This is a genomic window from Rhodosalinus sp. K401 (genome assembly GCF_041365735.1).
In the GTDB taxonomy this organism is placed as follows: domain Bacteria; phylum Pseudomonadota; class Alphaproteobacteria; order Rhodobacterales; family Rhodobacteraceae; genus Rhodosalinus.
In genome coordinates, this window is the sequence record NZ_JBGFSI010000007.1 from 108,662 (window position 1) to 165,265 (window position 56,604).

Annotated in this window: 48 protein-coding genes and 2 riboswitches (2 of these 50 only partly in view); of the genes, 30 read left to right on the plus strand and 18 right to left on the minus strand. The window is 66.8% G+C overall.

Going from position 1 to position 56,604, the window contains the following annotated elements:
- The 3 genes in view from AB6A66_RS09990 to AB6A66_RS10000 are tightly spaced (at most 48 nt apart) and all read right to left on the minus strand, a layout consistent with a single transcriptional unit that may run on beyond the window.
- Nucleotides 1–463: the 5' portion of a protein-glutamate O-methyltransferase CheR gene (locus tag AB6A66_RS09990; protein ID WP_371055827.1), read on the minus strand. The gene continues 425 nt to the left of window position 1, outside the view; 463 of the gene's 888 nt are visible here — the first part of the coding sequence; its start codon is at nucleotides 461–463; its stop codon lies beyond the left edge, outside the window.
- 30 nt (nucleotides 464–493) lie between these two features.
- Nucleotides 494–2,719, minus strand: coding sequence for a methyl-accepting chemotaxis protein (locus AB6A66_RS09995; protein ID WP_371055753.1), 2,226 nt, complete (start codon nucleotides 2,717–2,719; stop codon nucleotides 494–496).
- Nucleotides 2,720–2,767: 48 nt separating this feature from the next.
- Complete coding sequence (locus AB6A66_RS10000) at nucleotides 2,768–3,040, minus strand: hypothetical protein (protein WP_371036830.1); 273 nt, start codon at nucleotides 3,038–3,040, stop codon at nucleotides 2,768–2,770.
- Between the two features lie 152 nt (nucleotides 3,041–3,192).
- Between AB6A66_RS10000 and AB6A66_RS10005 the strand changes: the two genes are divergently transcribed.
- The 6 genes from AB6A66_RS10005 to AB6A66_RS10030 all read left to right on the plus strand — a co-directional run bounded on the left by AB6A66_RS10005 (nucleotide 3,193) and on the right by AB6A66_RS10030 (nucleotide 10,625).
- Nucleotides 3,193–4,821 (plus strand): hypothetical protein, encoded by a 1,629-nt coding sequence (locus AB6A66_RS10005; RefSeq protein WP_371055754.1) that lies wholly within the window; start codon nucleotides 3,193–3,195, stop codon nucleotides 4,819–4,821.
- Nucleotides 4,822–5,037: 216 nt separating this feature from the next.
- Nucleotides 5,038–5,403, plus strand: coding sequence for a response regulator (locus tag AB6A66_RS10010; protein ID WP_371036832.1), 366 nt, complete (start codon nucleotides 5,038–5,040; stop codon nucleotides 5,401–5,403).
- 5 nt (nucleotides 5,404–5,408) lie between these two features.
- Nucleotides 5,409–7,439, plus strand: a complete 2,031-nt coding sequence (locus AB6A66_RS10015; protein ID WP_371055755.1) for a chemotaxis protein CheA — start codon at nucleotides 5,409–5,411, stop codon at nucleotides 7,437–7,439.
- Nucleotides 7,440–7,451: 12 nt separating this feature from the next.
- Complete coding sequence (locus tag AB6A66_RS10020) at nucleotides 7,452–7,943, plus strand: chemotaxis protein CheW (RefSeq protein WP_371036834.1); 492 nt, start codon at nucleotides 7,452–7,454, stop codon at nucleotides 7,941–7,943.
- A gap of 93 nt (nucleotides 7,944–8,036) precedes the next feature.
- On the plus strand, nucleotides 8,037–10,073 hold the full coding sequence (locus AB6A66_RS10025) for a methyl-accepting chemotaxis protein (RefSeq protein WP_371055756.1): 2,037 nt from the start codon (nucleotides 8,037–8,039) through the stop codon (nucleotides 10,071–10,073).
- Nucleotides 10,074–10,139: 66 nt separating this feature from the next.
- Nucleotides 10,140–10,625 (plus strand): chemotaxis protein CheW, encoded by a 486-nt coding sequence (locus AB6A66_RS10030; RefSeq protein WP_371055757.1) that lies wholly within the window; start codon nucleotides 10,140–10,142, stop codon nucleotides 10,623–10,625.
- A 947-nt stretch (nucleotides 10,626–11,572) separates the two neighbouring features.
- Here the strand turns inward: AB6A66_RS10030 and AB6A66_RS10035 are convergent.
- A complete protein-coding gene (locus AB6A66_RS10035) occupies nucleotides 11,573–14,023 on the minus strand; it encodes an FAD-dependent oxidoreductase (RefSeq protein WP_371055758.1) in 2,451 nt (816 codons plus the stop codon).
- 226 nt (nucleotides 14,024–14,249) lie between these two features.
- The gene (locus AB6A66_RS10040) at nucleotides 14,250–16,706 is read right to left on the minus strand and encodes an FAD-dependent oxidoreductase (RefSeq protein WP_371055759.1); all 2,457 of its coding nucleotides are present in this window, start codon (nucleotides 16,704–16,706) and stop codon (nucleotides 14,250–14,252) included.
- A 259-nt stretch (nucleotides 16,707–16,965) separates the two neighbouring features.
- Nucleotides 16,966–17,076, plus strand: a riboswitch (TPP riboswitch).
- Between the two features lie 23 nt (nucleotides 17,077–17,099).
- Between AB6A66_RS10040 and AB6A66_RS10045 the strand changes: the two genes are divergently transcribed.
- From AB6A66_RS10045 to AB6A66_RS10060, 4 genes are read left to right on the plus strand one after another with little or no spacing between them, the layout of a single operon-like run.
- On the plus strand, nucleotides 17,100–17,675 hold the full coding sequence (locus AB6A66_RS10045) for a YkoF family thiamine/hydroxymethylpyrimidine-binding protein (RefSeq protein ID WP_371055760.1): 576 nt from the start codon (nucleotides 17,100–17,102) through the stop codon (nucleotides 17,673–17,675).
- Between the two features lie 60 nt (nucleotides 17,676–17,735).
- Nucleotides 17,736–18,320 (plus strand): ECF transporter S component, encoded by a 585-nt coding sequence (locus AB6A66_RS10050; RefSeq protein WP_371055761.1) that lies wholly within the window; start codon nucleotides 17,736–17,738, stop codon nucleotides 18,318–18,320.
- Entirely contained in the window at nucleotides 18,313–19,887 is a 1,575-nt protein-coding gene (locus tag AB6A66_RS10055) for an ABC transporter ATP-binding protein (protein ID WP_371055762.1), read from the plus strand. The genes AB6A66_RS10050 and AB6A66_RS10055 overlap by 8 nt, the downstream gene beginning before the upstream one ends.
- Nucleotides 19,881–20,621, plus strand: coding sequence for an energy-coupling factor transporter transmembrane protein EcfT (locus AB6A66_RS10060; RefSeq protein WP_371055763.1), 741 nt, complete (start codon nucleotides 19,881–19,883; stop codon nucleotides 20,619–20,621). The genes AB6A66_RS10055 and AB6A66_RS10060 overlap by 7 nt, the downstream gene beginning before the upstream one ends.
- A gap of 339 nt (nucleotides 20,622–20,960) precedes the next feature.
- Here AB6A66_RS10060 and AB6A66_RS10065 read toward each other — a convergent pair whose 3' ends face one another.
- Entirely contained in the window at nucleotides 20,961–22,634 is a 1,674-nt protein-coding gene (locus AB6A66_RS10065; RefSeq protein WP_371055764.1) for a S8 family serine peptidase, read from the minus strand.
- Nucleotides 22,635–22,728: 94 nt separating this feature from the next.
- Between AB6A66_RS10065 and AB6A66_RS10070 the strand changes: the two genes are divergently transcribed.
- Together AB6A66_RS10070 and AB6A66_RS10075 are read left to right on the plus strand one after the other, a co-directional pair.
- A complete protein-coding gene (locus tag AB6A66_RS10070; protein WP_371055765.1) occupies nucleotides 22,729–23,235 on the plus strand; it encodes an RNA polymerase sigma factor in 507 nt (168 codons plus the stop codon).
- Nucleotides 23,236–23,262: 27 nt separating this feature from the next.
- Entirely contained in the window at nucleotides 23,263–24,021 is a 759-nt protein-coding gene (locus AB6A66_RS10075) for an anti-sigma factor (protein WP_371055766.1), read from the plus strand.
- A 259-nt stretch (nucleotides 24,022–24,280) separates the two neighbouring features.
- Here AB6A66_RS10075 and AB6A66_RS10080 read toward each other — a convergent pair whose 3' ends face one another.
- Together AB6A66_RS10080 and AB6A66_RS10085 are read right to left on the minus strand one after the other, a co-directional pair.
- A complete protein-coding gene (locus AB6A66_RS10080) occupies nucleotides 24,281–24,754 on the minus strand; it encodes a hypothetical protein (RefSeq protein WP_371055767.1) in 474 nt (157 codons plus the stop codon).
- 249 nt (nucleotides 24,755–25,003) lie between these two features.
- Complete coding sequence (locus tag AB6A66_RS10085) at nucleotides 25,004–25,411, minus strand: thiol-disulfide oxidoreductase DCC family protein (RefSeq protein ID WP_371055768.1); 408 nt, start codon at nucleotides 25,409–25,411, stop codon at nucleotides 25,004–25,006.
- Between the two features lie 87 nt (nucleotides 25,412–25,498).
- Here AB6A66_RS10085 and AB6A66_RS10090 point away from each other — a divergent pair, with 87 nt between their 5' ends.
- Together AB6A66_RS10090 and AB6A66_RS10095 are read left to right on the plus strand one after the other, a co-directional pair.
- Nucleotides 25,499–26,980 carry an HTTM domain-containing protein gene (locus AB6A66_RS10090; RefSeq protein ID WP_371055769.1) on the plus strand — a complete coding sequence of 494 codons (1,482 nt, stop codon included), beginning with the start codon at nucleotides 25,499–25,501 and terminating at the stop codon, nucleotides 26,978–26,980.
- 302 nt (nucleotides 26,981–27,282) lie between these two features.
- Nucleotides 27,283–28,176 carry a homocysteine S-methyltransferase family protein gene (locus AB6A66_RS10095; RefSeq protein ID WP_371055770.1) on the plus strand — a complete coding sequence of 298 codons (894 nt, stop codon included), beginning with the start codon at nucleotides 27,283–27,285 and terminating at the stop codon, nucleotides 28,174–28,176.
- A 56-nt stretch (nucleotides 28,177–28,232) separates the two neighbouring features.
- Here the strand turns inward: AB6A66_RS10095 and AB6A66_RS10100 are convergent, their stop codons facing one another.
- Nucleotides 28,233–29,315, minus strand: coding sequence for a flavin monoamine oxidase family protein (locus AB6A66_RS10100; protein WP_371055771.1), 1,083 nt, complete (start codon nucleotides 29,313–29,315; stop codon nucleotides 28,233–28,235).
- 969 nt (nucleotides 29,316–30,284) lie between these two features.
- Here AB6A66_RS10100 and AB6A66_RS10105 point away from each other — a divergent pair.
- The 8 genes from AB6A66_RS10105 to AB6A66_RS10140 all read left to right on the plus strand — a co-directional run bounded on the left by AB6A66_RS10105 (nucleotide 30,285) and on the right by AB6A66_RS10140 (nucleotide 38,959).
- Nucleotides 30,285–31,256 carry an ABC transporter substrate-binding protein gene (locus AB6A66_RS10105; RefSeq protein ID WP_371036851.1) on the plus strand — a complete coding sequence of 324 codons (972 nt, stop codon included), beginning with the start codon at nucleotides 30,285–30,287 and terminating at the stop codon, nucleotides 31,254–31,256.
- A gap of 92 nt (nucleotides 31,257–31,348) precedes the next feature.
- Nucleotides 31,349–32,395: an ABC transporter permease gene (locus AB6A66_RS10110; protein WP_371055772.1), complete on the plus strand. Its 1,047-nt coding sequence runs from the start codon at nucleotides 31,349–31,351 to the stop codon at nucleotides 32,393–32,395.
- A gap of 14 nt (nucleotides 32,396–32,409) precedes the next feature.
- On the plus strand, nucleotides 32,410–33,471 hold the full coding sequence (locus AB6A66_RS10115) for a glycine betaine/L-proline ABC transporter ATP-binding protein (RefSeq protein WP_371055828.1): 1,062 nt from the start codon (nucleotides 32,410–32,412) through the stop codon (nucleotides 33,469–33,471).
- 203 nt (nucleotides 33,472–33,674) lie between these two features.
- Nucleotides 33,675–34,706, plus strand: coding sequence for an AI-2E family transporter (locus AB6A66_RS10120; protein ID WP_371055773.1), 1,032 nt, complete (start codon nucleotides 33,675–33,677; stop codon nucleotides 34,704–34,706).
- 291 nt (nucleotides 34,707–34,997) lie between these two features.
- Nucleotides 34,998–36,152, plus strand: coding sequence for a tyrosine-type recombinase/integrase (locus AB6A66_RS10125; protein WP_371055774.1), 1,155 nt, complete (start codon nucleotides 34,998–35,000; stop codon nucleotides 36,150–36,152).
- Between the two features lie 295 nt (nucleotides 36,153–36,447).
- Nucleotides 36,448–36,549, plus strand: a riboswitch (SAM-I-IV-variant riboswitch).
- A 214-nt stretch (nucleotides 36,550–36,763) separates the two neighbouring features.
- A complete protein-coding gene (gene metK, locus AB6A66_RS10130) occupies nucleotides 36,764–37,882 on the plus strand; it encodes a methionine adenosyltransferase (RefSeq protein WP_371055775.1) in 1,119 nt (372 codons plus the stop codon).
- 79 nt (nucleotides 37,883–37,961) lie between these two features.
- Nucleotides 37,962–38,645 carry a hypothetical protein gene (locus tag AB6A66_RS10135; RefSeq protein ID WP_371055776.1) on the plus strand — a complete coding sequence of 228 codons (684 nt, stop codon included), beginning with the start codon at nucleotides 37,962–37,964 and terminating at the stop codon, nucleotides 38,643–38,645.
- A complete protein-coding gene (locus AB6A66_RS10140; RefSeq protein ID WP_371055777.1) occupies nucleotides 38,642–38,959 on the plus strand; it encodes a hypothetical protein in 318 nt (105 codons plus the stop codon). The genes AB6A66_RS10135 and AB6A66_RS10140 overlap by 4 nt, the downstream gene beginning before the upstream one ends.
- Here AB6A66_RS10140 and AB6A66_RS10145 read toward each other — a convergent pair.
- Nucleotides 38,946–39,251 (minus strand): hypothetical protein, encoded by a 306-nt coding sequence (locus AB6A66_RS10145; protein ID WP_371055778.1) that lies wholly within the window; start codon nucleotides 39,249–39,251, stop codon nucleotides 38,946–38,948. The genes AB6A66_RS10140 and AB6A66_RS10145 overlap by 14 nt on opposite strands.
- Before the next feature lie 225 nt (nucleotides 39,252–39,476).
- Nucleotides 39,477–40,325 carry a TauD/TfdA dioxygenase family protein gene (locus AB6A66_RS10150; RefSeq protein ID WP_371055779.1) on the minus strand — a complete coding sequence of 283 codons (849 nt, stop codon included), beginning with the start codon at nucleotides 40,323–40,325 and terminating at the stop codon, nucleotides 39,477–39,479.
- Nucleotides 40,326–40,519: 194 nt separating this feature from the next.
- Between AB6A66_RS10150 and AB6A66_RS10155 the strand changes: the two genes are divergently transcribed.
- The 5 genes from AB6A66_RS10155 (at nucleotide 40,520) to AB6A66_RS10175 (ending at nucleotide 48,118) form a co-directional block, all read left to right on the plus strand.
- Nucleotides 40,520–40,735, plus strand: a complete 216-nt coding sequence (locus tag AB6A66_RS10155) for a hypothetical protein (RefSeq protein ID WP_371055780.1) — start codon at nucleotides 40,520–40,522, stop codon at nucleotides 40,733–40,735.
- Between the two features lie 104 nt (nucleotides 40,736–40,839).
- Nucleotides 40,840–42,345, plus strand: a complete 1,506-nt coding sequence (locus tag AB6A66_RS10160; RefSeq protein WP_371055781.1) for an ATP-binding protein — start codon at nucleotides 40,840–40,842, stop codon at nucleotides 42,343–42,345.
- Nucleotides 42,342–45,092 (plus strand): Z1 domain-containing protein, encoded by a 2,751-nt coding sequence (locus tag AB6A66_RS10165; RefSeq protein WP_371055782.1) that lies wholly within the window; start codon nucleotides 42,342–42,344, stop codon nucleotides 45,090–45,092. The genes AB6A66_RS10160 and AB6A66_RS10165 overlap by 4 nt, the downstream gene beginning before the upstream one ends.
- Nucleotides 45,043–46,041, plus strand: a complete 999-nt coding sequence (locus AB6A66_RS10170) for a PD-(D/E)XK motif protein (RefSeq protein ID WP_371055783.1) — start codon at nucleotides 45,043–45,045, stop codon at nucleotides 46,039–46,041. Before AB6A66_RS10165 ends, AB6A66_RS10170 begins: the two co-directional genes overlap by 50 nt.
- A complete protein-coding gene (locus AB6A66_RS10175) occupies nucleotides 46,034–48,118 on the plus strand; it encodes an AIPR family protein (RefSeq protein WP_371055784.1) in 2,085 nt (694 codons plus the stop codon). The genes AB6A66_RS10170 and AB6A66_RS10175 overlap by 8 nt, the downstream gene beginning before the upstream one ends.
- Before the next feature lie 3 nt (nucleotides 48,119–48,121).
- Here AB6A66_RS10175 and AB6A66_RS10180 read toward each other — a convergent pair whose 3' ends face one another.
- A complete protein-coding gene (locus tag AB6A66_RS10180) occupies nucleotides 48,122–49,636 on the minus strand; it encodes a DNA cytosine methyltransferase (RefSeq protein ID WP_371055785.1) in 1,515 nt (504 codons plus the stop codon).
- Nucleotides 49,637–49,693: 57 nt separating this feature from the next.
- Here AB6A66_RS10180 and AB6A66_RS10185 point away from each other — a divergent pair, with 57 nt between their 5' ends.
- The gene (locus AB6A66_RS10185; protein WP_371055786.1) at nucleotides 49,694–50,191 is read left to right on the plus strand and encodes a very short patch repair endonuclease; all 498 of its coding nucleotides are present in this window, start codon (nucleotides 49,694–49,696) and stop codon (nucleotides 50,189–50,191) included.
- Between the two features lie 409 nt (nucleotides 50,192–50,600).
- Here the strand turns inward: AB6A66_RS10185 and AB6A66_RS10190 are convergent, their stop codons facing one another.
- The 5 genes from AB6A66_RS10190 to AB6A66_RS10210 form a co-directional block, all read right to left on the minus strand.
- The gene (locus AB6A66_RS10190; protein WP_371055787.1) at nucleotides 50,601–50,960 is read right to left on the minus strand and encodes a cupin domain-containing protein; all 360 of its coding nucleotides are present in this window, start codon (nucleotides 50,958–50,960) and stop codon (nucleotides 50,601–50,603) included.
- A 308-nt stretch (nucleotides 50,961–51,268) separates the two neighbouring features.
- Entirely contained in the window at nucleotides 51,269–51,910 is a 642-nt protein-coding gene (locus AB6A66_RS10195; RefSeq protein ID WP_371055788.1) for a LysE family translocator, read from the minus strand.
- Nucleotides 51,907–52,392, minus strand: coding sequence for a VOC family protein (locus AB6A66_RS10200; protein WP_371055789.1), 486 nt, complete (start codon nucleotides 52,390–52,392; stop codon nucleotides 51,907–51,909). Before AB6A66_RS10200 ends, AB6A66_RS10195 begins: the two co-directional genes overlap by 4 nt.
- 20 nt (nucleotides 52,393–52,412) lie before the next feature.
- A complete protein-coding gene (locus AB6A66_RS10205; protein ID WP_371055790.1) occupies nucleotides 52,413–53,195 on the minus strand; it encodes a PhzF family phenazine biosynthesis protein in 783 nt (260 codons plus the stop codon).
- A 67-nt stretch (nucleotides 53,196–53,262) separates the two neighbouring features.
- Complete coding sequence (locus tag AB6A66_RS10210; protein ID WP_371055791.1) at nucleotides 53,263–53,988, minus strand: pyridoxamine 5'-phosphate oxidase family protein; 726 nt, start codon at nucleotides 53,986–53,988, stop codon at nucleotides 53,263–53,265.
- A 33-nt stretch (nucleotides 53,989–54,021) separates the two neighbouring features.
- Between AB6A66_RS10210 and AB6A66_RS10215 the strand changes: the two genes are divergently transcribed.
- The gene (locus AB6A66_RS10215) at nucleotides 54,022–55,455 is read left to right on the plus strand and encodes a PLP-dependent aminotransferase family protein (RefSeq protein ID WP_371055792.1); all 1,434 of its coding nucleotides are present in this window, start codon (nucleotides 54,022–54,024) and stop codon (nucleotides 55,453–55,455) included.
- 6 nt (nucleotides 55,456–55,461) lie between these two features.
- Here the strand turns inward: AB6A66_RS10215 and AB6A66_RS10220 are convergent, their stop codons facing one another.
- The gene (locus AB6A66_RS10220; protein WP_371055793.1) at nucleotides 55,462–56,313 is read right to left on the minus strand and encodes a LysR family transcriptional regulator; all 852 of its coding nucleotides are present in this window, start codon (nucleotides 56,311–56,313) and stop codon (nucleotides 55,462–55,464) included.
- A gap of 136 nt (nucleotides 56,314–56,449) precedes the next feature.
- Between AB6A66_RS10220 and AB6A66_RS10225 the strand changes: the two genes are divergently transcribed.
- Nucleotides 56,450–56,604 carry the 5' portion of a LysE family translocator gene (locus AB6A66_RS10225; RefSeq protein WP_371055794.1) on the plus strand. 475 nt of this gene lie beyond the right edge of the window, so 155 of the gene's 630 nt are visible here — the first part of the coding sequence; the start codon lies at nucleotides 56,450–56,452; its stop codon lies off the right edge, out of view.

Sequence of the window (56,604 nt, forward strand, 5' to 3'; positions counted from 1 at the left end):
GCCCGCCGGCACGCGACCGGGCGGCCTGATCCAGCACCATCGCAGCCGACCACATCTCCGCCCCGGTCGAACAGGCGGCGCTCCAGACCGTGAGGGGCCAGGACCGCCCTGCGCCGGAGGCCACCACCTGGTCTATGCCCTCCTGTGCAAGCCAGTCGAAATGCGCCCGCTCCCGGAAGAACGACGTGGTGTGGGTGACCAGCGCCTCCGCGAGGTTCTGGCGCTCGGCCGCGCCCGAGGGGCCCCGCAGATGGGCGAGATAGGCGTCGAAATCTGCCGCTCCCGTCGCCTGAAGCCGTCGCCCGACGCGCAGCTCCAGAAAGCTGCGCTTGGCGGCATCGATCCGCACGCCGGAAACGCGAAGCATGATGTCGCACAAGCCGCTTGCCTGGACCTCGGTCAACGCCGGCGGAGGAGAGGTCTCGACGGCACCCGCCGCGCCGCCGAGCCCGCGATGCGTCATCGCGCTCACGTCGATGTTCCCCCTGTCATCTCAGGCCCGGCCCGCCGCGCGCGTGTTTTCCCTCGCGTAGCGCTCGAAATCGCTGTCCGAGATGTCCTCGGAGCCGAGATCCAGCGTTACTCCCTGACCACCCGCCACGACGGGCGGCATGGAAGCCCGGGCCGTTACGGTCGAGCCGGATGCCTCCGTCGCGGGACGCAGGCCACGCGGCGCGGGCGACACCCCTGTCGTCGCACCGGGCGACGAAACTTCTCCGGATGCGTCCGACAGGCGGAAATATCCGATCACCTGGCGCATCTGCTCGGACTGAGACGCGAGACTCTCGGCGGACGAGGCGGCCTCCGTCGCGGCAGAGGCGTTTTGCTGGATCACGATGTCGAGTTGACGGATCGCTTCGTTGACCTGTTCAGCGCCCGTGGTCTGCTCCCGGGCCGCGGCCGAGATCTCCTGCACCAGATCCGCGGTGCGCTGGATCGAAGGCACCAGCGCGCGGAGCATCTCGCCCGCCCGGGCGCTGGCATCGAGCGTACGTCCCGAAAGCGACGAAATCTCCGTCGCGGCCTGCTGGCTTCGCTCGGCCAGCTTGCGCACCTCGGAGGCGACGACGGCGAAGCCCTTGCCGTGCTGGCCTGCGCGCGCGGCTTCCACGGCGGCGTTGAGGGCCAGCAGATCGGTCTGGCGCGCGATTTCCTGGATGATCGTGATCTTCTCCGCGATGGTCTTCATGGCGGCGACCGCCTCGTCCACGGCGCGGCCGCTATCCTCGGCCTCCTGCGCCGACTTGGTGGCGATCTGCTCGGTCTGGGCGGCGTTGTCGGAGGATTGGCGTATGGTGGCCGACATCTCCTCCATGGAGGCGCTGGCCTGGCCTGCCGCAGCCGCCTGCTCGGTGTTGCCCTGGCTGAGTTGTTCGGCAGTGGCGCTCATTTCCTGCGCGCTGGCGGCGACACTGTCGGCACTGGCACCGGCACTGGAAATGACCTGGCGCAAACGGGCCAGCATGTCCTCGAGCGCGATGCCGAGCGCGTCCACTTCGGAGCGGCGCGTGACGCTCGCGGTCAGATCACCCTTCGCGATGGTTTCCGCTGCACGGGTCATGCCGCGCAGGTCCCCGGCCATCGTGTCCATCGCGCGCAAGAGATCGCCGATCTCGTCGCGCGGTCGGTTGGCCGCGGCAATGTCCAGATCGCCCCGCGCGACCCGGTTCGCCACATCCGTTGCCAGACCGAGGCCACGAGTGATCGATATCATGATCCATGCGCCGGCGGCGAGGCTGACGATGAACGCCAGGGCCGCGGCGGAAAAAAGCATCGACCGGGCCTCTGCGTAAGTGGCATCGGCCTCGGCCTGGGCATCGACCATCTCGGCACGGCTGCCGGCGAAAACCTCGGAAATGGTGTCGAGTGCCCGCTCGAACGCCGCATCGGCCGGCCCCGTCGCCAATGCCTCCGCCTGCCGGTTGCTGTTCTCCAGCGCCAGCATGCGCACCTCGTCCAGAACGGAGGCCGACCTGTCCCAGGCATCGCGCAGATCACTCCTCTCGGCGCGGGCGGTCACCCCGAGAATGGCGTCGATCCGCGCAAGCGCTGCCGACCCTCTGGCCAATGCCGCGTCGAGCTTGGCCGAAGCCTCTTCCTGCTCCGCGGGATCGGCCTCGAGCAAAGTCATCTGCGCCGCCGCCTGGGCGGCCAGAAACGCGTCCGCCATCTCGTCGAGCGCGCCGTCGACGGCGTTCGCGTCCAGCCCGGCGCCTCGCGCAACGGCACCGCGCAAGGCCGAAACGGCCTCCCTCCCTTCGGCGATGGCAGCCTCGCCGGCATCGCGCGCAAGCCGGCGGCCGCGGGTGTTGGTCTGGGCCTGCGACATCGTCGCAACTTCGCCGAGTATGTCGTCGAGATCGTCAAGCGCCCCGCGGATGTCGGCCATCTGCGCGAGCAAGTTTGGACCGGCTCCCTCGGCCATGTGCGCGAGCGCGGCGTCAAGCTTGGAAGCATGAGCCGCGATTGCCGCCTCGGCCGCCTCGAGTTCGGCCGGCTCGTCGGCGACGATCAGCCGGTTCATCGCAATTTCCATTTCGAGCGCGTGCCGGCGCATGTCGGCAGCCGTGAGGATATTGTCGGCGCTCTCGTTGACGATTTGGTCGAGCACGGAGTCGAGGCTTTTCAGATTGCGCTCCGACACGAAGACGAGGGCGCCGAAGAGGACGAGAACGAGCGTGAAGGTCGCGGCCAGCTTGGCCTTTAGGGTCGGGCGCATGGGAACCTCCTGAAACGTGCCGAACCGGGAAACGGAACCAAGGAAGAATCAGGTCTCTCGCGGGGGCGGGCCCAGCGCAGCCCGTGCCCGAGGGCCAAGGGCCGGATCAATGTCGCGCGCCTGAAGGGCAAGCCGCGTCGCCTGAAGCAGCTGCAACGCCGGCGCCGTGGCCCGCCCCTCGCCGAGTTCCAGCCGCACGGGCCGGGCCGGATCGAGATCGGCGAGCCGCGCGCAGAGCGATGCATGCACCGACTGCGCGCCCGACAGGTCCAGTGCCGCGTCGATGTCGAGAATCTGCAGGTCGGGCGAATCAGCGGGCACGGCAACCTCCTTTACGGACGAGGCCGTTGGTAGCGCCCTTCGCTTAACGATCGCTTGCCAGCGCCGGACCGACGGCGCGCTTGGCCGGTAACCGGATGTCAACGGGTGTCAGGAAGAAACGTCCCATCGAGCGGCTGCCACGCGAGCAAGAGATGCCCAAGGACACGGTTGAAATCGTCGCGGAAGGATTGGCGCAGGCCGAGGAGGCGCGCAGCCGCGTGGTCGCCGCCTTCGAACGTCTTTCGCAAAGCCTCGGCGGCGCCAACGAAAGCCTCGGCGATGTGGGCGGCGCGGTGAAGGCGCTGGGCGCGCTGCTGTCGCGTCTCGACGACCCGGGCACGCAGGATGCGCTTGCCGGCATCTGCGAGGAGATCGCGCAGCTTCTCGCCACCCAGGCCAAGGAGCTCGCTCAAGGCGCGCTTGCCGAAGGGCTTGACGGCGCGTTCTCGGCCAGCGGCGCCATCCTGCGCGAAACACGCCAGCTGGCCATGGTCGCCACCATGAGCCGGATCACGGGCAATGCGAGCGGCATGGAGCAGATCAACGGGTTCGTCGCATCGCTTCGCCACATGACAGAGGAACTGCGCGGATCGGCCGGCAGCCTGGAAAGCACGATCCAGGAGATTCGCGAGCGCAGGGATGCGGCGCTCCGCCAGATCGGCGCGACGGCCCTCAGCGCGGCAGAGGCGCAATCATTCGGCGGCGCGGCGCGCGCCCGTCACGCCGACATCCACGATCGCAACCGCGAACTGAGCAACGGCCTCGACAGGCTTGCAGAGCGGCTGGAGGCCACGAGCCGCACCGAAACCGGCGCGTTGATCGCCGGCATCCAGCACGCCGACGAGCTTTCGCAGCGGCTGGACCATGTCGGCACCATTCTTTCAAGCACCACAGCCGACCCGGTCGCCGCCCGCGCGCTCGCCTCGGCGCAGATCGCAGCGGCTTGCGCCGACACCGATGAGGTGCTGCGCCGTTTGCGGACCGCGCTTTCGCGGATGCGCGAAAACGGGCGCAACGCCGCCCAGATGCTGGCCGGCGACATCGGTGGCGAAGCCGAGGCCCTGATCGAGGGCCTGTCGACCGAATTGGCGCAGGCCGAACGGCTGGAGCGGTTGCTGGGCCCCGCGCTGGCCGCGGCCCTGGAAGCTGCGGGCGCCGTGCGCACCCGCGTGTCCGAAGCGCGCTCCGATTTCGCGCGGCTCCTGGACACCGCCGAGGGAATCACCCTCGCATCGATCAACGCGGGATTGCTGGCCGATCGCAGCGGCATGTCGAAGGCGGCCATGGACGTCCTGTCGCGCACGGTCCAGGAAACGGCGGCCCGGTGCAGCGCGCAAGCCGACGCCTGCAAGACGGCCTTCTCCCATGTCGATGCACTGATCGAAAGCGCGACCCTGTCGCGACTGGAGGACCGCACCGCAGAGCTGAACCAAAGCCTCGCCGCGGCGCGCGCGCGTCACGATGACGTCGCCAAGGGCGTATCCGACCTTGCCGCCTTGCGTGACAGCGCGCGCGCGGACGCCGCGACGCTGTCCAACGCCGTCGAGGAAGGGCTCGCCGCCCTGGCCATCCTGCCCGAAGCGGTCGAGGCGCTGCGCCGCTGCGGCCGCGCGATGGAGCCAGCGACCCCCTTGTCAGGCGCCGCCCTCGAAAGCCTCGCACCGTTGAATGCGATCTACACGATGCAAAGCGAGAGGGATGTGCACGCGGGGCTGGACGGTACGGCCGCGCCGAAGGCGACAGCGCCCGCTTCGCAATCCCTCGATGACATTCTGTTCTGAGCCTCCGGCGTCGCTGCATGCGCGCCCAAGGGAAGCGAATGACAAGTATATGAAAATTAAAAATAAAACCGGAACTCAGGGGTTTTGACACGACGAGGTGCCGCATCATATGCGGCTGCGGTCAGAGGTCGGACGCACGCCGCAAATGCCCGGTTTCGAAGATGGCCACACTGCGCTTCGCCGTAATTGGCGTCGCGTCCTTCGGAGGACAGCAAGATGACACGTACGGTTCTCACGGTCGATGACAGCAAATCGGTCCGCGACATGGTGGCCTTCACCCTCGGCCAGAAAGGTTTCCGGGTCGTCGGGGCGGCTGACGGCGCGGAGGGGCTGTCGGCTTTCACCTCCCAGAAGATCGATCTGGTCATCACCGACCTCAACATGCCCAACATGAACGGGTTCGAATTCATCGAGCAGGCGCGCGGCTCGGCGGCCAATGCCGGGGTTCCGATCGTGATGCTGTCGACCGAGTCGGACCCCGCCGCCAAGAGCCGCGGCAAGGCGCTGGGCGCGACCGGCTGGATCAACAAGCCCTTCGACGCCGACATGCTGACGGCCGTCGTCAACAAGTTGCTGGGGTGATCGCCATGTCTGCCGAGATCAACCCCGCCATCGCCAGCTTCGTTCAGGAGGCCGGCGATCTGCTCGAGGGCCTCGAAGGTCAGCTTCTGGACCTCGAGGCGAACGCGGATCCCGAGCGTCTGGATGCCGTATTCCGCACCCTGCACACGATAAAGGGATCCGGAGCGATGTTCGGGTTTACCGATCTTAGCCGGTTCACCCACCATTTCGAGGAGGCCTTCGATCAGCTGCGCGCGGGTCATCTCACCGTCGATCCGTCGCTTGTCGACCTGTGCCTGCGTGCGCGCGACCACATGATCGGGCTGCTCGAGGCCGGCGCAGACGGCGACGCTGCGGATGAGCCCGACACGTCGCCCGAGGCGGCGCGCCTGCTCGAGGCTCTGGCACGGGTCACCGGCGAGACGTCGGAGACATCTTCGCCCCCCGCCCCCACCCGACATGACGCGGTGGCCGCCGATCGCGCGCGGCGCTGGCATATCCGTTTCCGCCCCGACCGGGAGGCGTTGCGCCAGGGCATGCGCCCGGATCTTCTGATCGAGGAACTGGCGTCGCTCGGTGCGCTCGACGTCACGCTGGACACCACCGCGGTTCCGACGCTCGAGGCGATGACCCCCGAGGACAGTTATCTTGCCTGGGAGGTCGTGCTTCGTACGGACCGGCCGCGGGCGGAGATCGAGGGCGTGTTCATCTTCGCCGACGACGCGACCCTCGAAATCGAGCCGCTGGAAGAGCCGTCCGAGGCGGCGCCCGGCGCATCCGGTATCGACGCGCGGACGCGCGCAGAAGCCCCGTCCGCAAGCATGTCGTCGCCCCGCGCGGACGGACCGGCCCAACCGGCGGCGCGGCCGGGGCAAAACCGGCCCGCCGACAGCCTGCGCGTGGCATCCGCCAAGCTCGACCGCATCATGGATCAGCTCGGGGAACTGGTGATCGCCCAGTCGCGCCTGCACAAGCTGGCCGCCGATGTCGGACATTCCGAGCTCGAGACCGTGGTTGAAACGGTCGAGCGTCTCGTCACGGGCATGAGGGAGGAAACCCTCTCGATCCGGATGCTGCCCATCGAAGGCGTTTTCGGAAAATTTCGCAGGGTGGTGCGCGACCTTGCCGCCGAACTCGGCAAGGAGGTCGACCTCGTCGCCACCGGGGGCGAGACGGAGCTCGACAAGACCGTGCTCGACCAGCTTACCGAACCCCTCGTGCACATGATCCGCAATTCCATGGACCACGGGTTCGAGCCGGCCGAGGACCGGCTTGCCGCTGGCAAGCCCGCGCGCGGCACCCTGCGCCTCAACGCCCGCCAGGAGGGCGGCGAGGTATTGATCACGCTGGAAGACGATGGCGGCGGCCTCGACACGGAGGCGATCCGGACCCGCGCGGTCGAGCGCGGCCTGCTGGCACCGAAGGCTGCGCCGACCGAGGCGGAACTGCAGCAGATGATCTTCGCGCCCGGCTTCTCGACGGCGCAGACGCTCTCTTCCGTCTCGGGCCGCGGTGTGGGAATGGACGCGGTGCGCAGCACCATCGACGGGCTGAACGGCGGCGTCGAGGTCACCTCGTCCCGCGGTCAGGGCACCCGCGTCACGCTTCGGCTTCCGATGACGATGGCCATCATGGACGGGTTGCTGGTGCGGCTGGGCGACTCGGTGCTGGTGGTTCCGCTGGCGGTCATCGACGAATGCGTCGAGATGGACCCCTCCGACACCCTGCGCGACAGCGGGCGCCGCACGCTGCAGATCCGCGACACGTTGATACCCTTCGTCGCGCTGGACGACGCGCTGGGCCTCGCGGCGGATCCCGGCGCGCGCCGGCGTGTCGTGGTCGTGCGGGCGGATGGCGCCCGCCTGGGCCTCGTGGTCGACGACATCCTCGGCCAGAACCAGACGGTCATCAAACCGCTCAGCCCCTATCATCGCGGCATCTCCGGACTGTCCGGGGCCACCATCCTTGGCGACGGATCCATCGCGCTCATCATCGATGTGGCCACGCTCTGCCGTGGCCTGTCGCGCAGCACGCCCGTCGCGCCCGACGCCGCCTGAAAGGATCCCGCCATGGCCGACACGCATCCCGACATCGTGGCCGAGGCGCCCACGGGGCTTGCCACGCTGCTTGTCTTCCACCTCGCCGGCGAACGGTTCGCGCTGCCGGTCACGACTGTGGCCGAAGTGATCGATCCGGTTCCGGCGACCCCGGTGCCCCATGCAGCGCCCCACGCCCGCCTGCTGGTGAACGTCCGTGGCGTCATCACGCCGGTGATCGACATCCGCCGACGCCTGCGCATTCCCGCCTCGGCCGAGGCGCCGGCCACCCTGCGACTGGTCGTGATCGAGGTCACGCTGCCGGTCGGGCCCCAACGCCTCGCCATCGAGGCCGACGCGGTGGAAAACGTGCTGGAGGTCGATACAGGCGCACTCGAGCCCTTGCCGGAGCTGGGCAGCCGCTGGCCCGCCTCGCTCGTCAAGGGTGTCTGTCGCGATGCCCAGGGCGTCGTGATCCTTCTATCCCCCGATGCCGTGTTCGACCCGGACACCGAAGCCGGCTGAGCCTCTTCCGGGATCGAACCGCATTTCGCCCTACTGCGCGCGTCGCCGAAGGCGGTGCCGCGTCTCTTGATTGCCAACTGAAAGACCTACCCAATGAAGAACCCCCTTGATAATCTGAGCGTGAAACTGAAGGTCTCCCTGCTTGGCGCCTTCGGCGTGCTCGGCGTGATCGCATCCGTGGCGCTTTTCGTGCAGACCCGAGCGACCACCGACCGGCTCGATTCGCGCTACGACAAGTATACCGAGCAAGTGTCTCTCGCATCCGCGCTCGACGAGGCTTTTTCCGACTCAGTCATCGCCGTGCGAGGCTTTGAACTCGCGCCGGGAAACGAGAGCCTCGCGGTCGCGGAGGCGGCGCTTGACGCCAAGACCCGGCCGTTGGAGGCGCTTCGCGCCCTGCTCATGGACCACCAGGACGACACGCGCGCCGCGCTGGAAACCGTGGACGCGCAGATACGCGGTTATGGCGACGCCGTCGCACGACTGTCCGCGCGGATCGCGGAACGCGGCTTTGACTGGAGCATGGGGTTGCGCGCCGAACTGGCGGCAGCACGAGAAGCGCTGGACGACAGGCTGGTAAACGTGGACGACGCTCAACTGCGGGCCCTGGGCCTGCGGTTGCAAGGCCACGAACGCACGTTCATCACCATCCAGGACGATGCGGCAATCCGGGAATTCCAGGACGCGGCGGAGGCGTTCGCCGCCCGGCTGGACACGGCGCTCGCGCTGCCCGCGGGCGAGCGCGCCGCGCTGCGCGAGGCGAGGAACGGCTACGTTTCGGCCTTCGAGGCTTATGCCGAGGGCGTTGGCAACGTCAGCGCGGCCCGGGCCGACCTCGACGCGGCCACCATCCTGCCTACCGAGGCGATCGGCACGTTGCGGGAGGCGATCGACGCCGACAGGTCCGCCGTCCGGGCGGAAGTGCGCGCCGCCGCGGCCAAGGCGCAGAACACGCTCTGGTGGCTGACGGGGGCGATCGTCGTGGCGCTGGCGCTGCTGGCCGCACTCACCGTGCGCAGCATCACGCGCGGTCTCGGCCGCGCACTTCACGTGGCCGAGCAGGTGGCCGACGGCGACCTGACGGTCGACGCCTCCACGACCTCGCGCGACGAGATCGGGCGACTTCTCGGTGCGCTCGACCGCATGGCGGTCAAGCTGCGCGACGTGGTGAGCGAGGTGCAGGCCGCGTCGGCGCAAGTGGCCGAAGGGGCGCAATCGGCCGGCGTCGCCTCCGAGCAGATCAGCCAGAGCGCGACGGAGCAGGCGTCGGCCGCGGAACAGGCCAGCAGCGCCATGGAGCAGATGACCGCCACGATCCGGCAGGCGGCCGACAACGCCGCGCAAACCGAGAAGATCGCCGAACAGGCCGCGCGCGAGGCCGAAGAGGGTGGACAGGCCGTCGATGCCGCGGTGACCCGGATGAAGACGATCGCGGAGAAGATCACGATCATCCAGGAAATCGCGCGCCAGACCGATCTGCTGGCCCTCAACGCCGCCGTGGAAGCCGCGCGCGCAGGCCAGCACGGCAAGGGCTTCGCCGTCGTCGCCTCCGAGGTGCGCAAGCTGGCCGAGCGAAGCCAGCAGGCCGCCACCGAGATTTCGGGCATGTCCGGCGCGACGGTCGAGGCGAGCGAAACAGCCGGCCAGACGCTCAAGTCGCTCGTCCCCTCGATCCGGCGCACCGCGGACCTCGTGCAGGAGATCTCGGCGGCATCGCGCGAGCAAAGCACCGGCGCCGATCAGATCAACGACGCCATCCGCCAACTCGACAGCGTGATCCAGCAGAATGCCTCCGCCGCGACCGAGGCGGCCTCGGTGGCGGAGGCGCTGGCCGCCCAGTCCGAACAGGTCCGCGCCGTCCTCGCCTTCTTCAGCACCGGCACGGCGGAGCGGCACCATGCCGCGCGCACGGTTTCGGCGGAGGCCCGAACTGCCCCCTCCGTCCCGGCCGGCACCACGGAGGCCCGGGGCCCCCGGAAGGAAGGATCGCGCAAGAGCATCGACCTGGCCGACCGGGGGTCGCGCGCCGCGACGGCCCCGGCATCCGGCACGGGTCACGGGCCGACCAACGGCGTGGCGCTGGATCTCGGCTACGACGACATGACCGACGCCGATTTCGCCCGCAATTGACGCTTGCGCCGGGCCGGGCACCAGCCCGGCCCGGCATTTCTCCACGCCCCTCTCCGGAAGACCGCCATGACCATCGACAATGACGCAACCGACACCATCCCGTCCCGGCCAGAAGAGCAGGAGGCGCGAGCCTATGTCGTTCTGAGCCTTGATGACCAGCTCTTCGTGCTCGACGTCGCGCATGTGCGCGAAATCCTCGACATGGCGCGGATGTCTCCCCTGCCCGGCGCCGGGTCCGACGTCCTCGGCCTCATAGACCTTCGCGGCCGCGCGATCGAGGTCGCGGACCTGGCCGTCCGGCTTGGCCTGCCGAGGAGCCCGGCCGGCGGCGAAGGCCGAATCCTCGTGCTCGATGGAGGCGGGGATCGTCCGAGAGGCCTGCGCGTCGACCGCGTCGAGAGCGTGATCGAGATCGCCCCGGACGCTTTCGAACCGGCCGAATACGGGCAGTCCGGCGGAGCGGTGCGCGCCATCACGCGGATCGATGGCCGCCTTGCACTGGCGCTGGATGGCAACGCGGCGCTCGGGGCGGGCGGCGGTTGGCCGCTCTAGGCATCGGCGCGAGGGCGCCGGCGCTCGACGCCTTCGGGCGAAGGCAATCCCGCCAGGACTGGCGCCTCCCGGAACGGCCCCCGCGCCGGGAATGATCGGGGCTTTCGCGAGCTTTCGATGGGCCCTGGCGAAGGACTGCGGCACGGGTTGCGCCCGAAAGACCCGTCCAACCCGGATCGCGAGGAATTGATCCTTCGCGTCGCCTTGCATCGCGTCCTGAAGATAACGGCCACCCCTCCGTCGCGCGCGCGAGGATGACGGCATCCGGGTCCCCGAGGCCAATCGCGCCGCTCGTCCGCGTCATGGCCCCTTGCCGGTGACACTGACAGGCAGTGGCGGGGCGCGCCCACCACGGCGACCGAGGCGTCAGGCAGCCGGGCGGTCGTGCTGCTTCGTTCGACCGGATTTTCCGGTGGCCTGCATCGGGCCGAGCGTCCTCGACACCCTCCCCGGGCAAATTCCAGGGCGGAACCGGCCATGCCCAAGGGCGCACACGGGGGCAGCGCCACGTTCCCGGGCGGGGACGGCGCGGGCTGACCGGACCGCAAGCCCCCGGGCGTCGCCCGCCGAGGAATGAGATCCATGATCTCGGGCGCGCCGCCTTCGATGCCGTGGGTGGCGTCTGGCGGCATGGAACGCCCCCATCGCGGGCCAGCTCCTTTCGATGCGCCCAGACGGGACCGGCGAGGCGGGAAAGCCGCGCGGTGCGCATGGGGCGCGAGATGCGGATCCGTGCGGACGCCTGCGCCCGCGACGACACGTGCCGAGGCGGCGGCGATGTCCACGCCGCCCGCGCGACGGGGCAGCGCGGGAGCGCGCCTCCCGGCAACACGGCCCGAATGCCGGCCCCGCGCAGCGGGCGAGCGCCGCGCACGAGGACACCCGCGGGCCGCTGGCGCCGGCCATGCCGGTATCGGGCCAGGACCCACCGTTTCCCGCTTCCGCCGTCAGGTTTTCACCCTCAGCGCCTTGGGGTCGTACATCGGCGTCAGGCTCGCGTGGGCGGGCACACGGCGTCCCGCGACCTCGACCGCGTAGGAGGCGGCCAGCATCTCGACCGCCGGTTCTCCGGGACGGGTGCAGGGCACATAGCCGAGCCCGACCGCCGCCCCCAGGGCGTGGCCATAGCCGCCGGAGGTGAGAAACCCCACGATCTCGCCGTCGCGCAGCAGCGGCTCGTTGTGGTGCAGGTGGATTTCGGGATCCTCGAGCCGAAATTGCACGAGACGCCGCTCCGGGCCCGTCTCCAGCTTGCGCAGCACGGCCTCGCGGCCGATGAAGTCCCCCTTCCGCGTCTTCACCGCGAAACCCAGCCCCGCCTCGATCACGTGATCCTCGTCGGTGATATCATGCCCGTAATGCCGGAACGCCTTCTCGAGGCGGCAGGAATTCATCGCGTGAATGCCGCAGAGCCTGAGCCCTTGCGCCGCGCCGGCCTCGACCAGCGTCTCGAACACATGGGCGGCCTGATCGCAGGGCGCGTAGATCTCCCAGCCAAGCTCGCCGACATAGCTCACGCGATGCGCACGGGCGATCCCGAGGCCGATCTCGATGTCCCGCGCCGTGCCGAAGGGATGCGCCGCGTTCGAGAAATCGTCCGGTGAACAGCCTGCAAGCACAGCGCGCGACAGCGGCCCCATGAGCGAGAAGACGGATTCGCCCGAGGTCATGTCGACGATCGCCACCGCGCGCTCGCCTGCGTGACGGCGCAGCCATGCCAGATCGCGTTGCAGCATGGCCGCCGGGACGACCAGAAGAAAGCTCGTCTCGCCCAGCCGGGTCACCGTCAGGTCGCTTTCGATGCCGCCACGGGCGTTCAGCATCTGCGTGTAGACGATGCGCCCCGCCGCCACGTCGAGCTGCCCGGCGCAGACGCGCTGAAGAAAGGCGCAGGCGTCGCGCCCCTCCACCCGGATCTTGCCGAAAGAGGTCATGTCGATCAGCCCCACGCCCTCGCGCAGCGCGATGTGCTCGGCCCGGGCGTTGGCGAACCAGTTCTGCCCGCCCCAGTCGTAGCGATAGGCCCGCTCCTGACCGGGGTCGGCGAACCAGTTGGCGCGCTCCCAGCCGGCCGTTTCGCCTAAGACCGCGCCGGCGGCCTTCAGATGCTCGTGCACCGGCGAGCGACGCACGCCGCGGGCCGTGACCGGCTGGCGGTTCGGGTAGTGATCGGCGTAGAGCAGGCCCAGCGTCTCGGACACGCGCTCGCGCAGGTAGCGGCGGTTGCGCTGAAAGGGCTGGGCGCGGCGGATATCGACCTCCCACAGGTCGAAAGGCGGCTCGCCTTCCGTGATCCAGTGCGCAAGCGCCATGCCGGCGCCCCCGGACGAGACGATCCCGATGGAGTTGTAGCCCGCCGCCACCCAGTAGCCCCGAAGCTCCGGCGCCTCGCCCAGATAGTAGCGGTCGTCGGGCGTGAAGCTTTCGGGCCCGTTGAAGAAGGTGTGGATACCGGCCGTCGCCAGCATCGGCATCCGCGCGACCGCGGTCTCGAGGATCGGCTCGAAATGGTCGAAATCCTCGGGCAGCTGGTCGAATTCGAAATCCTCGGGGATGCCGCCCATCCCCCAGGGCTTGGCGCGCGGCTCGAAGGCGCCGAGCATCATCTTGCCGGCGTCCTCCTTGTAATACGCGCATTCGTCGGGCACCCGCAGGACGGGCAACCGGTCCAATCCTTCGATGCCCTCGGTGACGATGTAGAAATGCTCGCAGGCGTGCAGGGGCACGGCGACGCCCGACTGCGCGGCCAGTTCGCGCGCCCACATCCCCGCGCAGTTCACCACGACGTCGGCCGCGATATGGCCCTGTTCCGCGCCGCTCTGCCACGACACGCCGGTGACGCGGCCCTCCTTCACGCCGACACCCGTGACCTTCACGTTCTCGGCGATGGTCGCGCCCCGGTCGCGCGCGCCCCGCGCGAGCGCCAGCGCGATGTTGGCGGGATCGGCCTGCCCGTCCTTCGGCAGCCAGACACCGGCGGTGACGCCCTCGGTGTTCAGATGCGGATACATCGCCTTCACGTCGGCCGGCCCCAGCTCCTCGACCTCGACGCCGAAGACCCGCGCCATGCCGGCGGTGCGCAGCAGCTCCTCCTTGCGGTGGGAGGTCAGCGCGACGGTGATCGATCCGGTCTGGCGAAAGCCTGTCGCCATGCCGGTTTCGTCCTCGAGCCGGGTGTAAAGCTCGGTCGAATACCTGGCGAGGCGGGTCATGTTCTGGCTGTTGCGCAGCTGACCGATTAGGCCGGCCGCATGCCAGGTCGTGCCGCTGGTCAGCCGCTTGCGTTCCAGAAGGACGATGTCGGTCCAGCCCGCCTTCGCAAGGTGGTAGGCGACCGAGCAGCCGGACACCCCTCCGCCGATGATGACGGCCCGGGCCTCGCGGGGAAGCGCGGTCATGTCGTTCGTCCCGAAGCGGAGCCGAGCGGGGTGACGGGAGGACGGTGTCGCGTCAACCCTGCCGGCATCGCGAGCTCCGCGCGCGCCCCGTCGCTTACCCCGCCCGACGGCCCCGGCGCTTCGGGGCGGGCCGGCCGGGGGCGCACCATGGCCCGCGCACGGGGGTGCGCCGCGTTTCGCGACCTGCGTCGCCCCGTCGAGGGCGAGTTCGGGCGTGCGGAAGGCATCACCGTTTCACGCGCTCCATCGCCGGATCCAGCATCGGCCGCAGCGCGGCGCGGGCCGGCACGCGCTCGCCCGCGACATCGACCTCCCACGGGCCGGCCTCGACGATCTCGGGCGTCACGGCGCAGTCGAGCGCGACGAAGCCGATACCCACCGCACCGCCCAGCGTGTGCCCGTAGCCGCCGATCTGAAGATGGCCCACCTCCTTGCCGTCGAGGCGCACGATCTCGTTGCCGTAGAGCAGCGGCTCGGGGTCCTCGAGCAGGAATTGCAGCATCCGCGTCTTCGGCACGCCTTGCGCCTTGATCGCGGCCAGCGCGTCGCGGCCGATGAAGCCTCCGGGCTTGTCGAGCTTCACCGCGAAGCCGAGACCCGCCTCGATCGGGTTGTCGGTGTTGTCCACGTCGATGCCGAAGTCGCGATAGGCCTTCTCCAGCCGCAGCGAGTTCAGCGTCTGCATCCCGGCGTTGCGCAGCCCCAGGTCGCGCCCGGCCTCGACCAGCAGATCGTAGACCTGAACCGCCTGCGTCGCCGGCACATGGAGTTCCCAGCCCAGTTCGCCCACGAAGGTCACGCGCAGGGCGAGCACCGCGTAGTAGCCGATATCGATCTCCTGCGCCGTCATGAAGGGGAAGGCCGCGTTGGACAGGTCGGTTTCGCTCAGCCGCTGCATCAGCTGCCGCGCCTTGGGGCCATGCACGTTGATCTGCGTGATGCCCGCGGTGAGGTCGGTGATCGTGACCCATTCGTTCGCGCCGATGTGGCGGCGCATCCGCATCTCGGTGTGGCCGTGCGAGTTCTCGCCCACCACGACGATGAATTTCGTCTCCGACAGGCGCGTCACGGTCAGATCGGCCTCGAAGCCGCCCCGGTCGTTGACCCAGGCGGTGTAGACGACGCGCCCCGGCGCGACGTCCACGTCGTTGCAGCTCAGCCGCGAGAGCAGCGCGCAGGCGTCGGGCCCCTCGACGGCGAATTTCGACATGCTCGACATGTCCATCACGATCACGTCCTCGCGCGCCGCGCGATGCTCCTCGGCGTGCCAGTCCCACCAGTTCTGGCGGAACCAGCTCAGCCGCTCGATCTTCGCCTGCGCGGGTGATGGCGCGAACCAGTCGGGCTGTTCCCAGCCGTTTCCTTCGGTGAAATACGCGCCCGCCGCCGCCAGCCGGTCGTAAAGCACCGACCGCTTGAGGTTCCGCCCGGTTTTCGGGGCCTCGTTGTGGAAATGCTGGCCGAACAGCTTGCCCAGAAGTTCGGTCGTCCGGTCGCGGCGGAAGGCGGGCGTCGCGTGGTGCCGGGTGAAGCGATTGACGTTGATGCCGGTCACGTCGATCGGCGGCACGCCCTCGACGATCCAGTGCGCGAGCGCCCGGCCCGTGCCCGCCCCGTTCAGGATGCCCAGGGAGTTCATGCCGCAGGCCACCCAGCAGTTGCGAAGCTCCGGCGTTTCGCCCACCAGCGGCGCGTTGTCCGGGGTGAAGCTCTCCGGCCCGCAGAAGAGCTTGCGCACGCCCACGTCCAACGCGCCGGGCACGCGGCTGTAGGCCAGTTCGAGCCAGGGGCCGACCCGGTCCCAGTCCGGCTCGATCTCGCCGAAGGCGAAGGTCTCCGGGATGCCCTCGACCTTCCAGGGCGCGGCGCCGGGCTCGAACAGGCCCAGCATCAGGCCGCCCACTTCCTCGCGGTAATAGGTGTAGGTCTTCGGATCCTCCAGCACCGGCAGGTCGCGCGGCAGACCCTCGATCTTGTCGGTGATGAGATAGTAATGCTCGGCGGCCTGAAGCGGCAGCGTGATGCCGGCCTTCGCGCCCAGTTGCCGCGACCACATGCCCGCGCAGATCACCACGTGATCGGCGCTGATCTCGTGCCCGTCCGCCATGCGCACCCCCACGGCACGGTCCCCCCGCACGACGATGTCGGTGACGGCGGTCGTCTCGAAGATCCGCGCGCCACCCATCTGCGCGCCCTTGGCGAGCGACATCGTCACGTCCACCGGGTTCGCGCGCCCGTCCTCGGCGATGTAGAAGCCGGCCAGCACGTCGCTCACGTCCCCGACCGGGAAGAGCTCCTGCACCTCGCGGGGCGAGATCTCGACCATGTCGATCCCGTGCCTGCGCATGAAGGGCGCGACGCGGCGCATCTCGTGCACGCGCTCCTCGTTGCTGGCGACCTGCAGGTATCCCACCGCGCGAAAGCCGGTGGGCACGCCCGTCTCTTCCTCGAGCCGGGCGTAGAGGTCGCGGCCGTGGGTGTAGATCTCGCATTCCGCCTCGGACTTGAGCAGCCCCGCGACGACCAGCCCCGCGGCGTGCCATGTCGTGCCCGATGTCAGGCGGTCACGCTCCAGCACCACCACGTCCGACACGCCGAGCTTCGTGAGGTGATAGGCGGTGTTGCAGCCGATGGAGCCGCCCCCGACGATCACGACGCCTGCGTGCGATGGCAAGTCGGACATGGTTGCTCCTCTTTCCCCAGGCTGCGCATCCGCGTTCGAAGCGGCGACACGGCAAAGCATTCTTGGATGCGCGCGGCGGCGCAACCCCCCTTCGCCCCGCGGCCCGCGCGCGGTGCGCCCGGTGGAAACGCGGTCGGCACGGCCCCTGCTCCGGCCGGCGCCGCAAACGTGGCCGCCCGGATCCTTCCGCCCGGGACCGCTGGATGCACGGTCGGCCCGATATTCGGGCTTGAAGCCGACCCGGAAGAGGATAGTTTGGGCGGTGCACAGGGGAGCTCCGCGATGCCGGGGCTGAGATGCAGGGCGCAGGCCCTCGGACCCTTCAGCTGATCTGGGTAATGCCAGCGGAGCGAGGTGATCATGTTTTCCGGCGCACAGGTGTCATTGTATCCGATGTCCGACGATTTCGTCGGCATCATTCTCGGCGCGCTCGGGGCGCTCGATCCCTGGCGCGATCGGCTCAGGCTCGAGACCGACGACCTGTCGACCCTGATGGTCGGTCCGCCGGAGATCCTCTTTCCCGCGATGCGCGACCTCTTCGTGGCGGCCGCCGCGTCCGGCGCGCACACGACGATGCACGCGTCGATCTCGCGCGGCTGTCCCGGAGAGCCCGACGACCCGATCTGCACCCCCGTCGCCGGGCCGCCCCCGGAGATGGACCTGCCCACGCGCATCGCCACCTGCCGCGAGTCGGTGGCCGCCGCGCCTGAAAGCACGCAGTCGGTGGCGGCGCAGCTGTCGCTCTATCCGCTGGGCATCGGCCATCACATGGACGAGATCTACGGCTGCATCGCGTTCCTCAAAAGCTCGGGCACCTTCGACAGGTCGAAGAATTTCTGCACCGCGCTGCGCGGCGACGCAGGCCCCGTCTTCGAGACGCTGAACCAGGCCTTCACCGGCTTCGGGTCGGCGGCCGTGCATCTCGCGCTCGACGTGACCGTATCGGCGAATTCGCCAAGCGACCGCTGACCCTGCCGCCCGCGCGCGGCCGGCATCCCTTCGAAATCTTGTCCAAAAAAGGAGGCCGACATGGCTGAACAATCCATCTGGACCATGCGCGAAACCCTGATCATCGCCGTTCTCGGCACCGTCTTCGGCGTGCTTTACCTGGGCTGGGTCCAGGTCTGGCTGGTTTTGCAGGCGATCTTCGGGGCCGTGACGATGGACGTGGTCATGGGCTTCTGGTTCATCGTCTCGATCATCGCGGCGGCGATCATCCGAAAGCCGGGGGTCGCGCTTGTCTCCGAGGTCATGGCCGCCGCCGTTCAGGTGCTTCTGGGCAGCCCGGCGGGGCTCTTGCTGCTGCTCACGGGCCTCGTGCAAGGCGCGGGGGCGGAAGCGGTCTTCGCGGCGACGCGCTGGCGGCGTTATTCCCTGCCGGTCCTGATGGCCGCGGGCATGGGGGCGGCCGTGTTCTCGTTCGTCTACACATGGATCCGGTTCGACTACGCAAGTCTGGCGCCCGGGCTGCTCGTCGCCATGTTCGTGCTTCGGCTGGCTTCGGGCGCCTTGCTGGGCGGCCTTCTGGGGCATGTCGTCGTCAAGGCGCTCTACCGCACGGGCGTCCTGTCGGGCCTCGCCATTGACCGGGAAACCCGCGCCGCCAATGCCTGACGCGCTGGCCTACGAACGCGTCGCGCTGCGCTATCCCGGCGCGGCGTCCGACGCGGTCGGGCCCGTCTCGTTCTGCGTGCGACGTGGCGAACGAGTGCTTCTGCTCGGCCCGTCCGGCGCGGGAAAATCCTCGCTTCTGCACGCCGCGACCGGGCTTCTGCCCGAAGCGATCGACGGCATCCGCAGGGGCGAGATCCGCGTCGAGGGGCAGCCGGCGGACGCGCGGCGCCCGGCGGGCTGGGCCGATACCTGCGGCTATCTCTTTCAGGACGCCGCGCAGACGCTGGCCGGATTCACCGTGCGCGACGAGGTGGCCTTCGCCCTGGAGAACAGGGCGGTCGAGGCCGTGGATATCCCGGGGCTGGTCGCAAGAGCGATGGCCCGCGCCGGGCTGCCGACAGACTGGGCGGGACGGCGGATTTCCAACCTCTCCGGCGGGGAGCGTCAACTGGTGGCGCTTGCCGCGCTTCTCGCGCAGGACGCCGCGATCACGCTTGCCGACGAGCCCGCGGCAAGCCTCGCCCCCCAGGCGGCGCGGCGCATGACGGAGCTCGTTCTGGCGCGCGGCCGCACGGCCCTCGTGGTGGAGCACAAGCCGGGGCCGATCCTCGACCGGATCGACCGCTGCCTCGCGCTCGGCCGCGACGGCCGCATCATCGCCGAGGGCCCGCCCTCGGAGGTGCTTGTCGCGCAGGGCCCGGCGCTGGCCGACAACGGGATCGCCCTGCCGCTTGGCATCCGCTTGCACCTCGCCATGCCGGAGATCCTCGCCCCGGCAGCCGACCTGACCGACAGCCTGCGCGGCCTGGCGCCCGGACGCCGCCGCACGGAGGCCCTGCGCGCCGCCGTCCTGCCCGATCCGGTGCCACCCGGCGAAACGCTCGTCACGCTCCGGAACGCGGATTGCGCCCCGGCCTTCGGTCCCGTGGTGCTGCGGGACATCACGTTATCCCTGCGCGCCGGAGAGGTGCTTGCGATCCTGGGACCCAACGGGGCCGGCAAATCCACGCTTGCCGCCTGCCTCGCGGGGCTGCTGCCCCCGCGCGCGGGCCAACGGACCGGCCCGCCCGGCGCGGTGGCGTTCCAGAACCCCGAGGCGCATTTCAGCCGCGAGTCCGTTGCCGCCGAGATCACGGCGGCAACGGACTCTGCGACGGCCTCCGACATCCTGGCCCGTTGGGGCCTGACCTTGGTGGCGGGCCAGCACCCCTTCACCCTTTCGCAGGGTCAGAAACGGCGGTTGGCGCTGGCGCTTCTGACCGAAACCGGCCGCTGGCCGGTCCTGATCCTCGACGAGCCGACGGGCGGGCTCGACGGGGCTGGCGAGGCCGCGCTGGGGCGGCGGATCCGGGCGCTTGCCCGGGGCGGGCACGGGGTTGCCGTCATCACGCATGATCTCGATTTCGCCCTGTCGGTGGCGGACCGCGCGGTGCTCGTCGCGCAGGGTGCCCTGCGGTTCGACGGCGCATGTCCGGCCCTGTTGCGGGACGAGGCGCGGCTGGCGCAAGCGGGGCTCCTGCCGCCGGAGGCCGCGCCGCTGCTCGGCTGGCTGGAGACGGCATGCTGAACGGCTTTCATCCCCTGCCGAAGCTGGCGTTGTGCCTTGCCTGGATCGTGGCGTCCCTCCTCGTTTTCCGGCTCTCCTTCCAGATCGCGCTTTTCGTGGCCGCGTCGGTCCTGCTTCTGGTCGACGCGCGCATCCCGCCGCGGCGCCTTCTGGCGCTGATGGTGCCCTTCGCGCTTTTCGGGTTCGGGTTCTTCACGACATCGGTGCTGTTTCGCGCCGACACGGGCTTCGCCTTCCAGATGGCGCGGGAACAGGGCGGCGCGCCCGACGCGGCACCGGGGCTGGTGCTGTTCTTCCGGGTGCTGGCCTGCGGCATGGTCTCGGCCGTCTTCGCGGCGACGACGGATCCCGGCCAGTTCGTGCGCGCGCTGATGTTTCATCTGCGCCTGCCGGCGCCGATGGGTTTCGCCCTGCTGCAGGCCATGCACATGGTGCCGGACCTGCGCGCGGAGATGCTTCAGCTGCGCATGGCGCGCGCGATCCGGCTGGGCCGCCCGCTGCGGCGCATCGCGTCGCCCGCGGAAATCGGGGCGCTGGCCATCCCGGCCCTCGCCTACGCGATCCGGCGCGCGACCCGCGCCGCACTCTCCTTCGAGGCGCGCGGCATGCAGCCCGGCGCAACGAGAACCCACCTGCCGCAGCCTCCGATCACGGGACGGGACTGGACGCTGCTGGCGCTGGGCCTCGGCCTGCTTGTCGCTGCGCTGTCGGCCGTGGGCGCGGCGGGGCCGTGATCGTCGGACGGTTGGCCAGGAGGCCGGGTGTCGTGCCGGACCTTTAAGGAAAGTCGGCGCCGCGGAGAGCGCCGGGAAGGGAGAGGCGCACCGGACGACGGGGGCGTGACTTCGGCAATCCCGTGCCACCGCCGGGGTCCCGTTCGACGCCGATGATGCCGACCACCCCGTCGCGGATCATCCTCATGGTCTCTCGCCCGCACTTCGCCCGGGCGGTTCCCGGGTGACGGGCCCCGGGCGCGTGGCCTTCGCCTTCCGGTCGAGCGCGCCGCAATGGCAAGCGCCGCCCGGATCACGCCTTGTGCCATGGCCGCCCTGGCAGGCTGCCTCCGGCAGGCATCAGCCTCGGCCCTCGCAAAGCGTTCCGAGTTGAAGCAGCCCCGCGCCGAAGACCGGGTCCGGGCCGGGCTCTCCCAGATCCGCCGCCATGACGCGCAACTTCGCTGCGATCTCGCGCGGGCGAAGCTCGGGGCGCCGCTCGCGCAGGATCGCGGCGGCGGCGGTGACGAACGGCACCGCGTAGGAGGTGCCCGTCTTCCAGCGCGCGCCGCTGATAGAGGCCGCCGTCCATACGGCGACCCCCGGCGCGGCAAGATCGACATGCGCGCCCTGGATCGCGCGGCGGTAGACCACGAGGTCGCGATCGACCGCGGTGACGGCGATCACCTCGGGATAGGCGGCGGGAAAGGCCGGGTCTGCCCGCGGCCCGTCATTGCCAACCGCGGCGACGAGGACGATCCCCGCCTCGCCCGAAAGCCGCGCGACGACGGTCTCGAGCACGGTGTTGGGCGGACCGGCGAGGCTGAGATTGATGACGCCGACATCGCGCTCGGCCAGAAGCGCCATCGCCTCGAGAAGGGTGAAGAGATCCGCGCGCTCGTCCGATCCGCGACGGTGAAACGCGTCCACCGCGACAAGCCGCGCCGAGGGCACGAGGCCGGGCGCGCGTGTGGCCGGATCGCCGACGAGAAGCGCCGCGATCGCCGTGCCGTGCAGGGCGCGCGAGGGCGCGATCTCCTCCGGCGACAGGCGCACGACCTCAAGGTCGGCGCCGACGAGCGTCTCGTGGGCCTCGTTGATGCCGGTGTCGACCATCCCGATCGCCACCCCGCCGCCGCAGCCCGCGGCCCGGTCGGCCGGCTCGGGCCAGTCGATCATCCGCCGGATCGGACATTCCAGCGCCTCGCAATCCTCGGGGAAGCCCTCGGACCGGTAGTAGTGATTGACGTCGGCGTCCCGACCGCTTGGCAGCGCACGCACCGCGGCGCGGGCATCGGCCAGCGTCTGGCCGCGGGGGATGCGCAGCCGCCGCGGCGTCGCGTCGAGCCCGGGCACCGCAAGCTCCTCGATCACCTCGAAGCCCTGCGCGGTGAGCGTGGACAAATCGGCCGTGGTGAGCGCGAGGGCGACGATCTCGTCCGGCGCCGAAAGGGGGGGCGGCGGGGCCGGCGCAGCGGGGGCGGCGGGGGCAGGTGCCGTGCGACGCGGCTCCGGCGCGGTGCGCTCGGGCTGACCGAACAGGCGCTCCAGGAAGTTGCCCCCGTCGCTCCCGGCGCTGCGCCCGCCGCCGCCATCGTCGTCGTCGTCATCATCGTCGTCATCATCGTCGTCGTCGCCCCGGCCGTCGTCGCCGCCGTCGTCATCGTCGTCGCCCCGGCCGTCGTCGCCGCCATTGTCGTCGTCCCCGCCATCGTCGTTCCCGCCGTCGTCGTCGTCCGCCCAGGCCGCACCGCCGGGCCCCCCGGTCGGGAAAAACGGGGGCGCCACGGCAAGAAGACCGGCGAGAAAAAGCAGGGTGNCATCGTCGTCGTCGCCCCGGCCGTCGTCGCCGCCGTCGTCATCGTCGTCGCCCCGGCCGTCGTCGCCGCCATTGTCGTCGTCCCCGCCATCGTCGTTCCCGCCGTCGTCGTCGTCCGCCCAGGCCGCACCGCCGGGCCCCCCGGTCGGGAAAAACGGGGGCGCCACGGCAAGAAGACCGGCGAGAAAAAGCAGGGTGGCCGCGCGCAGCATCATGGCGATACTCTCCGTTTTTCTTGCGTCGCAAGGAATACGTTCCGGATATCTTCGTATTCCGCAATGCTGCGCGGAAAGTTCTGGGGCGCGCCGGATGCTGGATGATTTCGAGACGGAGCTCGTCGCGGCGCTGCCGGTCCTGCGCCGCTACGCGCTGTCGCTCTGCCGGCGGCCGGACATGGCCGACGATCTCGTGCAGACCACGGTGGAACGCGCGGTCGAGGCGCGCGGCCGCGTCGAACCCGGGGCGCGGCTTCAGCCGTGGCTCTTTCGCATCCTGCGCAATGCCTGGATCGACACCGGGCGCCGGCAGGCCACCCGGGGCACGGAGATCGACGTGCACGCCACGCCCGAGGCCGCGGTCACCGACGGGGCACGCGCGACGGAGGCGTCGCTGATGCTGAAGCAGACCGTGGCCGCGCTGGAAACCCTGCCCGCCGATCAGCGGGACGTGATCGTCCTCGTCTGCTTCGAGGAACTGACCTATGCCGAGGCGGCCGGGGTTCTGGGCGTCCCGGCGGGCACCGTGATGAGCCGCCTGGCGCGCGGACGCGTCGCGCTGGCCCGGAGGATGGGAATAGATCGCGCCGCCGACGCGTAGGTGCGTCAAGGGAAAAGGAAAGAGCCCATGGCAACGCATGACCTCTCCGACGAGACCCTGATGGCCTACGCCGACGGGGTGCTCGACGCGGACACCGCGGCCGCGGTCGAAAGGGCCGCGTCGGAGGACGAGACCGTGGCGCAGCGCATCGCGCTATTCCGCGCGACGGGCGATGTGCTTGCCACGGCCCGCGCCGCCCGCCCCGCGGAGCCGGTGCCCGAAACGCTGATGGCGCGGGTGCGGGCGACGCTCGACGCGGCCCGCGACACGCGCGTCACGCCGTTTGCCCGACCCGCCGGCCGGGGTGCGGCCAGCGGGCTGCCCTGGGCGCCCATGGCGCTCGCGGCGAGCCTGGCGCTCGCGGTCGGGCTGGCCGCGGGCCTGACGCTGCGGCCGGATACCGCGCCGGATGCCGCGCGGGGGCTCGCCGCGCTCGAGGCGGGCGGGATCGCCGGGGCGCTGTCGCGGCTCGAGGCCGGGGCGGCGGAGCATGTGGCGGCAGGCGAGGTTTCGGTGATCTCGTCCTTCCGCATGCCCGACGGCGCGCTTTGCCGCGAATTCGAACTCGACACGGAGCGCGACGCCACGATCGCCGTCGCCTGCGCCGAGGGTGCGGCGTGGAACCTGCGTTTCGCAGCCTCGACCGGCGCTGGCGCGGACAGTGGGCAGAGCTACGCGCCCGCCGGCGCGCTCGAGGCGCTGGACGCATGGATGGTGTCGGTCGAAGCCGGTGCGCCGCTGCCGCCGGAGGAGGAGCGGGCCGCGCTGTCGGCGCTGGAGGACTGACAGCCTCGCGCCGGCCGGTCCGGGCGCCTTCGGCGCCCTTGCCAAGGCGCATCAGCTTGCATCACGGCTGAAAGACCGGAGCGACGGGGCCGGTCGGCACGTTGCGCATGTTCGGGTGCCGGAACGGGGCTGTCGCCCGGCGTTCGGTCCATGCGCGGGAAAACCCGAGGGACAAGGCGCTCGGCGCACGCACGGAGCGGGAACGAAAAGGGCCGGCCCGCATGCCGGGCCGGCCCCACCTCGGTCGCGATGCTATCGCTCAGTCGTCATCGTCGTTGTCGTCGCCGTCGCCCCCGTCGTCATCGTCATCGCGGTCGCCACCGTCATCATCATCGTCATCGCGGTCGCCACCGTCATCGTCGTCGTCATCGCGGTCGCCGCCGTCATCGTCATCATCGTCGCGATCACCGTCATCGTCATCGTCGTCGAGATCACCGTCATCATCATCATCATCATCGTCGTCGTCATCGTCATCGTCATCATCGTCATCGTCGTCGTCATCATCGTCGTCATTCATGCCACGCACGTCATCGCGCGAGAGGTCCTGTCCGCCGTTGCGGTCCAGGAACCGCGTCGCCGCGGCCGCGCCGAAGCGGCTTTCAAGCTCCTCGAAGGACAGAAGGCCGTCCCCGTTGGTATCGATATCCGAAAAGCGCGCCTGCGCTCCCGCGGTCGTGCTCGTCATGAGAAGCGCGACGGTGCCGAGAGCCGCGAAGGTGAATCTGAAGGTCATTGCAGGATCTCCGTGATTTGAGGTGTGATTCGATCGAACCGGTCGGGTCGCGCTCTGCACGCGGCGGAAGCCGCCGACCGCGCCGGCGAAGGCCCGGACGGGCGCGCGCCCGTCGAGGAGTGCACGGGATGGCCCGGCGCGGCGGGATCGACGACCGTCGTGAACGATGTTCGGTCCTTCATTCTTGCGCTCCCGCCACCTGGCCCCGTGCGCTGGGCCTCGGAAGGGTTTACGAACCGTGGCCGTCATCTATTCCCGGGACGGGACGGATTTCTTCCCCGCCGCGATCGGTGCGCGACCGGCCAGCCGCAACCACGCTCGCCGTCCGCGCACGAGCCACGGATAAATCAGGGCGGCCCTGCCCGGCTTGCCGAAGAGCCAGCGCTGCACCCGGTTGCCGAGCCCGCCCTCGCCGGACAGCAGGGCGAGCAGGTGAACCGCCTCGACCCCGTGATATCGCTTCCCCTGCCAAAGCACGACCATGCCCTCGTCGAGATCGAGCCCCGCGGCGAGCGCCTCGCCGACGCGCGGATCCCCGGACCGGGCATCGACCAGTTCCACCTGGCCCACCGTCGCGCGAAGCCGCGCCATGCGGACATAAGACGCGCAGAACGGGCACGCGCCGTCGTAGAGGATGGTCAGCGGATCGGCCGTCATGGCGGGGTCCTTCATTTCATGGCTTCATGGAATACGCAGCCGCTTGGATCGTATTCCGACAGGATGGGAAAAACCGGAGACGGACGGATGCCGACACGCCTGCCGCACGCAGCCACCCTCGCCCAGGCGCTCGCGCGCCCGGTTCCCGCGCTCTCGCTCGCCGCGTTCCGGATCGCGCTGGGGGCCATGCTGGTCTGGGATTGCTGGCGTTTCATCAAGTACGACCGGATATGGCGCTACTGGGTCGCGCCGGACTACCATTTCACCTATCCCGGTTTCGGCTGGGTGCAGCCCCTGCCGGAGCCGTGGATCCACGTCGCGTGGCTGGCGATGGGCGTCTTCGCGCTGCTCGTCATGCTGGGCCTGTTCTACCGCGTGGCGATCGTCGCGCTGACCGTGACGTTCAGCTATTTCTTCCTGCTCGACAAGGCGGAATACCTCAACCACTTCTACCTCGTCATCCTGTTCCTGCTGATCATGTGCGTCCTTCCCGCGCATCGGGCCCTGTCGCTCGACGCGCGCCTCTTTACGGGCGTGCGCGCGACGCATGTGCCCTATGCCGCGGTGTTCATCCTGCGCGCGCAGATGGAGATCATGCTGATCTATGCGGGCCTCGTGAAGCTGACGCCCGACTGGCTGGCGGGAGAGCCGCTTGGGCTGTGGCTTCGCGCGCAGGCGGGCGATCACTGGTTCGGTTTCCTTTTCCAGTACGATTGGGTGATCCTCGCGGGCACATGGGGCGCCGTCGCGCTCCACATCGTCGGTGCGCCGCTGCTCCTGTGGGAAAGGACCCGGCTTGCCGTCTTCCTCGTCTACTGCGTGTTCCACGCCGCGAACGCCCTCTTCTTCAACATCGGGATCTTTCCCTGGCTGACGATCGCGGCGACGACGATCTTCTTCGCGCCGGACTGGCCGCGCCGGTTCGCGCGCTGGCTGCTCCTGCGCTTCGAGGAACTGCCGCCCCATGTGCCGCCACCCGCGCCGGCCATGCGCGCCCTGCCGGCCGCGGCCCTCGTGGCGATGGCCGGCTGGCTTGCGGTGCAGGTCGCGCTGCCGCTGCGCGCAGGCGCCCTTCCCACCGAGGTGCGCTGGTCGGGGGACGGGCACCGCTTTTCCTGGCGGATGCGGATCTACGACCGGGACGCCGAGGGCGTGTTCCACGTGACGTCCGGCACCGAGACGTGGGAGGTCGACGCACGCGATTACCTCTCCCGGCGGCAGGCGCGCAAGATGATGGTGCGCTCCGACATGGTGCACGCCTTCGCCGGTCATCTGGAAGAGATCTGGCGACAGGCCGGCCACAGCGACGTCTCGGTCCGCGCGGAGATCCGCAAGTCGCTCAACGGCCGCCCGCCGCAGCTATTCATCGATCCCGCGGTGGACCTGACCGCGGTGCCTCTGGGCTACCTTCGCGCCGACCCATGGGTGCTTCCGCTGCGCGAACCGGTCTGGGGCGTGGCCGACAACGGATTGCCGGATCCGGTCATCGACCTTTCCCTTGCAACGGACGCTCCGGCCCTCGCGGTCGGCCCTGCGCGCGCCACGCGCGCGGAGCGCCCGCCGCAATGATGCCCGCGGCAGCCGGCTTCGGAAGACGCCGCCGCGAACGGACCCGCGCGCCTTGGTCTGGGCCAAGGCGTCGCCGCGCGATCGCGACGACGCGGCACGGCGTTCGGGCGGTGGCGGCTTCTCCGCTCGCGCGGAAACGGCAGAGGCCCCGGTCCCGCGGCTCGACTGACGCCTTGTCGAAGCCGCTGCCCGGTTCGAACCTCCCCCGCCTCGCGGGCGCGTTTCGCCCGGCGGTCGAAGAAGGGCTGGACTTTCCGCGGCGTCCGGTTACTTGCACGGATCGGGGTCTGCGAGGCAATATCATGGACATCACCATCCTCGATGGCGGAATGGGGCAGGAGCTGGTGCGCCGCGCGGGCCGCGCGACACCGCTCTGGTCCACGCAGGCGCTGCTCGACGAGCCCGATCTGGTGCGCGGCGTACATCGCGATTTCTTCGCGGCGGGTGCAGAGGTCGCGACCGCGGACACATACGCCCTTCTGCCAGACCGGCTTGCGCCGCACGACTTTGCCGAGCGCCTAGAGGAACTCCTCGATATCGCCTGCGCGATCGCCGCCGAGGCGCGTGACGCGGTCGGCCGCGGGCTGGTCGCCGGATCGCTGGGGCCGCTCGGCTTCTCGTATCGCCCGGACCTTGCCCCGCCCGTCGAGCGCGCGGCGGAGATCTACGCGCATGTCGCCGCGCGCCAGGCGCGGGTGGTCGACGTCCTCCTGCTCGAGACGATGTCTTCGGTCGACGAGGCGCGCGGCGCGCTCATGGGTGCGCGAACCGCCGGCAAACCCGTCTGGCTGGCGCTGAGCGTCATGGACGAGGACGGCACGCGCCTTCGTTCCGGCGAAGCCTTGTCCGATATCGCGCCGCTCCTGCCCGAATACCGCCCGGAGCGGGTGATGCTGAACTGTTCGCGTCCCGAGGCAGTGTCCCGCGGATTGCCGATCCTCGCCGGCCTCGGCCTGCTCTTCGGCGCCTACGCCAACGGGTTCACGCAAATCGATCCACGGTTCGACCGGATCGGCGCGACCACGGACCTGCTGACGGCGCGCGAGGATGTCGGGCCGGAACGATACGCGGACTTCGCGGCCGAATGGGTCGAAGCCGGCGCCTCGACGATCGGCGGGTGCTGCGAAATCGGGCCCGCGCATATCGCGGAACTCTCCCGGCGGCTCAAGAGCGGGTGCCCCGACGCTTCATCCTGAGACGATCGCGGCCGCGCCCGGCGTCAAAGCGGCGGCGGGCCGAGAGATCTTATGGGTCACAGCACACCGGACTGCGCGGCGATGATCGCGCTCGCGGCCCTTTCGGCCGATGCCAAGGCCCCCTCCATCAATCCGCCCATCTCGGGTGCGGTCTCGGTCACGGCGAAATGAAGCCGGCCGCCCCAGAGGTCCGTCGCTCCGGCGGGCACGCCGTAGGCAGGGTGGCCTTGCGGAGGAACGTGATCTTGCCCGGTCGCGGCGAGGGGGTCGAACGCCCAGTCCTTCAGCGACGTCAGCACCGGCGACGCCGCGGCGGAACCGAAGATGCGCGAAAGCTGGCCAAGCGCGGCGTCCTCGATCTGCCGGGCATTCTCGAACCGCTGGGCCGCGGGAACGCCCAGGAATCCGAAAAGCGCGGCAGGGCGTCCGTCAGCGCCCGAGGCGTCGTGGATTTCCGCGAGCGGCCCGTGGCGGCTCATCGCGTCACCGGACAGGCCCGCCTCGCGCCAGAAAGGGCGATCGTAGACCGCGACGAACTTGGCATGCCCTGCCATCCAGGTGGGAATGGCGTCGAGGCGGTGCAGCACGTCCCCGGGCAGACCGGGCTCGAAACGAAGACCCGCGGCAAGGCGCGGCGGCAGCGCCAGCACCACGTGGCGCGCCACCACGCGCCGCCCGTCGGCCAGCACGATCCCGGCGCCCCGTTCGACACCGCAAACCGGGCTGTCGAGGTGCAGACGGTCCGCCGGCAAGCGCGCCACCAGCCCGTCGATCACGGCGACCGCGCCGCCGTCGATGCGCAAGGCGCCCTGCATCGACGCGAAGCCCGCCCCGCGATGCACGCGGCCCCGCGCGTCCTCGAGGCAGATCTCGCCCTCCGAATGCTGGGGAAAGGCCCGAAGGCCGAGATCCGCGATCAGTTGCGCAAGGCGCGGCTGACCCGGCCAGAACCAGGACGGGCCGAGGTCCACGCGGCCACCGGGCGCGTCGAGCGCCGCGATTCGGCCGCCAAACCTCTGTCCCGCCTCGAAAACCCGGAACTCTATCCCGGCGCGCGCCAGCCGCGCGGCGAGCGACACTCCGGAAAGACCGCCGCCGACGATGGCGACCGTCGTGTCGAGGCTTTCGGCGTCACGCATGGACGCGCCTCCGCCGGCCCGGCCGAGGCCCCCGGTCGCTGCCGGGGCGCTCCGCCCCGGGCACGCTCGTCCTGGTCATCATGCTTCGCGCGCCTCCTCGACCCGGTCTTGCCGGACCGTATCCACCGGGGAGCGGGAAATACCAGCCGACTTTCCGCGCGACCAAGCCGGTCTTCGGCCCGGCACGTCGAACCTGAAGAGGTCTCCGAAGGGATCAGGCTCTTGCCCGGCCCCGGAGAGATCGCGGGAGCCCCGGGCCGCGACGGGTCGGGCCGGACAGGTCAGGAAGGCTCCGCCGACAGGGCCCGGACGGCGGCCCGTCCGCAAGATCACCCCGACGTCCGGCGGCGACGGGGGCGCGACATGCATCGGCGGCGATCACGCCGGCCGCGTCCCCGGAGATGAGGCGCGCGGCGTGGGCCGCGCGGTCCATCGCATGACCGGCCCGGAGGGCGCATCGAGCCTCTTGGCCTTCGCTTGCGATCTGCCGCCCGAGGCCCGCTCGGCACGGATGACCCTGACCGGCTCGCGGCCCGGGTTCCGCGGCAGGAGGCGGGACGCGTCAGCGCGAAGGAGGTGCCGCCCGGCCGGGGCAACCGGTCGGTCCGGTTCTTCGAGCACTTGGCGCGGGCGCGCGGCGGCCCGGGTTGACCTCGGGCTCAGGTTGGTTATGTAGCGTACAGGTGTGGCGCAAGACAGGCGCCCACGCCCGACGGATGCCGATCACGCGCCGAACCGCCATCACGAAAGGCGGTGCATCCGAATTGGGCTTCATGGCGCGGCAAAACGATCTCGACGCTTGGGGCGATCACATGCGCCCCCCGACACCGGCGCTGACCGCGCCGCGGTCGCGCGTCCTTGGCACGTTTCGGCGCAGCCGCGCCGATGCCGGTCTGCGGGAGACGGTACCCATTGTCCCGCGACGAGACGACTCAAATGTTACGCAACCACTCCGAAGGGAGAGAAGCGATGAAAAAGCTGACACTTGCAATGGCAGCAGGGGCGCTGAGCGTTCCGGCGATGGCCCACGCTGAATGTGGCGAGGTGTCGATCACCGAGATGAACTGGGCGTCCGGACAGGTCGTCACGAGCGTCGCATCGTTCATCATGGGTCAGGGCTATGGCTGCGACGTGAGCGTGGTGCAGTCCGACACCATCCCGGCCGTCACCTCGGTGGCCGAGAACGGCGAACCCGACATCGTGACCGAGCTCTGGCTTAATTCGACCGGCGACACCTACGACGAGCTCAAGCAGGCCGGCAAGGTCGTCGAGGCCGGCCCCGTGCTCGATCCCGGCGGTGTCGAGGGCTGGTGGATTCCCACCTACCTCGCCGAGGCGCATCCCGAACTGACCACCATCGAGGGCATTCTCGAGAACCCGGAGCTGGTCGACGCACGCTTCTACAACTGTCCCGAGGGCTGGGGCTGCCGCGTGGTGAGCGACAACCTCGCCCGTGCGCTCGACCTCGAGGGCAACGGCTTCGAGGTGTTCAACTCCGGCTCCGGGCAGGTGCTCGCCTCGTCGATGGCCGACGCCGTGCTCAACGAGGAGCCGTGGCTGGGCTATTACTGGGGACCGACCGTGCCGCTGGGCAAGTACGACATGACCAAGGTCGATCTCGGCCCGGTCAAGGAAGACGTGCACGCCCGTAACCAGAACGCCGACGCCGACAATCCCGGCGTCTCGGACTTTCCGGCCGCGCCGGTCGCCACCGCCGTGACGGCCACCTTCCAGCAGGAAAACCCGGAGGTTTTCGAGTTCCTGCAGAACATGACCTTCAAGACCGCGGACATGAGTTCGGTGCTGGCCTGGAAGGACGAGAACAACGCCTCGGCGGATGAGGCGGCGGTCTACTACCTGACCAACTACCAGGATCAGTGGGCAAACTGGCTGAACGACGAGGCGCGGGCGAATCTCGCCAACATCCTCGACCAGAGCTGATGCGCTGAAACGCGGCGGGGCCGGTCAGGGATCGGCCCCGCCTTTTTTGCGCCGGGCCCCTCGATGCAACGGCGCATGGGAGCAAGGTCACCATGGCAACATATGATTTCGTTTTCCGGGCCCTCGGGCTCGAGGAGTGGTGCGCGGCCGATGGCGGCGACGCAGCCCCGATGTCGATGGACGCGCTTGTCGCCCAAAGCTCGGGCGAAGAGGCGTCGACATCCATCTGGACCCTTCCATTCCCCTCGATGGACGCGCTGAACGAAGCCTGTCCTGCGTTTCCCCAGTCGCGCAACGTCACGCTTGGCCTGGAGCAGGGCTTTCTGGACGTGAAGGACTCCATGAGCGTCGTGCTCGATCCGATCACGCAACCCTTGTCCTGGCTGCTCGAAGGGGCGCTCTACGGCATTCTCAACACGCCCTGGTGGATCGTCATCCCGCTCCTGATGCTCGTCGTCTGGATGGTGTCGAGATCCTGGAGGCTTCTGGCCTTCGTCGCGCTCAGCCTCGGCGGGCTCGCCTTCATCGACTACTACAGCTACGCCATGCAGACGCTGGCGATCATCTTCGTCTGCGCGTTTCTCTGCGTGCTTCTGGGCGTGCCGATCGGGATCGCGATGTCGCGCTCCGACCGACTGCGCGGGGCGACGATCCCGGTCCTCGACATGCTTCAGACGCTTCCGCCCTTCGTCTATCTCATCCCGCTCATCTTCCTCTTTTCGGTGACAGAGCCCAAGCTCTACGGCATCGCCATCATCCTTTACGCCATCGTCCCGGTCATCCGGCTGACCGATCTTGGCATCCGCATGGTGGACCCGTCCGTGATCGAGGCGGCCGACGCGTTCGGCATGACCAACCGGCAGAAGCTTTACGGGGTGCAGATCCCGCTGGCGCTGCCGAACATCATGGCGGGCGTGAACCAGACCATCATGATGAGCCTCGCGATGGTGGTGATCGCCTCGCTCGTCTCCGCGCCGGGCCTCGGCGTGCTGGTGCTGCGGGGGATCAACAACCTGGAGCTTGGCGTGGGCCTCGTTTCCGGGCTTGGCATCGTGCTTCTGGCGGTGATGCTCGACCGGACGACGAAGGCGGCGCTGGACCGTGTCAACGCCGCGAGCGCGGCACAGCAGAAAGCATGAGCGGGGCGGAGCACATGGACAAGAACGTCAAGATCTCGATCCGCCACCTCTACAAGATCTTCGGGGCCGACCCCGAGGGCGCGCTGGAGCATGTCCGCGCGGGCGTCGGAAAACCCGAGTTGTGGGAGGACTACGGCCACGTCCTCGGCCTTGAGGATATCAACGTCGACATCCGGGACGGGGACATCACGGTGATCATGGGGCTGTCGGGGTCGGGGAAATCCACGCTCATCCGGCACCTCAACCGGCTGATCGAACCCACGGCGGGCGAGATCCTCCTCGACGGCGAGGACGTGCTCGCCCATGACGAGCGGGCCCTGCGCGCCCTCCGGCGCCAGAAGATGTCGATGGTGTTCCAGCACTTCGCGCTCTTGCCGCACCGAACGGTGCTGGAGAATACGGGCATGGCCCGGGCGGTCCGCGGCGAGCGCCACGCGGAGTACGAGCAGGACGCCCTGAAATGGCTCGATCGCGTGGGGCTCGGCGGCCAGGGCGGGCAATATCCCCACCAGCTTTCCGGCGGGATGCAGCAGCGGGTCGGCCTTGCCCGCGCGCTCGCCTCGGATTCCCCGATCATGCTGATGGACGAGGCGTTTTCGGCCCTCGATCCGCTCATACGCACCGACATGCAGAACCTGCTGCTCGACCTGCAGGAGGAGTTGCGGAAGACGGTCGTGTTCATCAGCCACGACCTCGACGAGGCGCTGAAACTCGCCGATCACCTTGTTATCCTGAAGGATGGCCGCGTGGTGCAGCAGGGCGAGCCGCAGAACATCCTGCTTCACCCCAACGACCCCTACATCGTGGATTTCATCAGCGACATCAATCGCGCGCGGGTGCTGCGCGTGCGCTCGGTGATGACCGCCAGCAAGGCGCCCGAGGGGCCGTTCGCCGGAGACGTCGATCCCGACGACACGCTGGAATCGGTGATCGCGATCTCGGGCGGGGACACGCAAGTCAGGTACCGTGTCACGCGCGACGGCGCGCCGATCGGCGTGCTGCACATGAAGGATCTCGTGCGCGCCCTGGTGCCCACCAACGGCGCCGATGACGGGATGCGCGCCCGCGCCGTCTGAGGCCACCGGCAGCGCACGCCACGAGGTCGGAACGGCGCTCGCCGGCCGACGGCGGGCTCCTGCCCGGCCTCCCCGACATCGTGACCGCGTGCCTGGCCGGCTCGCCGGGCCGGTCAGCGGTCCGTCTCTCGCGGACGAGTTGACAACCGACCTCCGCCTCGCCGAGCGTAGCGCCAACCCGGGCCACAGGACCGCGGACTCCCATGCGCAACGCGACATATGCGACGGCACTCACCCTGATGTTCGGCTGGCTCCTGTGGGTCGGCCGCCCCGTGCTCGTCCCGGTCATCGCAGCGGTCATCTCCGTCTACGTCCTGTCCACCGCCGCCGCGACCATGCAGGCGCTTCCGGTGGTCGGCCGCCTCCCGGCCATGGCCCGCCGCGGCATCGTGCTGCTGGCCTTCGCGGTGGGGCTCGTCTCGCTCTTCGTTCTCGTCATCAACAACCTCGCCCAGGTCGCCGCGGCGCTTCCCCGCTACGAATCCAACCTCGACGCGCTGGTGACGCGCAGCGCCAGCCTTCTCGGCATCGAGAACGAGCCGACCTGGGAAAACATGCGCCGCGTGACGCTCGACCAGGTCGACATGCGGACGTGGATCACCCCGGCGCTGCTCTCGCTCAGAGGCTTCGGCACGACGCTGTTCCTCGTCGTGCTCTACGCGAGCTTCTTCATGGCGGAACGCGGCGTGATGGCCCGGAAGGTCGTCATCGCGATGGGCGGGGCAGAGGCCGGAGAGCGGGCGCTTTCCCTGCTGGCCCGGATCAACGACCGCATCGGCCGCTACCTCTTCGTCAAGACCGTGGTGAACATCATCCTCGGCGGCGCCTCTTTCGCGATCATGCTGCTTCTGGGGATCGAGTTCGCGCTCTTCTGGGCGGTGCTGATCGCGTTCCTCAACTATATCCCGTATATCGGGTCGCTCATCGGCGTGATCTTTCCGGTGCTGCTCAGCCTCGCCCAGTTCGGCACGCTGTGGATGGCGAGCGTCGTCCTGGTGGCCCTGACCACGGCCCAGATCGTCGTCGGCGCCTATCTGGAGCCGCGCATGATGGGCCGGGCCTTCAATCTGAGCCCCTTCGTCGTCCTCCTCGCGCTGGCGGTCTGGAGCACGCTCTGGGGCCTGCCCGGCGCGCTTCTGGCCGTGCCGATGACGGCAAGTCTCGTTCTCGTGCTTTCGGAGATACGAGCCACGCGACCGATCGCCGTGATGCTGTCGGCGAGCGGAAAGGTCTGACGCACGGGTCAGCGATGGCCCGGTCCCGGCCTGCCAAGGCGGGCCGCACCGGCCGCTTCCGAAGCGCATCGCGGACCCACAAGATGCGGCGATGGAACCTTGCGGCCCCTGAACCTGGTTGGTGCCCGCGGCGAGCATTGAATATGAGTATCAGCGCGTGTCAGATTGTTCGCATAATGTTTTTTTATCAGTACTTTGCCAAATTCTCATATCTCAGCACGTCTTGACGCGTGCACCAGTATCCCCCATTTTTTGGGGATAAGTTGGGGGATATTTTCGCGAGGTGAAACCGTGAAGTTGAACGCGCTCTTCGTCAAGAATGCGCCACCGGGGAAGTACGAAGACGGCCATGGCTTGCGGTTGATCAAGCGGGCGGACGGAAGCGGCCAGTGGGTCTTCAGATATACCTGCTTGGGGCGGAGACGCGAGATGGGTCTCGGGGGCTTGGCCGCGCTGTCTCTGAGGGACGCGCGCGAGATCGCCGCGGAGTACAGAGGGATGGTCGCGCGGGACACCGATCCGATCGAGCAGCGCAAGGCAAGGCGGCGTCAGGCAATCAACCGACGCAGGCTCCTGACCGAGGTGGCAAAGGACGCCTACGAAAGCCGGCAAGCAGAGCTCAAGGACGATGGCAAGGCGGGTCGGTGGTTCAGCCCGCTCGAGCTCCATGTCCTGCCGAAACTCGGCAGCCTGCCGGTCACGGAGATCACCCAGACCGATGTCCGCGACGCCCTCGCGCCGATCTGGCACACGAAGGCTGCCACGGCCAAGAAGGCTGCTGACCGTCTCAAGATCGTTCTCGACCATGCTGCGGCCTTGGGCCTCGACGTGGACCTGCAGGCAGTCGCAAAGGCAAAAAAACTGCTCGGGCGGCAACGGCACGAGGCCTCGTCGATCCCGAGCTTGCCGTGGCGGGAGGTCCCGGCGTTCTATGCATCGCTGGAAGACCCATCGGTCACCCAACTTGCGCTTCGCCTCCTTATCCTGACAGGCCTACGCTCTGCGCCAGTGCGCCATGCACGGCTGAAGGAGATCGATGGCGATGTCTGGACGGTCCCCGCCGCGAACATGAAGGCACGGGTCGGCGCCGCACAAAACTTCCGTGTTCCGCTCTCCCACGAGGCGCAGAGGATCATCGGACTTGCCAAGCGCTTCGAGAAAGGCGGTTACCTCTTTCCGTCCGTTCGCAAGGGCGTGATCAGCGACGCCACGATGTCCCGCTTCATGGAGCGCCGCGGCCTAGTGGCGCGGCCGCACGGTTTTCGCTCCAGCCTGCGAACCTGGCTCGCAGAGGAAACCGACGCCCCTCATGAAGTTGCGGAAATGGTTCTGGCGCACACGACCGACAGCAAGGTCGTTCGGACATACCGGCAAACCGACTACCTCGATCAGAGGCGCGCACTGCTTGAGCGGTGGGCGCAGCTGTGCACATCGTCCGCAGGCTGACGTTCCGGGGGTCTGCGCCGGCACTGGGTCAGCACCTGGCGAGCTTTTCTGATCTTCAAGACATACGGATGCCAAGCAGGTCATAAGCGAGAAGTCCGCGTGCAGTTTGGTGTGGAGATTGCCGCAAATGACGACTTTTGCCAGCCCACTCTGGAGGGCGCTTGCCCGGGACGAGAGTCTGCTCATGACCGCCGCGACACGCGTTCACACTTGAGGATGCCAGCACCGTTCAGCCAAGCGTTTTCGGTCTGACCCGTTTCTCCGCTTGCGCCGCTCGACATGGCGTGTCATGTGCAACGCGCATCATGAAGCGGGCGAAGGCCTGCGCCAACCTGCCGTGACCCGGCAAGGTGGTGCCCGAAAGGGGATGCGGCCACGAGCAACAAACGGGTCGTTTCAAGGTCTTCATGTTGGTTCGTCGAGGAAGTTGTTGCCCATGGGCAGCCGACGGCGTGCATTGCGCTGTCGGCGGCTCCAAGAGCACCGCCGTCTCCTTGACTGACCCGCGTGACCTCATGCCTCTCTCGCGATCCTGGTGCCGAACACGGGCCTTTGATCATCAGCTTGTGCGCCCGGCCATTCTGGCAAAGCACTAAAGAGAGGACCGACCCTTGTCTCAAACTTCCCTGTTCACATCGGAAAGCGTCTCCCGCGGGCATCCCGACAAACTTTGCGACCTGATCTCCGACACGATCCTGGACGCCTGTCTCGCGCAAGATCCCGATGCACGCGTCGCCGTCGAAGCGGCGATCAAGTCCCAACGGCTGTTTCTCTTCGGTGAGCTGACGACGACGGCAGACGTGGATCCGGCCGAACTCGCGCTTCAGGCAATTCGGGTTGCAGGTTATGACGATCCAGCCTGGGGCCTCGATACCGATCGGCTCGCGATCACGATCGAGATCGACCGGCAATCCCGGGAGATCGCGGCCGGCGTCGGCGAAGATGGCGCCGGTGCCGGCGACCAGGGGCTCATGTTCGGCTTCGCCACCGACGAGACGACCACAGGCATGCCGCTCGCGCTTTCGCTGGCGCATGACCTGATGGAGCGTCACGACGCGCTTCGTCGCTCGGGGTCAACATGGCATCTCGGGCCGGATGCCAAGGCTCAGGTCACCATCGCGCGTCGCGACGGCAGGCCCGTCGGCGTCACGGATGTGGTCCTGTCCTCTCAACACTCACCCGATTTGCCTCTCCGGCAGTTGCGCGACATTCTGCGTGAAGAGATCGTCTACCCGGTTCTCCGCGACCTGCGTTCCGATACTGAACGGCTCCAACTGAATCCTGCCGGCACATTCCATCTTGGCGGTCCTGCAGCGGATGCCGGGCTCACGGGCCGCAAGATCATCGTGGATACCTATGGCGGAGCCGCGCGCCACGGTGGCGGGGCGTTTTCGGGTAAGGACCCGACAAAGGTCGATCGCTCGGCCGCCTATGCTGCGCGGCAAATCGCGCGCGACGTGATCAATCGCGGCTGGGCTCGACGATGCGAGGTTCAGCTTGCCTACGCGATCGGCGAGGAGCGCCCCGTGAGCGTCGCTTTCGAAACGGAAGGCGGGCCTGCGCCCACACTGATCGCACGCTTCCGCGAGGCCGGGGTCGACCTGCACGCGCTGTGCATCCCGAGGGCCATAATCGACAGGCTCGAACTGCGTCGCCCGATCTACGCCCGGACTGCGGCGTTCGGCCATTTCGGGCGTGAGGGATTTCCTTGGGAAGCCGCGCTGGCCTGACGCACGACGCCCGCCCACGAACTTGACCCGCGTGCAACGACACCGGTGGGGCGCGCCTTCGATAAAAAGGAACCATGAAATGGCACAGACAACACGACGCAGCTTTCTGCGTGGTGCGCTCGCCTTGGGGCTTGTTCCAGGCCTTGCTTCGGTTGCAAGCGCCGATGACCAAGTTCTTGAAACGGCCTCCGCACGGCTGCAGACGAGGCCGATGACTTTTCTCGTGGCGCGAGACGGCGAAATCCGCCTTTCAGGTTTCGAAGACTCCGTGACGCGCTTCGAGGCCTACGCCGTGAGCGCGAACGAAGTGCGGGACCCTGACGCGTTCTCCTGGGTGGTCGAGCGCGTGCAGGCCGTGCGCGATTTCATTCAGGGTTTTTCTTGGGATGATGCGCTTGGCGACTTCGCTATGGGCGATGACAACGATACCGAAACCTGCACCGCATATCTTGAAGATTTGTCCGATGGCGAGGCGCTTCGCCTTTCTCGGGAGCTCGAAGCTTGGTTTGCCGAGCCCCCAAGCCCTGATGAACGGTATTCCCCCGACATCGTTCGTCCGCTCGACGGCGTCGGAATGGCCTATGCCTTGTTCGCGCATGGCGAGCTGTGGCAGGCGGTCGATCGGCTGGGGCTTGTCGAAATAGACGGGGCCTCCCCGGGAAACGATTACCGGGGTATGCAGCTGGAAATCAGCGTCGTGGAAGCCAACGCCGCGGCGGGCGCCCTTGGTCTGCCGATCCGCTTCGAGGAAGATGCCCGATGACCGAGAAAAAAGCTGACGACGAAGGCGCGAACCAGCCGTCCGGAATGGGGCTGCTTCACGAGATCGAGTTCGAGAAAGAACGATTGCTGTCGGAGTTGCAGGCGCTGACGGGCGAGCCGCTCAATGCCGCGCTCTGGTCCGGCCGGGTCCAGCCGCACTGGCCGGAGTCCACTGCCGACCTCGCTGCAGCCTACAACGCCGCTTCGAGTGCAGCCGCGGCGCTGCGATCCAAACAGCAGGTCGCGCGCATGCGCCGCTTCATGGCGGCGCCCGACGAGCCAAGCGAAAGGGCCTGGTGGCTCAACAGATATTGACCTCGTCCTGGTGCTTGCGGAGCAACGCGCGGAAGTTGGTGATGCCCCATGGCGAGGAACGCGGCGCGATCCTCAGCGTCGAGATAAAGGCGCCGCCGGCGGCCTCGTGCAAGCGCACCCACGCAGGACCGATGGCACGCTGGTCAAGGCATGGGGGGTGCGCGTCTTCCGCTGGAATTGGATGCTGGAGCCTGGCGAATTTGCCACCATCGCCGATCTCGCGGAACGCGCAGGTATCCCGCCCGTCCCGCAAGTCTTGTGTCCTGCGCCCTACCCTGCGCTCGCCCGACATCGGCGAGGCGATCCTCGACGGAAAGCAGTGGCCGGAAGTGACGCCGGCGCGGGTGCTGGAGCAATTCCCCCCGTGGAGTGTCAAGAGCAGCGAGGCCACGTCATTGCCTTCAGCGAGAGCAGCCGCTGAAGTCGGCGGCGGATAGGGTCCCCATGAGTCGAACCCTTGGCGCCTGCGTGACCTTGATGGTTCAATGGCAGGTGTCATCTTCGCGCGGTCCGCGACCTATTCCAGAGGGGAGCTCCGGAACGTCGTGCGGTAGATCAGACGGCGGAACCCTGCGTAATCGTTCGTCGCGTAGTGCAGCGTCATGCGGTTGTCCCAGATCACGACATCTCCCGCCCGCCACTTGTGACGGACCGAAAAATCGGGCCGGACCGCGTGTTTGTAGATCTGCTCGAGAAAGGGGCGGCTCTCTTCTTCCGTCATGCCGTCGAATCGGGTGGTGTAGATCGGGTTGAGATAGAGCGCCCGGGCCCCGGTGTCCGGGTTGATGAGCACCGCGGGGTGCAGCACCTCGCAGTCCGCTTCCGGGTCGCCGCGCGTCATCCTGATCGAGGCGTTGGCTCGCGCCTCGGACGGCGGCGCGAATTTCACGCCGTAGGGCTTGCCGACATGCACCGCGCGGCGCCCGTCGAGGAAGGATTTCAAATGCTCGGGCAACGTCTCGAAGGCCGCGATCTGGCTCGACCAGAGGGTGTCGCCGCCCACAGGCGGTATCTCTTGGGCGTTCAGCACCGATCCCGCAGGCGGGTTGTCGAGGAAGCTGAAATCGCTGTGCCATTCGCCGCCGAAGACGCCCCCGCTGTCCTCATGCGCCTCCTTGAGCACGGCGATCACCGACGGGTCGTCGTGCATGGGGGCGACGTAGGGAAGCTGCATCAGCTCGCCGAACACCTCGGTCAGACGTTTCTGGTCCTCGATGGAGAGGCTTTGATCGCGGATGATGAGCAGCTGGTGCTCGGCGAGCGCGGAGCGCAGGGCCGAACGAAGATCAGGGTCGTCGAGCGCGCGCAGGTCGGTACCCTGCATTTGTGCGCCGAGAAACCCTGTAAGGCGCTGTATCTGTGGCATAGGGAAGGGCTCCCGGTCCGTTCTGGTCTACCGCATCCCCAGTGGCGGTTCATGGCCTGTCCGTGTCAAGACATGCCGGTCCCGCCCCGGGCTCGCCAGGTCGATAGCACCATTTGCCAGATGGTACGGCACGTCCGCGCTAGTCCGACAGCTTTTCGGCCAAATCTCTGACCCGCGCGTTCCGCTGGAAGCGCATGCTGGAATCAGGTGAGTTCGCCACAATCGCCGAATTGGCCCAGCGAGAAGGCATCGCGCCGTCCTACATGACCCGCGTCCTGCGGCTCACGCTGCTCGCGCCCGACATCGTCGAGGCGATCCTGGACGGGAGTCAGGGGGCGGAGGTGACGCTGGCGCCGGTGTTGGGCCCTTTCCAAATGAATGGGCGATGCAAGTGGCGCTCCTCAGACTGACCTGACGAGGAAGCGGCTTGGCCCGTGCGCTGGCCTCACGCTGATCACAGCACCTTTCTTCTCTATCGGTTGTATCCCATTGAGCGCACGATAAGATTTGCAGCATGGTAGATGCTGCGAATCCGAAACCCAAAACAAGAGACGTAGATGCGACGCCATACGCCGCGTCGCTGATCGAGGGACATCGGGACTTTGGCTACAGCCTAGAGACAGCTCTCGCAGACATCATCGACAACGCCATCACTGCCGGCGCTCGGACGGTAGAACTGATCGCCGACACTGTCGCGGACGAGCCGTGGATCGCGCTGGCAGATGACGGTTCGGGCATGACGGAGACCGAACTAGTCGAAGCCATGCGTCTCGGTTCGAAGAATCCGACCCACGAGCGCGAGGCCGAAGACCTAGGCCGGTTTGGTCTCGGCCTGAAAAGTGCCAGCTTCTCGCAGTGCCGAAGTCTGACGGTTCTGACGCGGCAAGACGGTCGAACATCCTGTGCGCGCTGGGACTTGGATCGAGTCGCGAAACGGAACGACTGGAGCCTCGAACTTATCGACAACCCCGAATTCGTGACAGGGCATGACCTCCTCACTGAGACTGGAACGGTTGTCATCTGGGAGAAACTCGATCGCCTGAGTGGCGGGTACACGCATGACCGGGCGAAGCGGGCCGAGCACATGAATTCGGAGCTGTCCCGCGCAGAGCATCATCTGCGCTTGGTGTTTCATCGCTTCTTGGAGGGCGCCAAGCCACGGCTGAAACTGTCACTCAACGGTCGCCAGCTGAAACCCATCGATCCCATGGCAACGTCACATGCCGCCACGCAGAAGGACCCGGAGGAGGTGCTTCGCTTGCGTCAGGGTGACGTTCTGATCAGGTGCCATACGCTTCCTCATCACAAGCGGATGAGCCGGGAAGAGTGGGAGGAAATTGGCGGTCCTGAGGGCCATCTGAAGTCGCAGGGCCTGTATGTCTACCGCGAGAAACGTCTCATCATCGCGGGCGGATGGCTTGGTCTCGCACGCCAGACCGAACTGACGAAACTCTGCCGTATCGCAGTCGATATCCCGAACACGATGGATGCGGAGTGGAAGATCGACGTCAAGAAGGCCTCGGCCCAGCTACCGCCGTTGGTGCGCGAGCGCCTGAAAATGGTCGTCGAGCGTTTTGTTGGAACATCCAAGCGCACGTATCGGAGCCGGGGTCAGAAACTGGTCGATGAAACCCGCTTCCCGATCTGGAATAGGGTGCAGAAGGATGGACAGATCGTCTTCCGCCCCAACCTCGAGCACCCTGTCTTCCGAACCTACGCCGAGCAGTTGCCGGAAGACCTGCGAGAGGGCTTCGAGCGCTGCCTGCGCATTGTTGGTTCAGGTCTGCCGATCGAGACGCTGCACGCTGAACTTGTCGGGAACGCGGAAGCGGTCATGGCTGACGAGACATCAGCAAACGACCTCGAAGAGTTGGTCTACTCTCTCGCGGTGACACTGATGGAAAACGGTGTGCCGTCCGATGCTCTGTCGGACACGATGCAGAGCAACCCATTCCTGCGAGTGCGTTGGGAAGTTGCCGCCCCGATTCTAGAAGATTTCTTGAGGACACGAAATTCATGAATGAAGCCATCGAGACAGTGAAGAACATGGTCGAAAGTGGCCTGTTCAATCAGGCACGGAAGACCGAAGACGAGTTGCGCAGTATGATCCGAGGCGTCGCAGCTTTGGTCCCGCCGGGCCTCAGCGATGAAGAGATCGAGCAGATTGCGCGGGAGATCGAGCACAAGCAGGGGATCAAGGCTGGGCTTGGTGCCGTGGTCGACAGCGAGGATTTCGAACCTTGGCTGGATGACGCGAAGCCATCCATCGAGCCGTTCTACTGGAACCGCTATCAAAAGTTGCTCCTGCAAAATGGCCTGCCGAAGGACGTGGTGATTTCCACGGACAAGGTGACGGACAAAATCCTCAGCCGTCTTGGCGACCCCGAGAAACATGTGCCATGGGATCGCCGTGGCATGGTGGTTGGCCACGTCCAAAGCGGAAAGACCGCCAATTATACGGGCCTGATCTGCAAGGCGGCTGATGCGGGGTACAGGCTGATCATCGTCATTGCCGGTATTCACAACAACTTGCGCAACCAGACACAGGCCAGGATCGACGAGGGGTTCATCGGTCGCGATACCGGGAAGTCCCAGGAAACCAAGAAGGGCGGGGCCAAACACATCATTGGTGTCGGCCATTTCGACCCGAGTAACACCCCTGTCAGCCTCACCAACACGCTACGGGACTTCAACAAGGCCACGGCTTCCACGAACACGAGCGAGATCGACTCCTACAAGGTACCTGTCGTCCTCGTGATCAAGAAGAACCACCGCACGCTCGCGAACCTGCTTGACTGGCTCAAGGACAATAGCGCGCGTGGCGATCAGGAGATGATCGACCAGCCGATGCTCCTGATTGATGACGAAGCCGACAACGCATCGATCAATACCAAGTACGGCAAGAAGCTTGTCACGACGATCAATGGGCAGATTCGCGACCTGCTGAACATGTTCCATCGAAGCTGTTACGTCGGGTACACGGCGACCCCATTCGCCAACATCTTCATCGACCCCGATCAGGATGACGAGATGTACAATGAAGACCTCTTTCCGAGGGATTTCATCATCGGTCTTGACGCGCCTACCAACTACTTCGGCCCGACCAAGATCTTCGTGGATGGACTGCCGGAGGAAGGCGATCCAACCTGGCTTCGTTACATCACCGACAACGAGGACATTCTGCCCATCAAGCACAAGATCGATCATGAGCTCGATGCGCTGCCGTCGTCGCTGAAGCGGGCATTGCGCACCTTTCTGCTCGCGAGGACCATCAGGAACTTGCGCGGGCAGAAGGCGGCCCATTGCTCGATGCTTGTAAACGCGAGCCGTTTTACCGCTGTTCAGGGCCGCCTGCGAAATCGCCTTCACGAAGCGCTCGAGCGGATCCAGAATTCAGCTCGCATCAATGCGAGTCGGGGCGCAGCCGCATTGAATGATCCGGAGATTTCCGCGCTCCATGGCGTCTGGCAGGAAGAGTACTCCGACACTGAATTCGATTGGCTCTCCATCCAGTCCGAACTCCTTGATGCAGTCGCCTCCGCCAAGATCGTGGAGGTAAACAGCCGGGCCAACGATCTGGACTATTCGAACTCCGGAGAGCGCGGCCAGACTGTCGTCGCTGTTGGCGGGTTCTCGTTGTCGCGTGGGCTGACGTTGGAGGGCCTGACCGTCACTTGGTTCCTGCGCAACACAATGATGTACGATACGCTCATGCAGATGGGGCGATGGTTCGGCTACCGGGGCGGCTATGAGGATCTTTGCCGCATTTGGATGCCCAAGGAAGCAATCGACTGGTACGCCTTCATCGCAAACGCTGCTGAGGAACTTCATGATGAACTGAAAACAATGGAAAAAGCCAAGGCAACGCCACGCATGTTTGGCTTGGCCGTACGGAGCCATCCTGCTTCGCTGCTCGTGACTGCGCGCAATAAGATGGGTTCCGGCCAGAAAGTCACAATGCGTATCGGACTATCTAACAGGTTTGTTGAAACTGCAAAAGTCAGTGTCCTTGATAAGGACATAATCGCAAATATTGATGTAGCGAAGAGACTGGTCGAGCATGTTGTTTCTGGTGCGTTTCCAGACGAAACCACTCCTTGGGGGCGGCTCATTAGGGGTGTACCAGTCAGCGCAATAGATGAGTTCTTGGCAGGCTGGCGTAACGAGGAGAGAAGCGTAACAACGGACCCAAGAATCGTTAGAAGCTACATCCGTGCAAGACGAGCCGACCAACTGAAACTATGGGACGTACTTATCCCAAGTCTCGATGGCGATGATACGACGGATATTCTCGGGACTCCGATTGTCCCGGCAAACCGTTCGGTCGACCTAAGTGACCTTGCTCACGATTTCATGTCATTCAGCGGCAAGGCCATGAGAGTTGCATCGCGCGGCATTGAGAAGGCTGGTGTTGATCCAACGCGTGCAGCAGAAGTGGAACAAAACTATCGCCAAAAGAAAGGCTTGGCAGTCGGCGAAAGAGCAAACTTTCCAGACAAGGAATACAGAAAGGTCAGAGAGCGCGGCCTATTCATACTACATTTCGTCAAAGCAAAGCGCCCGCCAGAAGAAATACTGGATGAGAACTCTCGCAAATTGGCGGCCAAGATTCCTCCTCAGCCCGTGGTTGCCTGGGGAATGAGTCTGCCGGAATCTCTCTACGATGACGAGGGCGAACAGTTCATTGTCAACTCTGTAAAGTTCAAAGAACTCTTCGGTGAAGAAGACGACGACGACGATCAGGAGGCAGCTCTTGAAGCCTCGTGATCCATGGGAAAGGCTCGACCTGGACGAAGCAAAGCGGGTCGATGTCGCGGGCCGTTTCGATTTCTTCTGGGTGGTGCTGGAAGGAGGCATGCCCGGCCTGATGTTGAGGCTGCCAAGCCTGCCGCAACCACTACCGCGTCTGCCGAAATTGAAGAACCTTGTAGCCTCCTTCCGCCCTGTTTCAGGTGGGTCGGCATTCGTTCTCGGCCTCAAGGAAAGAAGTCAGGTCGAGATCTTCGAAACCCTTTGCCGTGACGTGGTCGAGGCCGGGGAAGCCGGCGCGGATCGCGACGAAGCGCTCTCGAGAGCGCTTCAACGCACGCATCGCTGGTATCACCTCCTTCGCGGTGGCAAGAGCAGAGGATTGTCCGCTGAAGAGCAGCGGGGGCTTGTTGGCGAGTTGGCCTTCCTTCGGGAGCTTGTGTCCGCCTTCGGCACTGACACCGCAATCGAAGCGTGGACCGGACCGACCGGTTCCGCCAAGGATTTTGAGCTCATCGGAAGCTGTGTTGAGGTGAAGGCAAGGCGAGTGGCTGCAAAGCCGTTCGTGGCTATTTCTTCAGAGGACCAACTTGCGGATGTCGAAGGGAGCCGCCTGTGCCTGCGTGTGGTCAACGTGGCGTCGGCCGTCCTGCCGGAAGGTCAGAGCTTGCATGATCACGTCCGAATGACGGCCGAGATGTTCGAAGTAGACGGTACGGCCTTCGAAGCGTGGGAAGAGACGCTCTATTCGACAGGATACGATACCGAGAACGATTACGATGACCGGCGATGGCTTCTTGGCACTGTGACTGATTACGAGGTGACGCAGGGCTTCCCACGGATTTCCGCGCCTCTTGCACAAGGCGTGGAAAATGTCCGCTATGCAATCGCTCTCGATGTCTGCGAGCCGTTCAAACTGGAAGGTGATCTGATCGACGTGATCCGGAAGGAGCTTGAGCATGAGTGATCTCGAAGAATTTCATCATGAACTCATCGCCGATATCCAGGGTGATGCGGACGTCCTCGGACTTGTGACGGTCGAGGCGTTTTTCGAGAAGGTGGGCGATCTCCTTACCGAAGCCGGGGAATTGGACGGAGCCAATAGGGCGTATTTCGAGGGCGGCGGCGCAAGCAATCCCATGCGGATCGACGGTTACGGCGGAGATCCGAGGGATGGCGATGGCGTTCTAAGCCTCGTGTTGTGCGACTTCGAGCTTTCTGAAGAGGTGCGTGTACAGAACAAGGATCAGATTCAGCGCCTTCTCCAGCGGCTCTACAGGTTCGTTGGTTCGAGCCTGAAGACAGATTTCCGAGAGCAGCTGGAGGAGACAAGTGCCGGGTTCGGCGTGGCCGATCTCATCGCCACTACTTGGAAGCATGTCGAGAAGGTCAAGCTTATCATTGTGACCAACGCGGACTTTCGCGCCCGTGCCGATGCGGCGAACGTGAAGGATCTTGATGGCAGACCTGTCACACTCAGCGTCTGGGACCTGAAGCGCCTCAAGCAGTACATGGAGCAGGGGCAGGCGCGGGCGAACCTGATCATCGATTTCGACAGGGATTTCGGCGGGGGCGTTCCCCTGCTTGCGGCTTCGGGAAGCGATAGTGCGCTCGAGAGTTACCTAGCGGTCATTCCCGGAAAACAGCTGGCGTCCATCTACGACAAGTGGGGACCGCGCCTGCTCGAGGCCAACGTGAGAAGCTTTCTGCAGGCACGTGGCAAGGTGAACCAGGGTATTCGCAACACGATCCGCGACGAGCCGCACATGTTCTTTTCCTACAACAACGGCCTCAGTGCGACGGCGGACGCGATCGAGGTGGAGCAGACCGATCTTGGGCTCCGACTGGTGCGGGCGGACAATCTGCAGATCGTGAATGGCGGCCAAACGACCGCTTCACTGCACGCTGCGCGCAAGGCTTTCGCCGAGCAGTTGGAACGTGTCCATGTACAAATGAAGCTGACCATCGTGCCGCGGGAACATTCCGAACAAGTGGTTCCGCGCATCTCGGAGTATGCGAACAGCCAGAACAAGGTGAACGCGGCGGACTTTTTCGCCAACCATCCTTTCCATATCCGGACGGAGGAGCTGTCGCGCAAGGTCCTCGCGCGGGGAGAGGACGGGTATCGTGACACAAAATGGTTCTACGAGCGCGCGAGGGGACAATATGCCGACGAACGCGGTCGAAGGACCATTGCGGAGCGCAAGAGGTTTGATGCCGAGTTTCCGCGTTCCCAGTTCCTTACGAAGACCGATCTGGCCAAGTTCGAGAACACCTGGGCCTGCCTGCCGCATATCGTGAGCCTCGGCGCCCAGAAGAACTTCGCGGAATTCGCCAAGCACATCGGCAAGCGCTGGGGTACGGAAGGTGCGGCATTCGATGAGCTCTGGTTCAAGCGTATGATCGCAAAGGCCATCATTTTCCGCGCCACCGAAAAACTGGTCTCGGGGGCGGAATGGTACGAAGGCGGCTATCGCGCCAACATCGTTACCTATGCGATTGCCAAGCTCGTGCATGATTCAGAGGAACGGGAGATGGTTGTCGATCTGGACGCCGTCTGGAGATACCAGGATGTCTCGCCCGATATGAAGGCGGCGCTGTTGGTTGCTGCTGCAGAAGCTCAGGACGTGATCACGCACCCACCCGAGGGTGTGCGCAATTTTAGCGAATGGGCCAAGAAGCAGGCTTGCTGGAAGGGACTCGAAGATCGCGAGTTGAGCTATCCGGAGGAATTCGATCGCGTTCTGATCTCACCGGACCTTGCCAACGAACGGGCGAGAGAGGCCCGTGCGGACAAGGCCGTCGAGACCAGCGTCGAGGCTGAGCTCGATGTGCACAGGCTCGGTGCCGCGTTCTGGGCCGAAGCACGAAACTGGGCACGGAAGCGTGGGCTTCTGTCCCCGCGTGAAAATGGCGTTCTGGAAACCTGCGCCGCAATCCCGAGCAAGATGCCGTCCGACAAGCAGTGCGCCATTGCGATGAGCGCGCTCAAGAAACTCCAAGATGAAGGTTTCTCACACGCGACCCTCGATTTGACGGGCTGAAGTTCAAAGGCTTTCGAATACAGGTAGCAGGGTGTCAGCAATCTGCTTTGCGAGAAATGGTGGCACTGCATTGCCAACCTGCACGAATTGCTCCGTGCGATTGCCCATGAAGTGGTAGTTGTCAGGGAAGGTCTGCAGCCGCGCGGCCTCGCGAACTGTCAGGCTGCGGCACTGCGTCGGGTCGGGATGAATGAAGTAGTGCCCGTCCTTCGAGATGTGGCTCGTTATCGTGGAAGCCGGAGCTGTGCCTATCTGAACGCGGAACCTGTCGTTGAACTTTCCCGATTTCCAGTTCTTGTGTTTCGGCGCAAGGATATCCGGAAACTGGTGCGCGCGTGGGCTGAGCCCCTCAGCCTTCGCGAAACACGCGGCATACAGATATCGGGCAAGATCGGACGGCATATGTCCACGGGTTTGGTGTCCCGAGACACCGATGAGGTTCGGGTCGTCGAGAAACGCGTAAAGCTCGGGCTGTAGCTTCCTGGATAGGGGTTTTCTTGCGTGGCTCGAACGCCCCATCTGCGAAGTCGTCAGAAGTCGTTCCTCGACCCGACCCAGCTCGTCCAGAAAGCAGCCGAAGTTCTCGCCCGGATAATCCCGGATGATCTTTCCGACAGTCTCCATCGCGTCGACCACCGCGTCGTACCACGCGTGCTCGTCATCGCGTCGGCTCAAGCCGCTTCGCAGCCGCGGCAGGCCTGTCAGCATGGCTCTGACCGGAACCAAAGCGTTTCGTCGTTGAAGTCTCGGGGTGAAGTTACAGGCGACATCCGACCTGATACCGACGATGATGACCCGGTGCCGTGCCTGTGGAACTCCATGGTCCTCGGCGCGGATAACGAAGTCCTTTGGTTCGGGGTTTGCGTCCGACTGGACGCCGGCCGAAAGGGAAACGAGCCTGTAGCCCGAGCCAGCGCGCTCTAGGTCGGAAACGACCTGTTCGAAGATCGCCAACCCCTCGACGGAGGAGGAAAGCATACCCTTGACGTTCTCCATGACGAACACCGCAGGGTTCAACTCGTTCAGGACGCGGCAATACTCGCGGTAGAGGAAGTGCCGGTCGTCATCCTTCGGTCTGTAATCCCGGATACCAGCGTTTCTCGACCGTCCTGCGAGGGAATAGGCTTGGCAGGGAGGGCCGCCGATCAGAAGAGTGCGATCACCGGCCAATCGCTTTGTCGCAGAAATCTTCTCGGAAAGTATGGCTGCAGTCTCCGGTTTTCCGAGCTCTGCGCATAGCGCTTCATTTTCGGCAGCTTTCCATTGCCGTGGGTACAGCTCTTTCCAATCCGGGCATTCGTGCTTCCCGACAATCCATGAATAGTAGTCCGGAGGGCATTCTTCAAATTGTCGCAAGAAAGCGCGGAGTCTCAGTGTCTTGTGCGCAGCATGATCCTTCTCGATCGAGACGGCAATTTCATAGGCGCGCGACCCATCGCTCCCCCTGCAGGAGGAGAATCCTTCCCCGAGCCCTCCCGGGCCTGAAAACAGATCGACGATTTGAATGGGTTTCGACACTTCACTGCTCCTGCCTCACCTCTTTCCAAGTTTTCACAGGCGTGGCAAGGAGAAGAGATGGTGGACATCGTCGATGCCGAGACCCGATCCCGTATGATGGCAGGGATCAAGGGAAAGAACACGAAGCCTGAGCTGGCGCTTCGGCGGGCTCTGCACGCACGCGGGTTCCGCTTCCGACTTCATTCGAAGAAGGTCCACGGGCGACCGGACCTCGTTCTGCCGAAGTATCGCGCCATCGTCTTTGTGCACGGCTGCTTCTGGCATCGGCATGAGGGATGCCGCTACGCCACCACTCCCGCAACGCGCTCGGAGTTCTGGCAGGCCAAATTCGCGGCGAACGTTGCACGGGACAGCGCCGTTCGCGGAGCGCTGCTTGATGAAGGTTGGCGCGTGGCAACGATTTGGGAGTGTGCCCTGCGTAAGCCCGAACAGGTCTCCGTGGCCACTGACCTTCTTTCAGAATGGCTGGTGACTGTAAGTGACACGTTCGGACTCGGTCAAAACGAGGCTTTGGCACACATAAGAAAAGGTAAAGACGCCGGCTCTTCCCGCTGATTGATCCAGCGTAGCAAGGCTATGATCCGCCTGTTGAATGTTCGATCCGGGTTCCTTTTTCGCGAACGCCACTGACATCGAAGTGTTCAGGTGGGGCGTCGGAAAAACGCGAAATTTCTGATAGTTGCAAGCTATTCACCAAAACTGCGCAGTCATCAGGTCCGGAGAGTATTGGCCCTGAGAGACCGATTCCACGCCTCCTGGCGTCGAGGCCAGTGCTCAGCCCCTCCCGCATAACCCTCGAAAACAAAGGAAAAATCCGGCCGGAACCGGATCGAGAGAACGCTTTCGCAAGGGGAAGTGGCGGAGCGGACGGGTCCGGGATCGGACGTTCTCCACGAGGGGCGGCCGGTTTAGCGTTGCGTCTTCAATGCCTCATGTTTCACATAATCTTTTTCTTATCAGAGGCTTATGAATCCCGTGGGGCCGGCTCACGATCTCCCCGTGTCGTTGGAGCAGAGATGACGAGAAACCTGACCGACTCACGACTCGCGTTCTGTGCCTGGTGCTTCTGGCCGGGTTTGACATTGCAGGCGTCACTTGCAGACAGATGGACCATATCACCCTCAATCTCGATCGTGAGCGTTCCGTGCAGCACGAAGAACAGCTGGTTCGCATGAGCATGGACATGCCGGATCTCGCGGGCGCCCGGCGGCATTTCCTCATCGATGACACTTAAATCCTGTCCATCGAGCAGCCGCCATCCGTCGCAGACGTCAGCCCAGACGTAGTGCTCGGAATTGGACCGGTTTATTTTGCGTCCAGTCATGTAACCAGTTTCCAGACCTGCGACGTGCGCCGCCCATGCAGGGCGTCTTGCATCAATGCTCGCCACGGAATGCGATGACCCGTAGCTCCACAAGTGTCCCAGATGCAGTCATCTGGGTCGTGCCGATGCACGAGCATGCCGGGTAACCTCAATGCGGAACTGGTCATGAGCCTGACATGGGAAATTGGGTTGCGGTGCGATGGCGGTCGTATCTTCCCCGGGCAGGCAGGCGGGTGAAAGGTCGAAAAGGTGATGGGCTGAGGGAGGCATGAGAAACGGCTTCTGACCCTTTATGGTCTGCGGGTCCGTCAGGAGTCGCGGACATCCACCTGTCGCAGGGCCAAGAGTGCCGCCGCACCGATCATGAGACCGCCCGACAGGCGATTGAGGTATCGCGCTCCTCCCCCGAGAAGCGCCATGAGCCGTCGGGCGAACCCGCCCCAAAGCAGGAGCAGGAGCCCATCCAGAACGAGGTAGGTCGCACCAAGCAGGGCAAGTTGCGGCCCGATCCCGGTGGCGGGATCGATGAACTGGGGAAAGAGCGCCGCGAAAAAGACGACCGCTTGCGGGTTCGTGGCGGACGTGACGAAGGCCTGACGATAAAGACGGCGCAACAGGCGTGGCTCCGCCCCGTCCGCTGCCGCCGGGGCCCGCACCGCGGATGCCGGCGCGTGCCACATGCGCAGACCTACGTAGACGAGATACGCGACCCCGGCCCATTTCACGACCGTAAGCGCCGCTTGCGAGGTCCCGATCAGCGCAGCCAGGCCAAAGGCGGCCGCCGTCATCTGCAGCGCATTGGCAGAGAGATCTCCTGCGATCGTGGCCCGGGATCGGCCGAGGCCATGGCGCAGGCTGTGCGAGATCATCAGGATCTGGCTCGGTCCGGGCGGCGCGAGAAAAAACACCGTGAGCGTGGCGAGATAAGCAAGATAGGTTTCCGGCGTCATGCACGTCTCTCCTGCGCTGACATCCCCGACAGGCTTGTGCCGCCCGGCTCCGCCGAGGGAATGCCCGGGACCCAGACATATCCGTCTGGGTCAATCAGAAAGGCTTCACGCAGCCCGTGCGGCTTGTCGAGCGGCGGACACAGGACGCTGCCGCCTGCTGCCTCGGCCCGCGCCGCAGCCCGATCCGGATCGCAGCCGTAGAGCCTGAGTTCCACGCCGCCGCCCCGCGCCACGAGCCCCGCCACCGCACGCCCGAGCGGATGGTCGCGATAGGCGCGATCCGCGTGGAGCATCCATGTCGCGCCGCAGCCCTGCATGATGGCGAAATCGGCCTCCTGCCAGACGATCTCCGCCCCGAGCGCGCCGGTCTGGAAGGCGATCGCCGCCGCCATGTCCGACACCAGCAGGTTGATCCCGAGCCCCGGGCCGAGACCACGCCCGAATGTGGCCGGGTCGGGACGTTCCTCGAGGCGCGCTTTCATCCTCCTCGTCTCCTCTCCGGTCACGGCGCTAACAGCACGCCGTCGATCACGGTGACCGCCCGACCCTCGATCCGGACGGTGTCGGACCCGACGTCGCAGCGCAGCGCCCCGCCGCGGCGGGAGAGCTGGCGCGCACCGAGACGCGTCCGGCCCAGCTCGGCGGCCCAGTAGGGCGCCAGCGTCGCGTGGGTCGAGCCCGTAACCGGGTCCTCGGGGATGCCCGCCCCTGGCGCGAAGTAGCGCGAGACGAAATCCGCCTCGCGGCCCGGAGCCGTTATGCAGACGCCGAGGGGAAAGAGCTCCGCGAGGCGCGCAAGCGGCGGATCGGCGGCGCGCACCGCCGCCTCGTCGGCGAGCCGCACGAACAGGTTCTCGAAATTGCGGAACACGGCGACGGGATCGGCGCCGAACGCCTCGTCGATGATCGCGGGCGGTGTGGGGACGGGCTCCGGGTCGAGGCGCGGGACCTCAAGCACGAGGCCATCCACGCTTGTCTCGACCCGAAGCGCGCCGACCCGCGTCTCGAACATGAAGGGGCCGGAAAGGCCGAGGTCAACCGACAGCACGTGCGCGGTGGCGATCGTGGCATGACCGCAGAAGTCGACCTCGTGCACAGGGCTGAACCACCTCAGGCGGTAGGCGCCGTTCGCCTCGGTCAGAAACGCCGTCTCGGAGAGGTTCATCTCGGCCGCGATGTCCTGCATGGCGACCTCCGAGAGGCTCGCCGCGTCCGGCACGACCGCAGCCGGATTGCCGGTAAACGGCGCCTCGGCGAAGGCGTCGACCACGAAGATGCGGGTCATGGCCGCGCGCCTTTCGTTCCCATGGACCGGCCCCCGCCTGACGGCGCGTAGATCGGCCTCCGGCCCCTCACACCGAGCCCCCATGCGAAAACTTCGCACGCGCCGCTGCAATGGAGGCCGGCTCCGGCGCATCGCCCGTGTGCGCATCGGCGAACGCCGGGGCCAAAGTCGCGGTCAGAGGCACCACGCCGCCCCAGCCGCCGGCCGCCAGATCCTCCGCATCGTCGACCGGCGGCCCCTCGCGCCGCTTCATAGTGATCTCGTCGATGTCGAGCGCAATGACGCGGGTCGCTTTCTTCTCCTGCGCGGTCATCGCGCGAACCTCTCCGCTGCGCCCCGGCAGCAGGTGATCGACGATGGCGTCGAGCGCGCGCTCCGCCTCGGCGCCGTCCACCAGCCGGCCGGTCCCGTGCACCGTCACGCCGGCGTAGTTCATGGAGTGATGAAAACCCGAGCGCGCCACCACCAGACCGTCTACCCGTGTCGCCGTCAGGCACAGCGGTATCCCGTCGGTCGTCCGAACGATCCGCGTCTTCGAGTGGCCGTGGATGTAGAGCGTGTCGTCGATCCGCGCATAGACCATCGGCAAGGTCATCGGCCGACCCTCGGCGATAAAGGCAACATAGGCCAGAAGGCAACTGTCGAGGAGTGCATAGGCCTCGGCCCGATCCTCGACGGCGCGCTTGGCGTTGCGGATGCGGGCATAGGCGGGGCGGTCTTGGATGGCAGCGCGCGGCATGGGCGTATCTCGGGTCTTGTCGTTTCCAGTGGACCCATCGATAGTCTTGAACATGAGCCTTACAAAGATCCAGTTGATGCCGATCTGATGGAACCACTTGCCCTCGCCTCGTTCGCCTCGGTGGATCGGACCGATGCGGTACCGCTTTCCAAACAACTATATCGCAGCATGCGTGACGCAATTCGTGCAGGACGTATCCCGGCGGGGGCGCGGCTGCCATCTTCGCGCGCGGCGGCGGCGGCGCTCTCGATCAGCCGCAACACGGTCGTCGCCGCCTACGATCTGCTGCGCGCGGAGGGCGCGATCGAGGCACGGCAGGGCGCCGCGCCACGCGTGCTCGCCGTCTTGCCGAGCCGCACACGGCCCGCCGGATCGGCGCGCCCCGTTGCGCTCGGCCCACGCGGCGGCGCGGTCGCGGCGCCTGCGCGTGCGGCGCTCTACGCGGCACCCTCGGGCTGGTTCATGCCCGGCGCGCCGGACGAACGGCTTTTCCCGCGCGCCGCGTGGGCGCGCGCGCTGCGCAAAGCTGCGCTACTGCCGCACGGGCCGGCGTCGGGCTATGCCGACTACGCCGGCCGGCCCTCTTTGCGCGACGCGCTGGCGGCGCGCCTCGCGACCGACCGCGGGCTCGTCGTCTCGGCCGAGCAGATCCTCGTCGTCTCGAGCGCGCAGGCGGCGTTCACCCTTCTGGCGCAGGTGCTCGCGGAACCGGGCGACCGCGCGCTCGTCGAGGCTCCGGGCTATGCCGGCGCGCGGGCAAGCTTCGCGGCGGCGGGGCTCGAGGCCCTCCCGATACCAGTCGATGCGGCAGGCGCGGACATCACGCGTGCCGAGGGGTTGGCGCGGCTCGCCTATGTCACGCCGTCGAACCAGTACCCACTTGGCGTGCGGATGGCGCTTCATCGGCGCGAGGCACTGGCCGACTGGGCCCGGCGTTCGGACGCCTGGATTATCGAGGACGATTACGACGGCGAGTTTCACTGGCGTGGCCGGGCCGTTGCCACGCTGCAATCGATCGCACCAGACGTGACGCTCTATGTGGGATCGGCCGCCAAGAGCCTGATGCCGGGCCTCCGGCTCGGCTGGATCGCGGTGCCAGAACCGCTCGTGGCGCCCCTGCGCGAGGGCGTGCGAAACCTTGGCCTGGGCGCCAACCTGCATGCCCAGGCGGCCTTCGAGACCTTCGTGGATGACGGATCATGGCGCGCACATATCCGACGCATCGCGGCCGCCTACTCGGCGCGCGGCACGCTGCTGGCAGATGCGCTAGAGGACCGGTTTGGCGCGGCGATGGAGGTGTCCCGCCCCGACGGCGGATTGCAGCTGGTGGCGCGTCTGTCATGTCTCGAGGCGGAAGATCGGGCCATGGCAGCCCTCGGCGAGGCCGGGTTCGCCGTGGCCGCGCTCTCGCGATACGGCTGCGGCGAGCCCGGCCCGCCTGGGCTCGTGATCGGCTTCGCGGACGCCGAGCCCGCCCTCGTGGACCGCTTCTGTGCGGCGCTTGCCGCTGCGGTGCGGTGATCCGGCCTATCTCGCGCCGTCGAACAGGCCGATGAGCCACTCATGGACAGTCCGGACAGCGGAGGTCTGCCCGGTCTCCCGGTGCCGAATTCCCCAGATCTCGCGCGACAGAACGGGCGCGCCCGCCTGGACGACACCGGGGACGATGCCTGCGAGAGCGACGGGCAGGACGGCGCGCCCCGCGCCGCGTGCCACCGCGAGCGCCATGGCCATCGGATCGTTCGATCGCAGAACCGGGGCGCGTCCGGCAAGTTCGCCCTCGACGAAAGCCGCCTCCGGCACGTGTCGGAAGCGCTCTGGATAGGCGATCCAGCCGGGATCGCGGGACGGCGTCTCGGGCTCGAAGACCGCGTAATCGGCGAGGCCCAGCCTGCGGACCAGGAGCGTATCGCTCAGATCCGTCGGCGCGCCCAGGCGGACGGCGATGTCGGCTTCCCAGCATTCCAGCCGTACATTGGCTGGCTCGGTCTCCACCTCGAGGCAAAGATCGGGCGCCCTCGCCCGAAGCGTCGCGACGGCCGGACAGATCATGCAGCGCGCCAGCGTCGGCGGCGCGCTGAGCCGAACTGTGCCATGCGGCGCCTCCTTCAGCGTCTGGGCGGTTATGCGGAAGGCGCGCTCTTCCTGCTCAATCCTCTGCGCATGGGCGAGAAGGCGGCGGCCCTCATCCGTCAGCCGCACCGCGCCATGGGTTCGAACGAACAGCGACAACCCGAGCGACCGCTCGAGGCCCTTCATCCGGCGGCTCGCCGTTGTCGGATCCACGGCAAGATCGCGGGCGGCCCCGCTCAGCGAGCCCGCGCGGTCGGCCGCCAGAAGCAGCCGGAGATCGTCCCAATGCAGGCGTTCGTCGGACATTGCTGCATTATCGCAGATTTTTGCGGCAGCTTACAGCATGGATGCAGGAAAGGGATTCGGATACGTTCGGTACGGGCGGGCGCAGCGACGGCACCCGCAGACCCTCGTGCGCGTCAATCAGAAAGGAGCGCCCCTCTTGGAGTCCCAGGCTACCCTTGCAGCCCTCGTGACTTTCGCGGCCGTGACCTCCGTGACGCCCGGGCCCAACAACCTCATGATCCTGGCCTCGAGCGCGGCATTCGGATGGCGCCGGACCCTGCCGCACCTCGCCGGGATTGCACTTGGGTTCAG

What these genes read in the sequence shown, in the direction of transcription:
- AB6A66_RS09995 (WP_371055753.1), bottom strand. Translation starts at nt 2,719, where the DNA reads ATGCGCCCGACCCTAAAGGCCAAGCTGGCCGCGACCTTCACGCTCGTT.
- AB6A66_RS10005 (WP_371055754.1), top strand. Translation starts at nt 3,193, where the DNA reads ATGCCCAAGGACACGGTTGAAATCGTCGCGGAAGGATTGGCGCAGGCC.
- AB6A66_RS10010 (WP_371036832.1), top strand. Translation starts at nt 5,038, where the DNA reads ATGACACGTACGGTTCTCACGGTCGATGACAGCAAATCGGTCCGCGAC.
- AB6A66_RS10015 (WP_371055755.1), top strand. Translation starts at nt 5,409, where the DNA reads ATGTCTGCCGAGATCAACCCCGCCATCGCCAGCTTCGTTCAGGAGGCC.
- AB6A66_RS10020 (WP_371036834.1), top strand. Translation starts at nt 7,452, where the DNA reads ATGGCCGACACGCATCCCGACATCGTGGCCGAGGCGCCCACGGGGCTT.
- AB6A66_RS10025 (WP_371055756.1), top strand. Translation starts at nt 8,037, where the DNA reads ATGAAGAACCCCCTTGATAATCTGAGCGTGAAACTGAAGGTCTCCCTG.
- AB6A66_RS10030 (WP_371055757.1), top strand. Translation starts at nt 10,140, where the DNA reads ATGACCATCGACAATGACGCAACCGACACCATCCCGTCCCGGCCAGAA.
- AB6A66_RS10035 (WP_371055758.1), bottom strand. Translation starts at nt 14,023, where the DNA reads ATGACCGCGCTTCCCCGCGAGGCCCGGGCCGTCATCATCGGCGGAGGG.
- AB6A66_RS10040 (WP_371055759.1), bottom strand. Translation starts at nt 16,706, where the DNA reads ATGTCCGACTTGCCATCGCACGCAGGCGTCGTGATCGTCGGGGGCGGC.
- AB6A66_RS10045 (WP_371055760.1), top strand. Translation starts at nt 17,100, where the DNA reads ATGTCCGACGATTTCGTCGGCATCATTCTCGGCGCGCTCGGGGCGCTC.
- AB6A66_RS10050 (WP_371055761.1), top strand. Translation starts at nt 17,736, where the DNA reads ATGGCTGAACAATCCATCTGGACCATGCGCGAAACCCTGATCATCGCC.
- AB6A66_RS10055 (WP_371055762.1), top strand. Translation starts at nt 18,313, where the DNA reads ATGCCTGACGCGCTGGCCTACGAACGCGTCGCGCTGCGCTATCCCGGC.
- AB6A66_RS10060 (WP_371055763.1), top strand. Translation starts at nt 19,881, where the DNA reads ATGCTGAACGGCTTTCATCCCCTGCCGAAGCTGGCGTTGTGCCTTGCC.
- AB6A66_RS10070 (WP_371055765.1), top strand. Translation starts at nt 22,729, where the DNA reads ATGCTGGATGATTTCGAGACGGAGCTCGTCGCGGCGCTGCCGGTCCTG.
- AB6A66_RS10075 (WP_371055766.1), top strand. Translation starts at nt 23,263, where the DNA reads ATGGCAACGCATGACCTCTCCGACGAGACCCTGATGGCCTACGCCGAC.
- AB6A66_RS10080 (WP_371055767.1), bottom strand. Translation starts at nt 24,754, where the DNA reads ATGACCTTCAGATTCACCTTCGCGGCTCTCGGCACCGTCGCGCTTCTC.
- AB6A66_RS10085 (WP_371055768.1), bottom strand. Translation starts at nt 25,411, where the DNA reads ATGACGGCCGATCCGCTGACCATCCTCTACGACGGCGCGTGCCCGTTC.
- AB6A66_RS10090 (WP_371055769.1), top strand. Translation starts at nt 25,499, where the DNA reads ATGCCGACACGCCTGCCGCACGCAGCCACCCTCGCCCAGGCGCTCGCG.
- AB6A66_RS10095 (WP_371055770.1), top strand. Translation starts at nt 27,283, where the DNA reads ATGGACATCACCATCCTCGATGGCGGAATGGGGCAGGAGCTGGTGCGC.
- AB6A66_RS10100 (WP_371055771.1), bottom strand. Translation starts at nt 29,315, where the DNA reads ATGCGTGACGCCGAAAGCCTCGACACGACGGTCGCCATCGTCGGCGGC.
- AB6A66_RS10105 (WP_371036851.1), top strand. Translation starts at nt 30,285, where the DNA reads ATGAAAAAGCTGACACTTGCAATGGCAGCAGGGGCGCTGAGCGTTCCG.
- AB6A66_RS10110 (WP_371055772.1), top strand. Translation starts at nt 31,349, where the DNA reads ATGGCAACATATGATTTCGTTTTCCGGGCCCTCGGGCTCGAGGAGTGG.
- AB6A66_RS10115 (WP_371055828.1), top strand. Translation starts at nt 32,410, where the DNA reads ATGGACAAGAACGTCAAGATCTCGATCCGCCACCTCTACAAGATCTTC.
- AB6A66_RS10120 (WP_371055773.1), top strand. Translation starts at nt 33,675, where the DNA reads ATGCGCAACGCGACATATGCGACGGCACTCACCCTGATGTTCGGCTGG.
- AB6A66_RS10135 (WP_371055776.1), top strand. Translation starts at nt 37,962, where the DNA reads ATGGCACAGACAACACGACGCAGCTTTCTGCGTGGTGCGCTCGCCTTG.
- AB6A66_RS10140 (WP_371055777.1), top strand. Translation starts at nt 38,642, where the DNA reads ATGACCGAGAAAAAAGCTGACGACGAAGGCGCGAACCAGCCGTCCGGA.
- AB6A66_RS10145 (WP_371055778.1), bottom strand. Translation starts at nt 39,251, where the DNA reads ATGTCGGGCGAGCGCAGGGTAGGGCGCAGGACACAAGACTTGCGGGAC.
- AB6A66_RS10150 (WP_371055779.1), bottom strand. Translation starts at nt 40,325, where the DNA reads ATGCCACAGATACAGCGCCTTACAGGGTTTCTCGGCGCACAAATGCAG.
- AB6A66_RS10155 (WP_371055780.1), top strand. Translation starts at nt 40,520, where the DNA reads ATGCTGGAATCAGGTGAGTTCGCCACAATCGCCGAATTGGCCCAGCGA.
- AB6A66_RS10160 (WP_371055781.1), top strand. Translation starts at nt 40,840, where the DNA reads ATGGTAGATGCTGCGAATCCGAAACCCAAAACAAGAGACGTAGATGCG.
- AB6A66_RS10165 (WP_371055782.1), top strand. Translation starts at nt 42,342, where the DNA reads ATGAATGAAGCCATCGAGACAGTGAAGAACATGGTCGAAAGTGGCCTG.
- AB6A66_RS10175 (WP_371055784.1), top strand. Translation starts at nt 46,034, where the DNA reads ATGAGTGATCTCGAAGAATTTCATCATGAACTCATCGCCGATATCCAG.
- AB6A66_RS10185 (WP_371055786.1), top strand. Translation starts at nt 49,694, where the DNA reads ATGGTGGACATCGTCGATGCCGAGACCCGATCCCGTATGATGGCAGGG.
- AB6A66_RS10190 (WP_371055787.1), bottom strand. Translation starts at nt 50,960, where the DNA reads ATGACTGGACGCAAAATAAACCGGTCCAATTCCGAGCACTACGTCTGG.
- AB6A66_RS10195 (WP_371055788.1), bottom strand. Translation starts at nt 51,910, where the DNA reads ATGACGCCGGAAACCTATCTTGCTTATCTCGCCACGCTCACGGTGTTT.
- AB6A66_RS10200 (WP_371055789.1), bottom strand. Translation starts at nt 52,392, where the DNA reads ATGAAAGCGCGCCTCGAGGAACGTCCCGACCCGGCCACATTCGGGCGT.
- AB6A66_RS10205 (WP_371055790.1), bottom strand. Translation starts at nt 53,195, where the DNA reads ATGACCCGCATCTTCGTGGTCGACGCCTTCGCCGAGGCGCCGTTTACC.
- AB6A66_RS10210 (WP_371055791.1), bottom strand. Translation starts at nt 53,988, where the DNA reads ATGTTCAAGACTATCGATGGGTCCACTGGAAACGACAAGACCCGAGAT.
- AB6A66_RS10215 (WP_371055792.1), top strand. Translation starts at nt 54,022, where the DNA reads ATGGAACCACTTGCCCTCGCCTCGTTCGCCTCGGTGGATCGGACCGAT.
- AB6A66_RS10220 (WP_371055793.1), bottom strand. Translation starts at nt 56,313, where the DNA reads ATGTCCGACGAACGCCTGCATTGGGACGATCTCCGGCTGCTTCTGGCG.